Origin of the sequence: Streptomyces oceani, assembly GCF_001751245.1 — a bacterium.
GTDB lineage: Bacteria > Actinomycetota > Actinomycetes > Streptomycetales > Streptomycetaceae > Streptomyces > Streptomyces oceani.
Map to the genome: position 1 here is coordinate 1 of NZ_LJGU01000127.1, position 57,671 is coordinate 57,671.

Genomic DNA, 57,671 nt, shown 5'->3' on the forward strand with positions numbered 1-57,671 from the left:
GGGTGGACCTGACGGTACGGCCCGGCGAGACGGTGGCGCTGATGGGCCGCAACGGCGCCGGCAAGTCGACGCTGCTGAACACGCTGGTCGGGCTGCACCAACCCGCCGCCGGCAGCGTACGGCTGGGCCCGGCCGCCTCGGGAGGCGGGACGAGTGAACCGGCCGGGACGGACGAATCGGTTGGTGGCGAACGGGCGGTGGCCGAGGGAACAGCCAGAGCGGGCGGGGCCACCACCTCGGGGGACCGTGCCGGACGAGCCGACCCGCTGCGCCCAGTGCGCCGGTTGCGCGCCCGCGTACGCCGTGCCCCCGTGCGGGAGAGGACGGCCGGCTCACCCGCGGCCGCCGTGGCACCACACCGCACCCCGCCCGGCGAACTGCTGCGGCATGTCGGTCTGGTGCCGCAGGAGCCCCGCGACCTGCTGCACGCGGACACGGTCGCCGGCGAGTGCACGGCCGCCGACCGGGACGCGGGCGCGTCGTCGGGCAGTTGCCGCGCGCTGGTGTCCCGGCTGCTGCCGGACGTACCGGACGACACGCACCCACGTGACCTCTCGGAGGGGCAACGGCTGGCGCTGGCGCTCGCGGTGATCCTGACCGCGCGGCCGCCCCTGCTGCTGCTGGACGAACCGACCCGTGGTCTGGACTACGCCGCCAAGGCGCGGCTGGTGGACATCCTGCGGGAATTGGCCGGCGAGGGGCACGCGATCATCCTCGCCACCCACGACGTCGAGTTGGCGGCCGAGCTGACCCAACGGGTCGTCGTCCTCGCGGAGGGCGAGGTCGTCGCGAACGGCCCGGCACCCGAGGTCGTCACCGCCTCCCCGACCTTCGCGCCCCAGGTGGCCAAGATCCTGGCGCCAGAGCCCTGGTTGACGGTGCCGCAGGTACGGGCCGCGCTCGGCACGGACACGGGAGCGGTCGAGTGAGGCGGCGGAATCCCGGAAGCGGACGATCCAAAACCGTGCCCAGGCCCCCGGTGGACCGACAGGTGCGCGCCGTACGGCTGGGCTTTCGCTCGGTGGCCGCGCTGTCGCTGGTCTCGGCCGTGGGGGTGGCGGCCTTCGGATGGCCGCTGCTCGCCGACTCCGCTTCCGGTCTCGCGCACTCCCAGGACGCGCCCTGGCTGTTCGCGGCCCTGCTCCCGCTGCTGCTCGGGGTGGTGGTGGCGACGATCGCGGACACCGGGCTGGACGCCAAGGCCATCGCGATGCTCGGCGTGCTCGCGGCGGCCGGCGCGGCGCTGCGCCCCCTCGGCGCGGGCACCGCCGGACTGGAACCGATGTTCTTCCTGATGGTGCTCTCCGGCCGGGTGCTGGGGCCCGGGTTCGGCTTCGTGCTGGGTGCCGTGTCGATGTTCGCCTCGGCTCTGCTGACCGGTGGCGTCGGACCCTGGATGCCGTTCCAGATGCTCTCCATGGGCTGGGTCGCGATGGGCGCCGGCCTGCTGCCGCGACCGGACAGCCTGCGTGGACGCCGCGAGTTGCTGCTGCTGGCGGGATACGGCGCACTCGCGTCCGTGCTGTACGGCACCGTGATGAACCTGCAGGGCTGGACGTACATCGCCGGGCTCGACACCGGCGTCTCCTTCGTGCCGGGCGATCCGCTCGCCGAGAACCTGTCCCGGTTCCTGACGTACGTCCTCGCCACCTCGCTCGGCTGGGACCTGCCGCGTGCGGTGCTCACGGTGGTCCTGACCTGGGTGCTGGGCGGTACGGTCCTCCGGGCGCTGCGTCGGGCCACCCGCCGGGCGGCGTTCGAGGCGCCGGTGGCGTTCGCCACGGACCCGCCGGCCGGCGCCGCCACGGAAGGGCCGCGCGAGACCGGTTGAGTCGGCTCGGCTGCCCGACACCGGCTCCAGCGCGGTCCCCCCGGCTCAGTGCGCGTCCGCGTGCTCCGTCCCGGAGGCAGCGACCGGGTCGGGCTCCGGTTTGCAGACCAGGAAGCGCTACATTCCCGGAGACGCCGCGTCAGGTGTCGCCTCGCGGGCTTCGGAGCCGGGTACCCCGGCGGGCACCTCCCGGCGTGATGGGCGGGTTCGCAGGAGCGGGGGCGCGACCAGTCCGAGGAGGAGCAGCAGGACTCCCAGCGTGATGCCGGTGATACTCAGTCCCAACTCGCCGATCCACCCGACCACCGGGTTGAGCGCGATCGCTCCCAGGGCACCGACTAGCCCGAGCGCGGAGAGGGTGGTAGCCCGCGCGCCGTCCGCGATGTTCCGGTTGAGTTCGCCCTCGACCAGCGGACGGGACCAGGCCAGAAAGGCAACGATTCCCGCGATGAGCAAGATCGCGCCGACGGCGGCCGAAGTCCAGGCCAGCCCCAGGAAGCAGACGCCGGGCACCAGGCAGGACAGCGCGAGTGCCCATCCCGCGCCGAAGCGGCGGGCGAAGAAGGGCAGCACCAACAGCAGACCGAACTGCACCGCGATCGCCCCTGCCATGAGAGGGCCGAACCAGAACACGGGGATACCCGCTTCGGCGAAGTACAGCTGGTTGTACCAGAAGATGGAGTTGGCGACCGTGAACGCGGATGCCTGGAAGAGGCTAAGGGCCGCCAGCCTCGGCTGCTCCCGGACAGTGCGCACCGCGGAGCGCAGCAGCACCGCCGCCTGAGTGACGTGCTCCGGCCGCCCGGTGGGCGGCCGTCCCGGCGCCGGTACCCTCCAGACCGCCAGCAGGGAGAGCGCCATCGGCGCCAGTGTCGCGTACACCGCTGCTTCGGGAGAACGGTCACCGATGAAGCTTCCGGTGAACATGCCGAGGAACATCCCGGCGCTGCTCGCCGTGGACAGCAGGGCGAACGCACGGTTGGCGGAGGCTTCCCGCGTCCCGGTCGGCAGGCTGCCGTAGACGAGCGTGCTCTCCGTGCCCGTGGTGCAGGCCATGGCGATGCCGGCGAGCACTTCGGCCGCCACGAACATCCACAGTCCGTGGGAGACCGAGAACAGGACGAAGCCGAGGAGCGCCGACAGGCGCCCGAGCTGCAGTACCCGCTTGTGCCCCAGCTTGTCGGCGAGCAAGCTCGACGGGATGTCGAAGATCCACAGGGCGGCCATCATCACCGACTCGAGCAGGAACACCTGGTTGAGGGTCAGGCCACGGTCCGTCTGGAAGGCCACGAGCGTCGTGGAGTAGAAGTAGAGCTCACCGAACAGCCTGGACACCAGCACCCACCGCAGCGTGCGGTTGACCAGCAAACCTCGGGTCTTCGAGAAGTAAGCCGCCTCATGCACACAAAACCCCTAGCAGTCATGGCAGTCGGTGGGGAAGTCGCGGCTCCCATGCGCCGCACGCCGGGCCGCGCCGCCGAGAGCGGGCGCGACCCACCGGGCCGGTGCCGCCCGCGTTCAGCTCCGCAGCCGGGCCGACTCCCGTACGGACCTGTCCGGTGACGACTTCCGGGTGCGCGACTGTGCCAGGGCATAGAGCCAGGGGCGGCGATCAGCGCCACGCTGGTGTGCGTCACGACGCTGGTGGTGAACACCGACACGCCCTCAGCGTCAGCGGATCAAACGGAGGGGAGGGCGTGAGCCGGTCGTTGACGCGGATGGCGATGACGAACAGGCGCGGATAGTTGTTGATGCCCGCACGGATTCCGGTGAGGACGTCCTTGAAGCGCGAGGAGTCATCCGGCCGCGGATCGATCAACACCAGGGCCAGTAGCCGCCGTACCGCTCGGTTCGCCGGCCGCACCGGACGGGCTGGCCGCACCGGACGTACGGGCCGTGCCAGCCGGCTCGGCCTCGCCCGGCCGGCTCGGCACGGTTGGTCGCCGCTCCGCTTCCGGCGGCCCGGCGTCCGCCGGTTCCGCCGTTTCGGGGCTCCCGGTACCCGGCCGTACGGTCGTCCCGTGCCGTGACACCGGGTCCGTACCCGCGTCCGGTACGGCCGCCCGTTCCGCGCTCGGAACAGACCCACGCAGCCGGTCAAGCACCCGCTGGAGGCCGAAGCCGATCAGCACGACCGCCACTCCGGCGACCGCGTCCAGCAGGTAGTGGTTGGCGGTCGCCATCACCACGAAGGTGGTGAGCAGCGGATAGAGCACGCCGAGGGCCCGCAGCCACACCTTGGAGGTCATCCCGATGATGACGACGCCGCACCACAACGACCAGCCGACGTGCAGCGAGGGCATCGCGGCGTACTGGTTGGACATCTCCGTCAGCGCGCCGAACTCCGGGTCGGACAGGTCCTGCGGACCGTGCGCGGTGTCGATGTAGCCCAGGCCCGGCATCAGCCGCGGCGGGGCCAGTGGATAGAGCCAGAAGCCGACCAGGCCCAGCAGGGTGGCGAAGCTCAGGGCCGTACGCGCGCTGCGGTAGTCGCGCGGCCGGCGGACGTACAACACCACCAGCAGCGTGATCGGGATGAGGAAGTGGAAGGTGCTGTAGTAGAAGTTGCAGAAGCTCTCCAACCAGGGCGTGCGGGCCGTGAACTGGTTCAGCCCGTACTCCCAGTCGATGCGCAGCAGACTCTCCAGNCACGGTTGGTCGCCGCTCCGCTTCCGGCGGCCCGGCGTCCGCCGGTTCCGCCGTTTCGGGGCTCCCGGTACCCGGCCGTACGGTCGTCCCGTGCCGTGACACCGGGTCCGTACCCGCGTCCGGTACGGCCGCCCGTTCCGCGCTCGGAACAGACCCACGCAGCCGGTCAAGCACCCGCTGGAGGCCGAAGCCGATCAGCACGACCGCCACTCCGGCGACCGCGTCCAGCAGGTAGTGGTTGGCGGTCGCCATCACCACGAAGGTGGTGAGCAGCGGATAGAGCACGCCGAGGGCCCGCAGCCACACCTTGGAGGTCATCCCGATGATGACGACGCCGCACCACAACGACCAGCCGACGTGCAGCGAGGGCATCGCGGCGTACTGGTTGGACATCTCCGTCAGCGCGCCGAACTCCGGGTCGGACAGGTCCTGCGGACCGTGCGCGGTGTCGATGTAGCCCAGGCCCGGCATCAGCCGCGGCGGGGCCAGTGGATAGAGCCAGAAGCCGACCAGGCCCAGCAGGGTGGCGAAGCTCAGGGCCGTACGCGCGCTGCGGTAGTCGCGCGGCCGGCGGACGTACAACACCACCAGCAGCGTGATCGGGATGAGGAAGTGGAAGGTGCTGTAGTAGAAGTTGCAGAAGCTCTCCAACCAGGGCGTGCGGGCCGTGAACTGGTTCAGCCCGTACTCCCAGTCGATGCGCAGCAGACTCTCCAGGTCCAGGATCTGCTCGCCGTGGCTCTCCGAAGTGGCACGTCCGCCGGTCGCGTGGGCACGGACGTACGAGTAGCCGAAGTAGCCCACCCGCACGAGCAGCAGCTCGAGCATGAGGTTGGGGCGGCTGAACGGGCCGGAGGGTTCCGGTTTCGCCCAACTCTCCGAGTCCCGGGAGAGGAACGGCACCGCACAGGCCGCGGCCAGCGCCGCGATCAGTGGGGCGTTCGCCCCGATGTCGGTCATGACGGGCATGTTCGGCACCAGGGCCCGGCTCTCCAGCGTCATCACGAGCACCACCAGCACCGGCCACATCAACCGGTCCCCGGTACGCCGCCCCACCCGGCCGACCAGCGCCAGCAAAATCCACAGCTGTTGGTGCTGCCAGGCCGTCGGCGAGATCGCGACCACCGCGCAGCCCGCCAGCGCGGCGGCGAGCAGCGGCTGGCCGTCCCGCGCGTAGTACACCGCCCGGCGCAACGCGAACCAGCAGACGAGGCCCGCGAGCACGAGCAGCAGCGCGATCTCCACCGGGCCGCGCAGCCCGAGGCGGAGCAGCAGTCCGTGCAGCGACTGGTTGCCCACGTGGTCGGACGGTTCGCCGAGGCCCACTCCCGCTATGTGGTGCACCCAGTACGTCCACGAGTCGCCTGGGGACGCCAGCCAGGCCAAGATCGTGCCGGTGGCGAAGGTCGCGCCCGCGGTCACCGCGCCGGAGCGCCGCCCGGTGAACCACAGCAGCGGGAGGAAGAGCAGCACGCCCGGCTGGAGCGCGGCGGCCAGGCCGATCAGCGCGCCGCCGAGACGGCCGTCCTCGCCGGCCCCGCGCCGCAACCCGAGCCATCCGACGAGCACCAGCAGCACCGGCAGGATGCCGGTCTGGCCCAGGGTGAAGGTGCTGCGCACGGGCAGCGACAGCACCAACAGGCTCAGCGCCACCGGCACGGCGAACAGCGCGCCCCGCCTGGTCAGCAGCCCGGGCAGGGACCGTACGGCGATCAGTCCGACCGCCACGACCAGCAGCAGGGTGCCAAAGGTCCAAACCACCCCGAGCCCCTGCTCGACGGTACGAGCGAGTGGCTTGAGCACCATCCCGGCGAACGGCGTGCCGGTGAAGGGATTGGTCGCGTCGTAGAGGGAACCAGGCGAAAGCAACGCGCCGTTGTCGCCCAGCCAACCGAGCAGGTCGGTCAGTCGCTCGTCGGAGGGTTGGCGGAGTACGGCCGCCGCCTGACGCGTCGCGAGCGCGCCCGCGAGCAGCCAGAGCGCGACCAGCGCCATGCCGCCCCGGGAACCCAGGCCCTGGAGCAGGCCCTGCTGCACCAGTGGCGCGCGAGTCGAGCCGGCGCCCTCCCCCGCTGCCCGCTCCTCGGGCGTCTTGGCCGTCACGTTCCCCCGTCTCCCGTTCGCTTCGCCGTTCCTTCTCGCACCATCATCCAGGTGGTCGGACGCGGGACAGCCACCGACCACCTGATCCGGCCAGGCGACGCCCGTCCGCCGGGGCCGTCGTGGAACCGGTGCTCGGGCCGTCCGGGCCACCGAGCTCGAGCGTGGCGCCCGCGAGCCCGGCCGCGTAGGCACGTCGCCGCCGGGGCGGCCCCATGTGGTCCGGCCTGGCGAGCAGCCGCCGGAATACCCTATCGGCATCGGCCGCCCCGCCACGTACGACGCCGCTGTCCCGTATCCGGTTGCGATCCCGTGGAGATCGGCGGCGCCCGCCGCCGCTGCCCGTACCGGCGGGGAGGCGCCGACGGAAGAAACCGACGCGCGAGGACGGCGCGGGTCCCTACGCCGAGGGCCTGGCGGAGTCCGGTTCGACGGCGGCGGTTTCGGGCACGGCGTGCGCGCCGACCAGCTTCAGGAGCAGCACCGCGGGCAGCCAGCCGAAGCCCTCGGGCGCGGACAGCAGCGGCGCCGCCAGCACACCCGTACCCACCAGGCCCATGGCCAGGGGCCGTTGGAGCCGGTCCGGCACCTCCGGAAGGCGGCGCACGCCGGTCACCGCGAGCACACCGGCCAGCGCGGCCGCATACCACACCAGGCCCCACCACCAGGGGCCGCCGAACAGCAGTCCGACGAGGATCGGTTGTACATGCGCTGCCGCGAACCCGACCGGGTGGTGCAGGCAGCGGGCGAGTGCCCCGGAGGGCGCGGGCAGCGGCCGATGGTAGAAGCGCTTCGCGGAGTCCAGGCTGTTCGCCACCACTCCCCCGGCCAAATCCCACACCAGCGCGAGTCCCAACAACCACTGCCACCAGGCCCAGTCCGCACCGTCAACGCCCCATGCGAACAGCCCGCAGCCGACCGCGGCGGCGGTGTGGGCGAGCGTCTTCTCCCACGCCGAGGCGCCGGCGCCGAAGAGCCAGTCGGGCTTCTCGGCCGACGGCGGTCCTCCGGCGCCCTCAGCCCTCAGGGTCGGCCTCCCGCGCCGTGGCCGGGTCGGGTGACACCGGAGTGGCCTTCTGGCCCAACACCAGGGCGTTGAGCGCCTCCAGAGCCTGCCCGACGCTCACCTCGGGGTCCAGGAGGCTGTGCAGGTACAACCCGTCGAGCAGGGCGATCAGCAGGGTCCCGGTGCCGGGAGGATCGTCGGGACGGTGCCGCGCCAACCAGTCCGCGGTCTCCGTACGCGCCCGGGCCAGATAGTCCTTGATCAGCGCGCCCAGTTCGGGGTCCCGGGCGGCGCCCGCCAGGAGTTCGACGGACAACCGACCGACGAGGTCGCCCTCCGGCAGTTGCAACAGCCCCGGCAGTCTGGCCAGGGCGTCCTCCACGCTGTGGGACGCGACCAGTTGGTCCGCGAAGGCGCCGAAGACGGCGGAGGCGGCGCGCTGGACCACGGCCTCCCGGAACCGCGGCAGTCCGCCCCAGTGGTAGTGCAGCAGGCCCTGGTTGGCGCCGGCGCGATCAGCGACGGCCCGGGTGGTCACCGCTGGCCAGCCACCTTCCGCCAGTAGTTCGACACCCGCTTCCACCAGTTGCTCACGTCGCCGCTGGCCGCGAGGGGAGACCTTGGGATGACCCCCGGAATTAGCCATACGACCAACGATAGCAGTCTCGTTCACCGCGCCACCTCAAAACCCCCACGACGGCGTTATCAACTTCTCGCGCCCGGCGGGCCCTTCGGCTCACGTCCCGGAGGGACGTCAACGTGCGGCCGGCAGCCCGGACTGACGCGCCCGAAGAGGCGCGCTGGCGTACCGGGCGGTTGTTTTGTACGTTGAGGGAACAAAGTGGCTCCGTCCGAGCCCCTCACCTGACGAGAGGGGCGTCCCTGACCGGCGGGCGGAGCCGACTTTGTGCGTGCAAGTCCGGGAGCCCAGCCCCCGCCCTTGCATCTCGTACGCCACACCACCCCCGAAGAGGACACATGCGCAGCTCAGAGACGGTAGGCCCGTTCCGGGCCGTGCTGTTGGACATGGACGGCACGCTGGTCAACTCGGACGCGGTCGTCGAACGCGTGTGGCGCGGCTGGGCCGCGAGGCATGGCATGGACCCGGCGGAGGTGCTGCGAGCAGCGCACGGCAGGCAGGGACACGCCACCATGGCCGCTCTTCTCCCCGACCGGTCGGCGGAGGTCAACCGGGCGGAGAACGACGAGCTGCTGGCCCTCGAGACGGCGGACCTGGACGGGATCGTCCCGGTGCCGGGCGCACCGGCCTTCCTCGCCGACCTGGCCGGCTCCGGGGTGTCGTACGCCCTGGTGACCTCGGCTGACGTCCGTCTCGCCACGGCCCGCATGGGCGCCGCCGGGCTGACGATGCCGCTGGTTCAGGTGACCGCCGAGTCGGTGAGCGCGAGCAAACCCGACCCGGAGGGCTTCCTGAAGGGCGCCGCCGAACTGGGCCACGAGCCGGCGGACTGCGTGGCGTTCGAGGACTCCGCGATGGGCATCGCAGCCGCCAGGGCGGCCGGCATGGCCGTCGTGGGAGTAGGGCCACGGGCCGCCGAGTGCGCGCCCACGATCGCCGTCCCCGATCTGACGGCCCTGCGGATCGACGCCCGCCCGGACGGCTCCGTACGGCTGCGCGCCGAGGCCCCGACCAACGGCGGTTGACGCGGCCCGGGCACGATCAGCCGGACAGCCGGTCAGCCGGTTGCTGCCTCGAACAGGCTGTACGCGCCCAGCGCCGCCATCACTCCGGCAGCGATCCTGGTGATCAGCTTCAGCGGCACGTAGCGCATCAGCGTGCGCCCGCCCAGGATGCCCAGGCCGGCCACTGCCCAGAGCGCGAGCAGCGCGCCGACGGCCACCGAGAGCGGGTCCTCGTACGACGCGGCGAGGTTGGCCGTCATGATCTGCGTGAGATCGCCGAACTCCGCGACCAGGATCAGCGAGAAGCCACTCGCCGCGACCTTCCAGAAGGTCTGGTCGGAGGGCGACTTGGCGTCCTCGTCCGCCTCCTCGTCCTTCTTCCAGCACAGCACCGCGGCACCCGCCAGGAAGAGCACGCCGACCAGCGCGTCCAGGAGCTGCCGGGGGAGCAGTGAGAGGAGGCTGCCGGCCGCGATCGCGAGCGCCACATGCACTAGGAAGGCGGCGGCGACGCCCACGAAGACGTACGAGGCGCGGTAGCGGGTGCCGAGCACCAACCCGGCGAGGGCCGTCTTGTCGGGGAGTTCGGCGAGGAAGACGACGCCGAAGGTGATGGCGGCGACGGAGATACTGAACACGGTTGTTCCCCAGGAGTACGGGCCGCCGCGCCGGAGGAGTTCGCGGGAGCACGCGCACGCTTCGGCACGGCAGCGTCACGACAGGCGGACACTGCGGCCGAAGGTCTCGCTGACACCTGCGGGTCGCTGGATGACCGAGCCACGCACGTGTTCCGGGCGCCGGGGCGGCGAGGCCGCCCAGTGTGTCGACGGTCCGGCGAGGAGCTACTCCCCTTCAGACGCGCCCAGGCTACGCGATGCGGCGGCCCGACGGCCAGCCGATGCCGGGCATCCGACAGGACCCGTACGGGCGCGGGCGCTGACACTCGACCGCGTCACCGGTCAACTCGACGCCCAGACAATCACGCCAAAGCATGACAGACCTCGGCAAATCATGGATGACCAGGCCAGACGCCCCGAGCGAGCACCACCACGGAGTGCGGATCCCACGGTCATGCGCCCACCATGCGTCCGCTATGTACCAAAGACCGGAAAGCTCCCCAGGCTGCCCACTCCCGGGGCCTTGAAGTGACGTGCACACGTCGTCACCCTGTTACCTGTCGGCCGCTGGACGGGCATCCGGCGGCTCGAGAGTGTGCCCTCAAGTGCCCCCACCGAACGAGGGAGTTCGTATGCACGGCATACGCAAGGTCTACGCGCGTCGTCCGGCCCTTTTGGCCGCCGCCGCGGTGTTTCTCGCGATCTGTACGGCCATGGTGCTCACCAACGGCTCCGCACAGGCGGCACCCCCCACGCCGCCCAACGCCGAGGAGGCCCGCACCATGCTCGGCGAGCTGACCGAGGAGTCCGAGGGCTCCATGGACGGCTACGACCGCGACAAGTTCCCGCACTGGAGCGACCAGGGCGACAGCTGCGACACCCGCGAAGCCATCCTCAAGCGGGACGGCGAGGGCGTGGAGACCGGCAGCGACTGCTATCCGACCAGCGGCAGCTGGGAGAGCCCGTACGACGGCGAGACCTGGTCCGACCCCAGCGACGTGGACATCGACCACATGATCCCGCTCGCCGAGGCATGGCGTTCCGGTGCCGCCGACTGGACCCAGGACGAGCGCGAGGGCCTGGCCAACGACCTCGAGGTGGCCCAGCTGCTCGCGGTCACCGACAACGTCAACCAGTCCAAGAGCGACCAGGACCCGGCCGACTGGATGCCGCCGAGCGAGAGCTACCACTGCACGTACGCCCAGAGCTGGGTGTGGGTCAAGCACACCTACGACATGACGGTCGACTCGGCGGAGAAGGGCGCGCTGGAGGGCGTGCTCTCCGGCTGCTGAGCCAGCCGCGCGCGTGACGCGGGGGACGGTCGCCCGTACCGTCCCCCGCGTCACGTATGCCGGTCAGCCGGAAACTACCGGCTGCCCTCCGTCGTTTCGTACGGTTGCGGACGATGGAGGGAGGACCCGATGGCGGCACTGCGACTGGGCCCGCTGCTGCGGTACGTGGACGAGGACACCGCGACCGTGTGGGTGGAGACCGACGGCCCCTGTGAGGCGGAGGTGCGCTGCGAGGGTTCCGCCGCCGGCGGCACGGCCCGCAGCTGGCGGGTCTCCGGCCACCACTACGCCCTGATCACCGTCGTCGGCCTGGAGCCCGGCACCGAGACGCCGTACCGCGTGCTGCTGGACGGCACGGAGGTCTGGCCGTTGCCCGACTCCGATTCCGACCTGCCGCCCAGCGTCATCCGCACCCCGCAGCCGGACGGCCGGGGCGAGCTGCGGCTGGCGTTCGGCTCCTGCCGGTGGGCGGCCCGCCCGGCCGACAGCCACCACGACGCTATGGGGCCGGACGCGCTCGACGCCCTCGCCCGGAGCGCCTTCGCCGGCGGCACGCTGCCGGACGTACTCCTGCTGCTGGGCGACCAGGTGTACGCGGACGAGACCTCCGAAAAGGTGCGCGCGGAGCTGGCCGAGCGCCGAGACCTGAGCGAGCCGCCCTGGGACCAGGTCGCGGACTACGAGGAGTACACCTCGCTCTATTACGAGTCCTGGCTCGCGCCCCACGTCCGCTGGCTGTTGTCCACCGTGCCCAGTTGCATGATCTTCGACGACCACGACGTGATCGACGACTGGAACACCAGCGCCGCCTGGCAGCGGGACATCCGTGCCACCAACTGGTGGCGGGAACGCATCCTAGGCGGCCTCACCTCGTACTGGGTCTACCAGCACCTGGGAAACCTCTCGCCGGGAGAGCTGGCCGAGGACCCGCTGTTCACGGCCGTACGGTCGGCTGAGGACGGCACCGAGCTGCTGCGGGAGTTCGCGGAGCGCGCGGACACCGAGCCGGAGACCGCGCGCTGGAGCTTCCGCCGGGACTTCGGTCGGGTGCGGCTGCTGATGGCCGACACCCGGGCCGCCCGGGTGCTGTCCGAGGAACACCGCGCCATGCTGGACGACGACGAGCTGAAGTGGTTGCGGGAGCAGGCGCTCACCGCGCGCGAGGAGTACGACCACCTGCTCATAGGCTCCTCACTGCCCTGGCTGCTGCCGCCCGCCATCCATGACGCCGAGACGTGGAACGCCGCCCTCTGCGCCGGTAGCCGCGGACCGCGGTGGGCCCGGTTGGGCGAGAAGGTGCGACGGGCCGCTGACCTGGAGCACTGGGCGGCGTTCCCCTCCTCGTTCGACTCGCTGACCGAGCTGATCCGAGAGGTCGGCACGGGCGCGGAGGCCCCCGCGACGCTCTGCGTGCTCTCCGGGGACGTGCACCACGCCTACGTCGCCGAACCGGACCTCACCCGGCTCCCCGCGAACACCCCCGACGTCGCCGGCACTCCGGGCACGCCGCCCGAATTGCGCTCCCGCGTCCTGCAATTGACCTGCTCCCCGATGCACAACAGCATCCCGGCGTTCATCCGGGTCGGCTTCCGTTTCGGCTGGAGCGGCGCGGGCCGACTGCTGGGGCGTGCGCTGGCCCGGCACGGCCGTGCGGGCAGGCCGCCGATCAACTGGCGGCTGACCGGCGGTCCGTGGTTCGGCAACCACCTGATGACCCTTACGACCCACGGCCGTTCGGCCCGGCTCGGCATGACCCGAGCGAAGGCCACGGCACGCGGCGTCCGACTGGCCCGGATTCTCGAGCGCGCCCTGTCCCCGTCGGGTGGTCCGGTGCGTGACTGATCCCGGCGCGCCCGTCGCCAGTCAGCCCGTCCCTCCCGTACGAGCCGCTCGTACGGGAGGGACGTCGGGACGTGGACTTCCTTAGGGGTGACGCGTCCGGCGACCGCGTCCGAACCGGCTCACGCCCCGCCGGACGCCGCCTCGCCACCCATGAACGGCACGGTGAAGCAGGCCACTCGCTCACCCGCCATGCCCGCCTCGCCCGGCTCGCTGCTGGTCGCCCGCTCGTGCAGCACGACCGAGCGGGCCTCGCCCGGCCGGAACTGCCAGGGGTGCCAGGCGGCGGAGCGCGCGGTGCCGTCGTCGTCCGAGGTGAAGTCGAGCCACACCTCGTTGCGCGGATTGGCGTACTCCGGGTCCGTGGACGGTGGTTCCGGGTCCCGTACGTTCTGGTAGTGCGGTCCTGCGGCGTCCGGGTCCGCCGTGCAGACGCCGGTGTGCACGTGCACGCCGAAGGTGTGGTCCGCCGCGACCCCGCGCACTCGCACGGCCACCGACATCCCGTCCCGGTCCGCGCGCTGCGTCACCTTGACACCGGCTCCGTGCGGCACCAGCCGCTCGTCGTAGGTGACCGCCTTGCCGTCGGCTCCGGCCGGTCCGAACTCCCCACTCGCACGCAGCCGGTAGTCGGCGCCGTGGTGCCGACCGCCGCCACGATCGCCGCCGCCGTCCGTACTCCCGCCGGTGTCGGTCCCTGAGGCGACTCCGGTCAGGGACAGCAGCAAGGCCGCCGTGACCACGGTCGTCAAGGTGAATCCACTCCGCACAGCCATTCGCTCCTCATTAGTCCGTCGCGACCGGTTCCGGGACTCCCGCGATGCGTGGGAGAACCTCGTGCCGGCTCCCTCCGCCTGGCCCGGTGGTGCGTCGGCGGAACAGCCGAGTGCATGCCTATCCCAGCCCCCGCGCGATCGTGCCGCACGGCCCGCCGCACCGCCCCGGACGCTCCGTGCGAGGTACCTCCGCGTAGGCTGGACGGCGGTAAGCGGCTGGCTGTAGCGAGCGAACGGGGAATCAGCGTGCCGGAACTCCTGGGGTGGGCGGTCGGCACCCCATGGATCTATGGCCTGATCACACTTTCGGTGCTTCTCGACGTCTTCCTGCCGGTGTTGCCCAGCGGGGTGCTGGTCATCGCCGCCGCCGCGGCCGTGGCCGGGACGACAGCAGCCGAAGCGGCGCAGTCCGGCACGCACTTCGTCGAGATGCTCGGCCTTGTCTCCTGCACGGCGCTGGCCTCCTTCCTGGGCGACCTGGCGGTCTATCAGCTCGCCTGGCGCGGTGGCCCCCGACTCCGTCGGGCTATCGCGCGCTCCCGTCGTCTGACGTCCGCTCATGACCGCCTCGGGCACGCCCTCGTGCGCGGCGGCGGCACGCTGGTGGTGCTCGCCCGGTTCGCGCCCGCCGGCCGTTCGGTCGTCAGCCTGACGGCGGGTGCGGCGCATCGTCGGGCGAAGGACTTCGTGCCGTGGTCGGCCCTCGCGGGAGTGTGCTGGGCCGCGTACACCGTGAGCCTCGGCTACCTCGGCAGTCAGTGGTTGGACACCGCGTGGGTGGGCACGGCCGTCTCCCTGCTCGCCCTCTTCGCGGCCGGCTGGTTCGCGGCGTACTTCATACGGCGCCGACCGGTCGCCGCGACCGCGCCGGGCGACACTCCCTGAACACGGGGATTCAGCGGTCCTGAGTGTCAGCGGGAGAGACTGTCACAGTCCCGGCGTACTGAAAGTTTTCCCGACAGATGGCACGTCCTCCCTGCTCAAGTACCCCATGTGTGGACTAGACCATAGGTCGGAGGGAAGTCTCTTTACGCCTCTCCACACACATGCCTTACTTGTGACGTGTTCCCGTCAACGGGACACATGTTCCACGCAGGCCCCACTGGCCCCACACATCTGCCTGGAGGTACGTGATGCACTCCCTCAGACCCCTCGGTCCACTCGCCGGCCGGCGCCGGGCGGTTGCCGCCGCCGGTGCCCTGAGCGCCGCCATGGCGCTGCTGCTGACCAGTGGGGGCACCGCTTCGGCCGCCGACCAGCCACAGCCCGGCGACAAGATCAAGGAAGGCGAAGCCTTCATGGGCTGGAGTGCGCCGAAGGGTCCGGGCGCGGACCAGGACAGCACCAAGCGGGCCGCCGGCCCCGCCGGCATCGACGTGTCGCACTGGCAGGGGTCCATCAACTGGGGTTCGGTCAAGAACGCCGGCATCGACTTCGCCTGGATGAAGGCGACCGAGGGAACCGGCTACAAGGACCCGAGCTTCAACTCGAACTACCCCAACTCCCACAAGGCCGGCCTGATCCGCGGCGCTTACCACTTCGCCCGCCCCGACACCTCCAGCGGCGCGGCGCAGGCGAACTACTTCGTCGACAACGGCGGAGCCTGGTCACGGGACGACCAGACCCTTCCCGGGGTGCTGGACATCGAGACCAACCCGTACGGCTCGCAGTGCTACGGCAAGTCCGCGTCGCAGATGCGCTCCTGGATCAACGACTTCTACACCACGTACAAGGAGCGCACCGGCCGCGACATGGTCATCTACACGACCGCCAGCTGGTGGAACGCCTGCACCAACAGCTGGACCGGCATGGCGGACAAGTCCCCGCTGTGGGTGGCCCACTGGACCACCGGCAGCCCCACCATCCCGGCGGGCTTCCCCACCTGGACGGTGTGGCAGTACACAGCCAAGGGCTCGGTCAGCGGCATTTCCGGGGACGTCGACCGGAACAACTTCAACGGTTCCATGGACCGGCTGCTCGCCCTGGCCAACAACACCTGATCGACGCTGACGCCGCGCGGGTCCACGCCGGTGCGTCCAGGCGCCCCAGCTGACGTACGGACCACGCCGAACCCGTGGCCCTCCGGTGGACGCTTGGTGACCCAGCCCCCTTCGGCCACGAGCTGGCGTGTGGCTCGGTCGGAGGGGGCGTCACCGCGCGGAGAGCACCACGACAGCCCGCGCGGACACGCCTCGCCGGGCGACGCACAAGGCCCAGGCTTCCGGCTTCGCGCCGGATGGCCTGGGCCTTCGTCCGTACGGGACGCTGGTGGGCGCAACTGGGATCGAACCAGTGACATCTGCCTTGTAAGGGCAGCGCTCTACCGCTGAGCTATGCGCCCGGATGTGGTGACGCCACAGCCTACCCCGTCGCTGTCGGCGGACCCAATCGCCGTTCCCGGACTCCGAAGCGGCACGGCTGAGACACGGCCGCACCGAGGGTGAACGGAACGGCCCCTGTGTTCGTTGTACCCGGGTGGGAGAATGAACGGAATCAGCGGCGGCTCACGGGGAGAGGTCACGTGGCGATGAACGGCGGCGGTGCGCGCCGATGGGGATGGGGCAGCGGCCGTGCCGAGAGCTTGCGGGCCGACGCACAGGCCGCGAAGGACGCCGCAGCAGCCGCCTTCTACGACCTGGACACCGCCCAGCGCGGACTGCGCATCTCCATAGAGACGATCACCGCGGTCGAGAACTCCCCGGCGGCGCGCAAGGCGGTGCAGGACTTCGAAGCCCTGGGCAGTCGCATCGACCAGGTGAGCCACGAGTACATCACCGCCGTCGACGCGCACGACCTGGACCGGGACGACCTCGACTCCGGAGCCGCCTCCGGGGCACGCGCCGAACTGAACCGGGTCACCGACCAGCTCAAGCGCACGAAGTCCGAGCTGGAGCGGTTCGAGCACGGCCTGGGACGCCTGCTGGAACAAGCCGAGACGCAGCTGGCCCAGCTGGCGCCGGCGGTAGAGCGGGGCCGGCAGGGACTGCTCGAGGCGTCCAACGCCCTGGACACCGCCCGGGCTTCCGGACTCACCGCCGACGACCTGGCCGCCCGGCTGGCGACCCTCTCCCCGGAGCTGACCAAGCTGAACGAGGGCGCGGGCCAGCACGGCGTACGGGACACGCTGCAACGCGCCGCGCATGTCGCACGGGAGGCCGAGGCGATCCGCGGTGCCGCCGCACGGCTGCCCGAGACCGCCGCGGAGACGGACAAGCGGCTCAGCTCGCTGCGTACGAGGGCACAGGCGCTGGACACCCGGTCCGGCAAGGTCGAACCGGTGCTCAGCGAGCTGCGGCGGAGGTTCAGCGCCGCCTGCTGGGAGGACCTCCAGCAGGTGCCGGACGAGGCCGTACGAGCCGTGCGGCAGGCCGAGCAGAAGCTCCAGGAGGCGCAACGGGCGCGCGACGAACAGCGCTGGCCGGACGCCACGGCCCTGTTGTCGACCGTGCGGGCTCTGCTGAACACCACGGACGAGGCGATCAAGGCGGCCGGCGACCGACTGCAGCGGCTGAACGAGGTCAGCTTCGACGAGAAGCCCGAGGTGGAACGAGCCCGGTTCGCCATCCGGGACGCCCAGCGACTGGCGATGGCGGGCCGCAGCACCCCGGACCCCCGGCACGCGAATCCGCTGGACCAGTCGGTGGAGCGGGTGGACCGGGCCGTCGCGGGACTGACCGGCCGGCACCCGGACTACTGGCACTTCCTGATGGAGCTGGACTCCGTACGCGAGACCGTGCAGGAAGTGGTGGACATGATCCGCCGGGAGCGCGGCGGCGGCTCCTGACCGGCGCCGCCGCCCATGCGGTGCTGTCCCGGCGGCCGGTAGCTGCGGGCGCTCCCGTGGAGCCGCGGACCACCGTACGGCGGGCGCTCGGGTGGGGACCGCGGCGCGGCTATGCTTCGGTCATGCCGCGATACGAGTACCGCTGCCGGGAGTGCGGCAGCGACTTCGAGGTCAGCCGCCCGATGAGCGAGGCGAGCGCGCCCGCCGACTGTCCGGAAGGGCACCAGGGCACCGTCAAGCTGCTCTCCACCGTCGCCGTGAGCGGCGCGGCGGGCTCGGCCGCCTCCTCTGCGCCAGCCGGTGGTGGTGGGGGCTGCTGCGGTGGGGGCTGCTGCGGCTGACGTCGGGCCCGCGACCGACAGACATGCGGCCCGCGGCCGGTGGGCTTGCGGCCCGCGGCCGTCCGGGGCCTACCGCACGGCGCGCAGTGCCTCCTCGAGTATTCGCTCGCCCGCCGCCACCCCCCGCTCCGGGAGCGGGACGACGTGCTCCACGTCCCAACCACCGTCGGCCAGTTCCCCGTGTCCGGGGCGCCAACCGTGCTCGGCCGCCTGGAGCAGGTCCGCGTCCAGCTGGGAGTCACCGGCCGCGTAGGTGTGTGTCACGCCGGTACGCCGCGCGACCTCCGCGACCGCGGCGCTCTTGGTGAGCGGACCGGGCACCGCGTAGATCTTCCTGCCCTGCAGTGACACGGTCCAGCCACGCGGTTCGGCCCAGTCGGCCAGCTCCTTGACGTAGGTGTCCGGCAACTGTTCCCGGTCGACCACCAGATAGGCGAACAGGTCCTCCGCGATCCGTTCCTTGAGCAGCCAACCGGGATCTGCGGTACGCCGCAGCCGCTCTCGCACCTCGTCCAGTGGCGCGCAGTCGGCCAGCGCCCGCCGCACCCCTCGGTGCCAGGACGGGTCGGACTCCCCGTCCACCAACAGGTGTCCGCCGTTGGCGCACACGGCGTACCGGACGGGCGGGCCCGGCAGGCGCACGCGGTGGTACTGCTCGCGGGTGCGGGTCGTGGCGGGCACGAAGACCGCGCGTTCGGCGAGCCGGACCAGCAGCGTCGCGGCGGTCTCGGTCAGGTACGACAGTGGCTTGCCGCCGTACGTCTCCACGCACAGCAGTCGAGGCGCCTCCCGGTCCGGCATCCGCAGGTCGAGAGCGGCGGCGGAGTAGATCAACGTGCGGTCGAGGTCGCTGGCGATCAGCACGGTCACTGGACGGCCTTTCCGTCGGCACCGGTGGCTCCCCTGGTGTAGCGGGGATGTATCAGGCCCACACAGCTGTAGGGCAACTCGTCGATCTCCTCCACCGGGACGCCGCGCTGCTCGGCGAGCAACCGCACGTGGTCGAGGTCGCTGCCCGCGCCGCGCCTGGCCAGAATCCGCCAGGGCACCCTGCGCAGCAACACCCGGGTCGTCTCCCCCACACCGGGCTTGACGAGGTTGACGTCGTTGATCCCGTACTCCTCGCTGATCCGCTCCACCGCACGCCAACCCACCCAGGTGGGGCTGCGATCCGCGGACAGCAGCGCGGGGACGTCACGCAGCACCGCCGGGCGCACCTCATCGAACCGGGCCGCGACCGTGTCCAGGAAGTGCCGGCTCAGATCCGCCTCCGCCAGCTCGCGGTAGTACTTGGCGCCGTGGAAGTCGTCCGGCCCCACCAGGTCGGCCCGCAGCACTGTACGCGAAACCAGCCCGGAGACCGTCGAGTTGAGGCAGGCGGACGGGATCAGGAAGTCCTCCCTGGTGCCGTACGTCCGGACGCAGCCACCCGGGTCGGCCAGCACCGCTACTTCGGGGGCGAAGCCCGGGTGGGCGCGTATCGCCTCGGCCAGTTCCCGGGTGATGGCCCCCTTGCCGGTCCAGCCGTCGACGAAGACGACATCGGCGGGATCGTGGTGACCGGCGAGATAGCGCAGGGCGGTACCGTCGATCCCCCGACCACGCACGATGGACAGGGTGTAGTGGGGGATTTCCAGCCCGTGCGCGTGCTGGGCCCAGCGGCGCATCAGGACGCCGACCGGTGTCCCGGCGCGCGCCAGCGAGGCGAGTACGGGACGCGGGCCACGTTCGGCCAGCACCGTCTCGGTCACGGTGCCCACCGCGTGGGCGATGCGGGCTGCGGAGGACTCGAGCGCGGCGTGGAACAGCTGTTGGTACTCCGGAGTGGGCTGGTACTCCACAGGCAGCGACTCGGCGTAGTGCGCGCCCCCACGCTGGACAGCCTCCTCGCGCTCCTCGGTTGGCGCCTCCAACTCCACCTCGGACAGGTCCTGCAACAGCCAGCCGACATCCTCCGGCCGGTACGAGGAGAACTCCGGTCCGCGCAGCGGGCGTGGCGGCGGGACGTAGCTGGGCAGTACGGCGAGGAGCACCGCGTCGGTGTGCGGAGTGAGTTGCGCGAGGAGACCGTCGGAGGCGTGCAGGGCCGGGGTGTCGGCGACCGAGTCCACGACGGCGACGACGGCGTCGAAGCGGCGGTCGGGGTTGGTGCCCGGGGCTATGTTGTACGCGTACCGCTCCTCGGAATGCGCGTCCCGCTCGCCGGGGTGCCCTTCGTGCGTGCCGAGTGGTGCCTGCGGCTCGCCCGCCTCCGGGCCCCGTGGCCCCTCGTGTGCGGGGAAGGAGAGCCGGGTGCGGATGGCGTACGCGGGATCGTCCACGGCGAGCACCGGCGAGCGAGTGGTGGTGGAGAAGCGCACCTCGGCTCGCTGACCGAACCGCCGCTCCAGCGCGTGCGCCAGCCGCAGCGGCACGTACATCAGCTCCTCACAACCCAGTACAAGCACCCGGGGCGTGTGCGGTGGCTCTGGCCGGTGGCTGGTGTCCCGCACGCGCCCGCCGGTGTCCCGCGCGTGCCCACCGGCCTCCGCACCGGGTGCCACGCTGGCCGAATCGCCTCTGGGGTCCGCCGCAACGACGCCCGCGGCGCTCAGTGCCGTCGCGAGGCGGACCGCCATGTCCGGCAGCACCGCTTCCAGACGGGCGCGGTGGTTGGGGGTGAAACCGTGCCGGCCACCATCCGGCAGGCCGGCCGGCCAGTCCAGTGCGACCCGGATCGGCGGTGCTGGCGCTACGGCCCTCTCCCGGGAAGCCTCCCTCGCGGCCGGCGTCGCCTCCTTCACGGCCGGTGCCGTCGCCCGTACGTCCGGCAAGCCGCCACCTCGTACGCGCGGCACGGTCGCGGCCGAAGACTCCTGCCGTGCGGAGTGCTCCGCGACCAGCGCCTGCCCCCGGGTCAGCGCGTCCGCGGGGAGCTGGATGCCGCCGGCGGCCAGCGCGACGACGTCCACCCGGGTACCGAGGTCGGCGGCGCACTTCGCCACCGCCGCGACATCCCGCTCGGAGCGCATGTCGAGCAGGGTAACGAGCACGTACCGGTCCCGGGGATGGCGGGCGTGCAGCGCGGTGATGGTGTTCCGTACGGTCCGGCCGGTGGAGAGCTCGTCATCGACCAGCACCAGCGGTCCCGTACCGGCCAGCAGCTCAGGATCCTCGGGCAGGAGCAGATGGGAGGTGGCGTGCGAGTGCTCCTCCTCGAAGCCTCCGGCTGAGGCCACCGAGGGCACCGGACGGCGGGTGGAGTGCAGGTAGGGCACGCCCACCGCCTCCGTCGGCCGCGCCGCCTGCCACCCGGCGTCCGTACGGTCGTCCGCCGCGGCCGAGCTCAGACCCGCGCTGATCCCGTCGGCGACACTGTGCCCGAGCGCGGTCGCCGTCTCGGCGTAGCCCAACACCACGGCCTGCCGCGCGGACTCGCCGAGCAGCTCGTACACCCGGCGGCCAAGATCCGTGCCCGCGGAGAGCACGACGCTGGGCAGCTGCGGGATGTGCTTCCCGAGCACCCGAGAGACCAGGAGGTGGGCACGCCTCGGATTGTGGCGCAGCGCGAGGCCCACCAATGGTCGTACGTCACTGGTCAGTTCGACACCGAGCCGGTCGGTGACCCATTCGCCCGACCAGGTCGTCTCGTCCCACCCGACAGTGTCCAGCACGCTCACCCTCGCCCCCGTTCCTCACTTGCTGCCAGCCGCGAGCAGTTCGACGAAGCCGACGCCCTCCTGTGCCACCCCGAACACCTCGCCGCGCAGCAGCGTACGCTCCGCCCAGGCGCGGTGGGGCTTCACCTCGTTCATCTTGTTGGTGTAGGCGGAACGCAGCACTCCGCCGGCCCTCTCGGGTCGCAACACGTCCGTGGCGTCGGTGTACTCCTCGTGGGTCACGACCGAGAGCGCGTGGACGGGGGCGACGTGTGAGGGGTGTATGCAGGTCTTGCCCAGCAGCCCGTTGGCCCGGTCGAGCTCGATCTCGCGAAGCAGGCCGTCCATGTCGTGCTCGATGAGGTTGGCACGCAGCTCCTCCGCGCGACCGCTCAGGAAGGGACTGCTGCGCAGTTGCGGCTTGAACATGCGCTCCGGCGTACGGAAGTACTCCCACACCGGCCCGGTCACGACGAATCCCGTACCGTCCGCGCGCCCCAGGACGTTGACCACGTCCGAGATGACGGAGGCGACCAACTGCACGTCGTAGGCGGTCATCTCGGGAGTACGCCGCAGGCCGTACGCGGAACAGAAATCGGTGACCCCGAGGCGTAGAGCGGGCACCCGCTCGCGGTGCTGTTCCAGCAGGCGGGCGAGCCCGGTCAAGATCCGCACGCGACTCTCCAGATGCAGCAGCTCCGGTGACTCCAGCACGGGCATGGCCAGAAACCGTCGCCCGCTCGCCTCTTCGGCGACGCTCAACGCCTCCAGGAAGCACCGACCCGAATCGGGGGTGAACTTCGGCAGCACGAACCCGGACAGCAGTCGCGCATCCGCTCCCAGTCGCCGGACCAGATCCGGGATCTGGTCCGGACGGCGGACGCGAATGAAGAGCAGGGGGGCACCGGTGTCGTCAGCTCCGCGCTCGGCCGCCGAGCGCTCCGTTGCCCCAGCCTGCCCTGGCACGGGCTGCGTCATCTTCCGCGTTACCGGGGAATCTGCTGCGGCGGGCTCCGTTACGGCGGATGGCCGCCACACCGAGCACAGCTCGGCGAACTGCTCGACGAGGTTCGCCTCGGCGGCCGGCACCTCACCGTCCTGGATGGAGTCCTCGAGGCAGAGCACCATCGACACGACCCCCCGGTCCGCCTGTTTCCGCACGTCCGCGGCCAACCTCGGGCGGTTGGCCGGGCAGTACAGCGTCCCACCGAGGGCGCTGCCTAGCGTACGCGCGGGGGAGTCCGGCCCGAAATCGGCAGGCTCCCGATGGAAGAGCGCTTGCCGGACCTCAGGCGCGAGATGCCTGAAATGCCGCATAGGAATCCGTCTCTGGGTGTGGGGCTGAGGTTTCTCGCGCCGCAAGGGCGAGATCTGGCCACACATCGTACGTTCGAGACGGGCTCGGCAATCTCCGGAGAGGCGAAGAACGCGTTACCAGCGAGTAGCGACCATTGGTCGACGTTGTCCACGACGGCCACCGGGAGGCAGGATTGAACGTATGACCCACACGATGGTGAAGGGCTCGAACATTCGGCTGGGCAGCAGCGCGGTGCGAGCCGTCCTGCGCTGGACTCCCCCCGGAGACGGCGTACCAGACATCGACGCCTCCGCGCTCGTCCTGGGCGAGGACGGCCGCGTACGCTCGGACGACGACTTCATCTTCTACAACCAGCCGCGCCACCCCTCCCGGCTGGTGCGCCACCTGCCCAAGGCGCGCGAGACCAACGGCCTGACCGACACTGTCGAGGCTGACCTCGCCGGGCTGGACGACACCGTCCAGAGCGTGATGCTGGCAGCCTCAGCGGACGGCGGCACATTCGCCCAGGTGCGGGCACTGCAGCTCACGCTGCACGACACGACCAGTGCGGACGGCGGCGACCGGACATCCGCGGACGGCGCTCTCGCGATCTTCCCCATCGAACCCGAGACCGGACTGGAGACCGCGATGATCTGCGGCGAGCTGTATCGGCGGGGTGACGAGTGGAAGTTTCGCGCGTTGGGACAAGGGTACGACACCGGACTGATCGGCCTGGCGACCCAGTTCGGCATCTCGGTGGACGAGGGCGGCAGCGAGACGGAGCGTACCGGCCAGCCGCTCGGCAGCGTACCGGAACCGCCGTCCGAGCCGGATATCCCGGACCCCTCCCCCGTACCAGAGCCGCGGCCCGAGCCTCGGCCGAGCCCGGAGCCAGCGCCACCCGGACCCGGACCCACGCCTGACCCGCCCCCCGAGCCCGAACCTCAGCCGCAGCCGGCGGGCGCGGTTGCCGGCTTCACCGTCCCCCCGGAGCAGGTGACCCAGCCAGGGTACGGCTATCCGCCGCAGCCACAGCAGCCTCCGGCGGCCCAACCGGCGTACGGGTACCCACAGTCGGTGTACGGCTACCCGCAGCCGCCGGCCGCACCACCCGTACCGCCGACGGCGCCGGTCAGCGCGACGGAGCTGCCCCCACAGGGGCCGCAGTTCCTCGAGAGGTGATCCCGCCGCCTGCCCCGGAGGGCAGGCGGCACGAGCGTCTTACACGCTCGGAGCAGTCGCGGTCGCTGCCGGCGGCTGCCTGCCCTCGGGGCCGCCGCAGCGACTACTTCTTGTGGCCACGGCCCCACCGGAGCCCCCAGCCGTACAACCGATCCAGTTCGGACTGGAAGCCGTAGACGTACCGCACTTCGCGACGCACCAGCAGGTCGTCCTTGCTGTGTTCCATCAGCAGTACGGCGCAGGACCGGGCTTGCGGGGCGTGTTCGTCGACAGCGACCTCAACCCTGGTGCCGTTGCCCGGAATCAGGGTGAGCAGCCCGTTGGCGCGGTCGAAGGCAGGGGTGTTGTCGTAGATGTAGACGAAGAAGAGCAGCCGCTTGATGTGCTCCTTGTAGTCCAGGTTCACGTAGATCGTCTCACCGGACGGTGAGCCGAAGCGGTCGTCGCCGGTGAGCTTGACGTACGGCGGGGCGTTGAAATCGCCGTAGAAGTTGCCGAGCGGCTGTACCACTCCCTTGCTGCCGTCCGTCAACTCGTACAAGCAGGCCAGGTCGAGATCGACACTCACCACTCCCCGCGTGTGTGCCTGCACCACGGTCGGCTTGAGCGCGCGTAGGGGATGCCGAAGTGAGCCGCGGTTCAGCCGACGTGGGTTGTTGTCGGAGCTCCGCATGCGCCAGGAGAGGTTCACCTGGAGGCTGCCGCTGTCGGCTCCCTGCCTGGTCAGAGATACGACGGAGTTGCGTTTGGTCAGTTCGACCGAATGTACCGAGGAACCGCCGACGGGGGCGAACCTCGCCCGCCTGCCTAAGCCCTGCCGCCAGTTTTCCCAAAGGGAAACCACACGTACCCCCACCCACTCCGTATGCCGTCAACTGCCGCGGGGCGGCACCGAGTCGGACTCGGTGCCGCCCCGCTAGAGCGTTCCGCGTTCAGACCGGGCTGACACCCGACCGGCGGGTGATCATACGCCTGATTCGACCGCTGGCTTCGCGGGGGAGTTTCCGCCGTCATCACCGCCGTCGTCGTCGCCTCCCCCGCCGTCGCTGTCTCCGCCCTCGGCGGCCACCCGACGGTTGCGCTGTACGGACGACCAGAAGGAAGCGCCGATCAGCGCGACTCCGATCAGACCGGTGATCACCTCGTGAATCTGGATCTTGATGGTAACCAGCAGGAGTGTGGCGAGCGCGCCGATGGCGTAGTGCGCGCCGTGCTCGAGGTAGACGTACTCGTCGAGTGTGCCCTGGCGCACGAGGTAGACCGTGAGAGAACGCACGTACATGGCGCCTATCCCCAGGCCGAGCGCCATCCAGAAGATGTGGTTCGTGATGGCGAAGGCACCGATCACACCGTCGAACGAGAAGGACGCGTCCAGCACCTCGAGGTACAGGAACATGAAGAAGGCCGCCTTGCCACCGACCCCGACCAGGCTGGGGTCCTTGCCGGCCCTCTTCGCCGCTTCCTCCTCCTCGTGCTCGCGCTCCTCTTCCTCTTCCAGCTTGTTCTCGAAATGCCCGGAGAGCCCCGCGACGATGAGATACGTGATCAGGCCCGCGATTCCGGAGAGCATCACCGTGCCGGACTTGTCCGCGTGAGCGCCACCATGCTGGTGCGCCTCCGTGGCGAAGGTCATCGCCGTGACCAGCAGCACGATCAGCGCGATACAGACGGAGAGCATGTCCACTTTGCCGAGCTTCGCCAGCGGCCGCTCAAGCCAGCCGATCCACTTGTGCTCCCGATCCTCGAAGATGAAGTTCAGGAAGATCATGAGCAGGAACATGCCGCCGAAGGCAGCGATGGACGGGTGGGCGTCAGTAACCAGCTGCTCGTAACGTTCCGGTTCGTCGAGAGCGACCTGAACTGCTTCGATCGGGCCGATGGCCGCGCTGATGGACACGATCACGACCGGGAACACCAGCCGCATGCCGAATACCGCGATCATGATGCCGATGGTGAGGAAGATCTTCTGCCAGAAGGCGTTCATCTTCTTCAGCACACCCGCGTTCACGACAGCGTTGTCGAAAGACAACGAGATCTCGAGGATGGAGAGGATCGCCACCACGGCGAAGCCCTCCCACCCCCAGAAGTACGCGGCGGCAGCCAACCCTGCGGCGGTGACGCCGAAGGACCAGCCGAAGGTTTTGAGGATCACTGGTTACCCAATCTGTGTGTCTCGCTCGGAGACCTGTCTCACGGTGCCTCGCTCGAGGAGAGGCATCGCTTTACACAACGTCGACCCCGAAGTCTAGAGCGATGCCTCGCAGGCCCGACGCGTACCCCTGACCAACTGCACGGAATTTCCACTCCCCACTGCGTCGGTAGAGCTCACCGAAGAGCATCGCGGTCTCCGTGGACGCGTCCTCCGAGAGGTCGTATCGGGCCAGCTCCTGCCCGTCCTGTTCGTTGATCACACGAATGTACGCGTCAGTGACGTGACCGAACGTCTGGCGCCGAGACTCCGCGTCATGGATGGACACCACGAAGACGATCTTCTCCAGCTGTGTGGGCACCCTGGAGAGGTCGACCAGAACGGTCTCATCGTCCCCGCCGCTACCGCCCACCACCTCATCCCCAGTGTGCTCGACGGAGCCTTCTGGGCTCTTCAGATTGTTGTAGAAGACGAAGTAGTCGTCTCCCAGGACACGTCCTCCCGCGCACATCAGCACGCTCGCGTCCAGGTCGAAGTCAACACCGGTGGTGGCCCGTGCCTTCCAACCGAGACCGATCTGGACCTGCGTCAGATTGGGTGCGGCCTTCGAGAGGGAGACGTTTCCCCCCTTGGCGAGCGTGATGCCCATCTTCCCATCCTCTCCCCGATGCGATGCGCCCCAGTGTCCCCAAGAACTCGGCGCCGCACACTGCCCTGATCGGGAAGCGTGCGACGCCGTGCTCTTGCCGGGATCGGGTGTGAACGCCGACGAAAAGGGTCAGACGTTGACGCCGAAGTCCTGCGCGATACCCCGCAGGCCCGAGGCGTAACCCTGGCCGACCGCGCGGAACTTCCACTCCGTCCCGTGCCGGTAGAGCTCACCGAAGACCATGGCCGTCTCCGTGGACGCGTCCTCGGTCAGGTCGTACCGGGCCAGCTCGTTGCTGTCGGCCTGGTTGACCACTCGAATGTAGGCATTCCGCACCTGGCCGAAGCTCTGCTGACGAGCCTCCGCCTCGTACACCGAGACCGGGAAGACGATCTTGTCCACATCGGCCGGGACGCCGGCGAGGTTCACCTTGACCAACTCGTCGTCGCCTTCGCCCTCACCGGTCAGGTTGTCCCCGGTGTGCTCCACGGAGCCGTCAGGGCTCTTGAGGTTGTTGAAGAAGACGAAGTTCTGGTCGTTCGTGACCTTGCCCTCGGCGTTCACCAGCAGGGCACTGGCGTCGAGGTCGAAGTCCGCACCGGTGGTGCTGCGCGCATCCCAGCCCAGCCCGACCATCACGGCCGTCAGGCCCGGCGCTTCCTTGGTCAGCGAGACGTTGCCGCCCTTGCTGAGACTGACTCCCACGAGTCCTCCTGAAATCGTTCGCGAGGAGCACTGCGTGCCCCCGGTTCTACGGATGCTGATGAATCAACGCGTCGATACTAGTGAGCGGTTCCCGTGGCTCCCAGGGAAACCACTCAGAGAGTTTCGACGGCCTTGATGTAGTCGTTGAGGTCCCGGGCGTCCGGCAGGTCGTTCACGACCGTCCACCGCACGACGCCCTCCTTGTCGATGATGAACGTGCCTCGTACGGCACAGCCCTTCTCCTCGTCGAAGACACCGTATGCACGGGAGACCTCACCGTGTGGCCAGAAGTCCGACAGCAGCGGGTACTCCAGGCCCTCCTGCTCGGCGAACACCCGCAACGCGAAGGGTGAGTCGTTGGACACCGCGAGCAACTGAACCTGGTCGTTGACGAAGTGCGGCAGCTCGTCCCGGAGGGCGCAGAGCTCCCCGGTGCACACGCCGGTGAAGGCGAACGGGTAGAAGAGCAGGACGACGGTCTTCTCGCCCTTGAAGTCGGACAGCGAGACGGTCTCGCCATGCTGGTTCTTCAGCGAGACGTCCGGAGCCTTTGCACCGACCTCGACAGCTTTCATGGATACGGATCCCCTCGGTAGCGGTGGGTGACACAGCCAAGCCTACGCACACCGCTACCGGCTTCCGTCGGCAGCCGCCCACGGAGATGACGTGCTCACCGGCGTGAACGCGAGACCGAGCGGTTTACCGCTTGCCGGACTTGGCGGCCTTGGGGGTAACCAGACGAGAGCCGGTCCAGTCCTTGCCCGCGTTGGCGTTGCTCGTCTGGGCCAGACCAGCGGTCTGAGCCGCTTCACCGATGTCGCTCGCCTCGACATACCCCGGTCGGCCCGTCTTTGGCGTGAGAAGCCAGACAGGAGCGCCCTCGTCAATCATGGTGGTGGCGTCCACCAGCGCATCCGTCAGATCGCCGTCGTCCTCGCGGAACCACAGCACCACGGCATCGGCCACATCATCGTGGTCCTCGTCGACGAGCTCTGTGCCCGTGACGGCCTCGATTCCCTCGCGGAGTGCCTGCTCGGCGTCGTCGTCGTAGCCGAGCTCCTGGACCACCTGTCCGGGCTGGAAACCCAGCCTTGCGGCGGGGTTGGTCCGCTCCTCCGCGTGGTCCGCGGTCGCGCTCACGGATTGCCTCCTGTCATTTTCCGGTTTCAGTACCTGTGCCTCGTAGCGAGGCATGAGCCGTAGTCCACACGGGCGGGCCGGATCGCGCAAGTACCTGGCCCTCTCATCCCGCCCAAACATTGACGTGTCATCCCACAATGCACGATCCGACCGGGATGGCACCACAGCTTCCCGCATCGGGAGTGCGATCCCTCGCTGGTGCTCGGTCCGGCTCCTCGTGTGACCGACATGGTTACCCGCTGGTAGAGATGACGTTTCCCCGATGGCGGTCCACGATGGAGGCGACGCGGCACCAGGCATTCACGACCGAACAGCGAAGGAAAAGCGTGGTTTCCGGATCCGATCGCAGCCCGATCATCATTGGCGGCCTTCCCAGTCAGGTCCCGGATTTCGATCCTGAGGAGACCCAGGAATGGCTCGACTCACTCGACTCCGCCGTCGAAGAGCGCGGCCGGGCACGAGCCCGGTATCTCATGCTCCGTCTCATAGAGCGAGCTCGAGAGCAGCGCGTGGCCGTGCCGGAAATGCGCAGCACGGACTACATCAACACGATCGCCACGCGGGACGAACCCTTCTTCCCCGGTAACGAGGAGATCGAGCGAAGGATCCTGAACGCCACACGTTGGAACGCGGCGGTCATGGTGTCCAGGGCCCAGCGGCCGGGTATCGGTGTCGGTGGTCACATCGCCACCTTCGCGTCCTCCGCCTCGCTGTACGACGTCGGGTTCAACCACTTCTTCCGCGGTAAGGACGATGGCAAGGGCGGCGACCAGATCTTCTTCCAGGGGCATGCCTCGCCCGGCATCTATGCCCGTGCGTTCCTGCTGGACAGGCTGTCCGAAGCGCAGTTGGACGGCTTCCGACAGGAGAAGTCGAGCTACCCCAACGGTTTGTCCAGCTATCCGCATCCCCGGTCGATGCCGGACTTCTGGGAGTTCCCCACCGTCTCCATGGGCCTGGGCCCGATCGGAGCGATCTACCAGGCCCGTATGAATCGGTACATGCAGGCCCGCGGCATCGCCGACACCTCGGATTCGCATGTCTGGGCGTACCTCGGCGACGGGGAGATGGACGAGCCGGAGTCCCTGGGCCAGCTCTCCATCGCCGCGCGTGAGGGGTTGGACAACCTGACCTTCGTGGTCAACTGCAACCTCCAGCGGCTCGATGGTCCGGTACGCGGCAACGGCAAGATCATCCAGGAGTTGGAGTCGGCCTTCCGTGGAGCCGGATGGAACGTCATCAAACTGGTGTGGGACCGCTCTTGGGACCCACTGCTGGCGCGTGACCGAGACGGCGTGCTGGTGAACAAGCTCAACACCACCCCGGACGGCCAGTTTCAGACCTATGCGACCGAGTCTGGTGCGTACATCCGTGACCACTTCTTCGGAGGCGACCAGCGGCTCCGGTCCCTGGTGGAGGGCATGACCGACGACCAGGTGCTGTATCTGGGCCGTGGCGGCCACGACCACCGGAAGGTGTATGCGGCTTATAAGGCTGCCAAGGAGCACAAGGGTCAGCCAACGGTGATCCTGGCGCAAACGGTCAAGGGGTGGACACTCGGCCCCAATTTCGAGGGACGCAACGCCACCCATCAGATGAAGAAACTGACCGTTGAGGACCTCAAGCACTTCCGCGACCGGTTGCACCTGCCCATCCCGGACAAAGAACTCGAGTCCGGACTGCCCCCCTACTTCCATCCGGGCCGCGACTCGGAGGAGATCCAGTACATGCACGACCGCCGCAAGGAGTGCGGTGGATACGTGCCCACCCGGCTGATCCGCGCGAAACCCCTGACGCTTCCCGAGGGCAAGACCTACGCGGCGGTCAAGAAGGGCTCCGGGCAGCAACAGATCGCCACCACGATGGCTTTCGTGCGACTGCTCAAGGACCTCATGCGCGACAAGGAGATCGGCAAGCGCTTCGTCCTGATCGCTCCTGACGAATACCGCACGTTCGGGATGGACTCCTTCTTCCCTTCGGCGAAGATTTACAACCCCTTGGGGCAGACGTACGAGTCCGTGGATCGCGAACTGCTGCTGGCCTACAAGGAGAGCCCGCAGGGGCAGATGCTGCACGACGGCATCTCGGAGGCTGGCTGTACCGCCTCGCTCATCGCCGCTGGTTCCGCCTATGCCACCCATGGCGAACCGCTGATCCCGATCTACGTCTTCTACTCGATGTTCGGTTTCCAGCGCACCGGCGACCAGTTCTGGCAGATGGCGGACCAGTTGGCGAGGGGGTTCGTACTCGGGGCGACCGCGGGACGTACGACGCTGACCGGAGAGGGCCTCCAACACGCGGACGGTCACTCGCAGTTGCTGGCATCCACGAACCCCGCGGTACGCGCCTACGACCCTGCATTCGGCTTCGAGATCGCGCACATCGTGCAGGACGGCCTCCGGCGCATGTACGGCGAGAACAGCGAGGACGTCTTCTACTACCTCACTGTCTACAACGAGCCGATCCAACAGCCCGCCGAGCCGGAGGGAGTGGATGTGGAAGGCATCGTCCGGGGCCTCTACCACTACCGAGCCGGCACACAGGGCATCCACAGCGCGCAGATCCTGGCTTCCGGTGTCGCGCTGCCCTGGGCTCTGGAGGCCCAGGGGATTCTGGCTGACGAGTGGAACGTCAAGGCGGATGTGTGGTCGGCGACCTCCTGGAACGAACTCCGCCGTGAAGCGGTGATGGTGGAGGAACACAATCTCCTGCACCCGGACGAGGAGCAGCGGATCCCGTACGTCGCGGAAAAGCTGCGAGGTGCCGAAGGGCCCAAAGTGGCCGTTTCGGACTGGATGCGCGGTGTACCGGACCAGATCGCCCGCTGGGTGCCTGGCACCTACCAGTCCCTTGGCGCGGACGGGTTCGGGTTCGCGGACACGAGGGGCGCCGCGCGACGGTTCTTCCACATCGACGCGCAGTCGATCGTGCTCGGGGTACTGACGGAGCTGGCTCGCGAGGGAAAGGTCGATCGCTCGGCCTTGAAGCAGGCCATCGATCGCTACCAACTCCTTGAGGTGTCGGCAGCCGATCCGGGCGCTGCGGGAGGGGATGCGTAGGCCCTGTCCAAGAGATCGGACTCGGCAGTCGGGCCCGGCCCTCCTCGGGAGCGGAGCGTGCTGGGCTCGAAGCTGGGTCCTGGAGCGCATCAGTGCTCCCAGATCTTGAACGCCCGGACCTGGTAACCGGATTCGGGTGTCCAGGAGCCGCCCGGATGGGTGTCGAACTCGCCGGTGGTGGCGCACTCGGCGCTTTGGTAGGTCGTGACGGGGCGGCCCGTGCGGTTCGCGTACGCATCGGCGGCGAATCCGCCAGGCAACCGCACGCAACTCTCCGTGCCGGCCTTGGCCAGTTCGTAGGTCAGGCGTTTCCCCTCGAAGCTGGGCTTGGCCCACAGGCACACCTTCCCGGCGTCGCAGTCGCCGAGTTCCGTACCCACCGCCCGAGGTTGAGCTTGGGCGGTGGCCTGGCCTGGAAGCGCGAGGTTCCCCGTGACGACCGCTGCGGCGAGCACAGCGGTCGTCAACGCGGCAACACCCACTGGACTGCGGAAACGAAACAGAAGACCGCTGGTCATGGTGATCACTCCGGAAGACGGCCGGACGACGTTCGCCCGGGTTCGTGATCAACCATTTGGCACGAGCTCGCGATTGCCAAGAGTAACTGGCTGCGTTCACTGGGAGAGATGGCGAAGTTTTCCACAACCCGTGAGTTGTCCACAGGCCTGAGCCATCTTCCGGCACCACGCGTATTGTCCTCGGGCCCTCGAGCACAACGCGGCGGAGGTACCGGGGATCTACGCCCCGATGCCTCCGCCGCAGACGTCGCGTTCTGTGCCCGCTTCGTCAGATGTGCACTGTGGGCCCCGTGTTGTTCTGCCCACTCTTGGTGAAGACGGCCACACCCGCCGCCAGGACGGCCACGATCCCGGCACAAACGAACGCCAGCCCCAGACCGGAGATGAACGAACTGTGGATCACATCCGTTATCGCCTTGGCGACAGCCTCAGGTGTTCCCTTCGGCGCGGGGGGAGCCATTCCCACTTCCGCAGCGCCCTTGAGCTGCTCGGCCTTGTCCTCTGGAAGCGGTGGAAGCTGCTTCTCGGACCACTTCTCCGGAAGAGCCGTGTCCACTCGGGACGCCATCATCGCGCCCAGGACGGCCGTGCCGAGGCTGCCGCCCACCTGCATGCCCGCCTGCTGCAAGCCGCCAGCGACACCTGCGTGCTCGAGCGGCGCGTTACCGACGATCACCTCGGTGGCGCCCACCATCACCGGGCCGAGTCCAAGCCCCAGGACCGCGAACCACAACGAAGTGACGAACGTGCCGGTGTCCGGCTCCAAGGTCGACATGCCGAACATGGCAACAGCTACGAACAACATGGCGATGACCAAGGGACCACGCGGCCCCACCTTGGTGATGAGCGCCCCCGCCAGCGGCGAGGAAACGATCATCATCCCGGTGAGCGGCAGCAGATGCATTCCACTCTCTACCGGCGACATGCCGTGGACGTTCTGCAGGTAGAACGTCACGAAGAAGATCCCGCCCATGAAACCGAAGGCCATCAGGACCATCAGCACCGTCCCTGCCGACAGTGCCACGGAACGGAACATCGACAGTGGGAGCAGCGGCTCGCTGGCCTTCTTCTCCCAGAGCACGAACAGGATGAAGCAGGCCAGGGAGACCACCAGGAAGGCGATCGTCCCACCATCCGTCCAACCCCACTCCGGCGCCTTGATCAGCGACCACACCAGGCAGAACATCGCGCTGGACAACAGCGCGATGCCCGGGATGTCGAAGGATCGCGGTGCCTTCTCCGCCCGATGGTCCTTCAGGAGGAAGACACCCATCACCAGTGCGAGTGCCCCGACCGGGACGTTGATGAAGAACACCGACTCCCAGTTGATGTGCTCCACCAGCAGGCCACCCACGATGGGGCCAGCGGCTGTGGAAGCGCCGATGACGGCGCCCCAGATGCCGATCGCCTGGTTGAGCTTCTCGGCTGGGAACGACGCGCGCAGCAGTCCCAGTGCAGCCGGCATGAGCAGCGCGCCGAACAGCCCCTGCAGCACCCGGAAGGTGATCACCATGGACACACTGCCGCCGAACCCGATGACAGCGGAAGCCACCGCGAAGCCAACCACGCCGATCAGGAAGGTCTGTCGATGCCCGAAGCGGTCACCGATCTTTCCTGCCGTGATCAACGCTACGGCGAGAGCGAGGAGATAGCCGTTCGTGATCCACTGGACATCCGCGAGGCTGGCGCCCAGGTCCTTCTGAATCTCGGGGTTCGCGACAGCCACGATGGTGCCGTCGAGCGCCACCATGGTGACGCCCAGCGCCACCGTAAGCAGGGTCAGCCATGGATGGCCGCGCAGGCCGCGACCATTCCCCGGCTTTGTCGTCTGAGGATGCGGAGGCTCCGGTACATCCGCGACGGGGGTCTGGGTAGTCATGCGAGAAGATTAATGACAGCGACTGACAATTGACAAACCCATAAATGAGTCGGTAAGTGTCACGCAACTCAATAGCGGTGTGCACAGGCGACAGGAGGTAACTGACGGTGACTGGCCTCCGTGAGCGCAAGAAGCAGCGCACCCGGGACGCCCTGATCAGGGCGTCGCACGAACTGTTCGTCACTCGGGGATACGACGAGACTACGATCGATGAGATCACCGATGTGGTGGATGTCTCACAGCGGACGTTCTTCCGCTACTTCTCCAGCAAGGAGGCCGTCGCGTTCGCCCTACAGGACGAGGTGGAGACGCGATTCTGCGTCGCGGCCCTCAACCGGCCGAGTCAGGAGTCACCGGCTCAGGCCCTGCGCAACGCCCTGACATCGACATGGACCGGTGCCGCGGAGTCCGTTCACAAAGTCGTCCCAATGAACATTCACATGCGGATGTGGCGGCTCATCGAAACCACACCCGCCTTGCTCGCCGCACACATGTGGCGTTCGGCGGAGATGGAGGACCGTCTGACCTCGGTGATCGCCACCCGTGAAGGCATCGATACGACCACCGACCTGCGTCCCCGCGTGCTTGTCGCACAGTTCTCCGGGGTGATGCGGTCAGCGGGACGGCAATGGGCGATGACAGAGGACATCACGCTCCGAGCCATGAAGATCACGATCGAGAAATACCTCGATCTCATGGGACCGGCTCTGGACGAGAACTGGAGCAACGGCGAATCACACGGTGACGGTCCGTCCGACACTCAATCACACAGTGACACAAGGCAGTAGGTGAAATGGTTCACGGGGCTCGGCTCGGCCACGGTCTCACGGGGGCACAGCATCTAGTGTGTCGCCCCAGTGACTTCCTTTCCCGTACTCAGTTCCCGATCGTCCAGGGTGGCCTTCCCCGCCGCTGAGGTCCCGTACACCGCTCCCGGACGCGCGCTCCTCACCCTCCTCCTGGTACTGGTTCTCCTGACCACCACCGGTTGGCCAGCCACCGGGAACGACTCCGGACGGGACTCCCGGGAAGCCGCTCTGGCCCGCTGGCACAAAGGAAGCATCGCCGGCCGGAAGCTCCCCGACACGAACTCCTCCCCCAAAGCACTCGAGAGGTTCTTCAGTACGCTCACCACGGCACAGCGCCATCGACTCGCTGACCGTCATCCGCTCATCGTGGGCAACACGGACGGCGCACCAGTTCAGCTTCGCTACCGCGCCAACCACAAGGCGATCCGCGACGCCCGCGACATGGCGCAGAGGCAAGCTGACAAACCCCGCCTGACCGCGGACGCTCAGCACGTCGCCGAGCGACGCGCTGATCGGTTGAGCGCTTTGCTCAAGGACGGTCGGCAGATCCTCGCCTTCGATCCGACCGGTCGGGGAAAGGCCGCGGAGGTCTTCGGTGACCTCTCCCATGCCGAACGAGTGTCTGTGATCGTTCCCGGAATCGGCACCGAGCTGCTGACCTTCGAGCGTTCCAACCGCGAGTACGCCGCGCCCGTCGGCATGGCCCGGGCGGTCCATGCCAAGCAGCGAGCGATGACTCCAGAGGTGCGTACGGCGACCGTGGCCTGGGCCGGCTACAACGCTCCGGATGGCCTGGGTATTGAAGCCGCCTCCTCGGCACGTGCTGAGGAGGGGGCGACACAGCTCATCGATTTCGTGACAGGCGATCTCCCCAGCTCCGGTCGAGTCGCCTTGCTGTGCCACAGCTACGGTTCGGTGACCTGCGGAGCCGCAGCGGACCGACTGCCTCGTCGGGTCACGGACATCGCCGTCGCGGGTAGCCCTGGCATGGGGACGACCAGCACGAACGCGCTGCGCACGGAAGCCCGGATCTGGGCCATGCGGAACAGCGAGGACTGGATCTCGAGTGTTCCGCACCTGCGGTTCGCCGGACTGGGCCACGGAACCGACCCGGTCGATGCCGGCTTCGGTGCCCGGGAAGTATCCGCGAAAGGCGCGGCGGGGCACGCCGGCTACTTCGTTCCGGGCACCCGCAGTCTCACCAACCTCTCCGCCATCGGCGCAGGCGAGTCGCCACATGTCCGCTGTGCCCTGGATGACCCGGACTGTGCCTCGAGAAATGGCTGAGCCGCATACTGTTGTGGAGGGGGACGCACGGGCAACCGCCGCTTACGATGGCCCACATGGGTGACGTACTGGCTGGAATTCACTCCACCTGGGAGTTCGACACGGACTCGGTGCTCATCCGCTTCGAACGGGGGATTCGCACACCGAAGCTGTTCCACGTGCTCGCGGAGCGGCGGATTCCGTACGAGGCGCTGAGCGCTGTCGAACTGGCACCAGGAGGAAAACGCGGCACGGTGGTTCTGCGTGCGGTACCGCGTGAGGGCGCCGATCCACTACTCGAAGCCGCCGCGGGTCAACTCAAGGAGGGCAGCGACCCGTATCGACTGGTGCTGCCGGTCGAACGCCAGCTGTTGGCGGACTACTACGCCACGGAATTGTGCTCCGTACTCGGCCCGGAGGCCGACGAACCCGCTGAGCGCCACATGGTGGCGGCTCCGCCCGCTCCCTTGAGCTTCAAGGCGTACGACGGCAAGGCTTCCTTCGACGGTCAGACCATCACCTTCCGATGGTTCTGGACCGGCGCCTCCTCAGCGAAGTGGCGGGCGGGTGACCAGTCCTTCACAGTCGATGAGTTGGAGGGCGTCGAGTGGCGCTCACCAGAGGGGCTGAACGGCCACCTACGGCTCCGCCCGCACAGCAGTGACGGTTCTTCCCCGGGAGGCGACACACCCCCGATAAACGCGGATCAGGACCCGGCTTCGGTGGTCTTCGGGCTCGGTTACGGACTCGTTTACGAGTCTCTGCCGTTCGCCGCGTCAGTCCTCGCGGCCGTACGGGCAGCCGAGCCCGTGATGGCCCTGGAACCGGCCGGGTCCACGCCTCACGGGTCGCTGCCACGACAACTGCGCGCCGACCCGGCGGACATCGCGGACCGCATCCGGCACCTCGGCGAGCTGCACGAGTCCGGTCTGCTGACCGATGAGGAGTTCACCCAGAAGAAGGCGGAGCTGCTCGCGGAGCTCTGACGCGGCATGCCCTCGCGAGGGCCAGCGACCATCTCAGCTCGCTGGGAGGGCCTTGAGGACCGCATCCGTAAACAGCGGCCACACCTCGGACGCCCATGGCCCGAACGCCCGGTCGGTCAGAGCCACACAGGCAGCTCCAGCTTCCGGATCAACCCAGACAAACGTGCCGGACTGCCCGAAATGCCCAAATGTTCTTGATGAGGATGAAGTACCCGTCCAGTGTGGCGACTTGGCATCGCGGATCTCGTATCCGAGGCCCCAGTCGTTCGGCGCCTGATGCCCGTATCCCGGAAGCACGCCCTTCAGTCCGGGATAGACCACTGTGGTCGCCTCCCGAAGAGTCTCCGGGTCCAGCAGCCGGGGCGCCTGCAGTTCCGCCAGGAAGCGCAAGAAGTCCTCGACCGTGGAGGCACCGTCCTTCGCCGGTGACCCGGACACCTCACTCGCGCTCATACCCAGCGGCTCCAACACCGCCTCCCGCACGTAGGTGGGGAAGGGTATGCCGGTGGCGGCGGCGATGTGCTCACCCAGAACTTCGAACCCCGCGTTCGAGTAGATCCGCCGGTCACCCGGCGGCGCCATCGCCACGTTCTCGTCGAACGCAAGCCCCGAGGCGTGTGCCAGCAGATGACGGACGGTGGCGCCGGCCGGCCCGGCAGGCTCCGCCAACTCCACCGCACCTTCCTCGACAGCGACCAGGGCGGCGTACGCGGCCAGCGGCTTGGTGACCGAGGCCAGATCGAACCGCCTCTCCGTCGGTCCGCAGCGCCCGACGACGCTCCCGTCCCGCCGTACAACAGCCGCTGCCGCGGTCGGAACCGGCCAGCTCTCGATCATCCGCAGTGCGTTCTCCATGGTGGGAAGCCTAACGCGGCTGCTTCTTGCCTCCGCTCTTCCTCGCGACCGAGACGTACGACCGCGAATCACGGAACTCCAGGAGACTCTCACGGCGTTGAACCGCAAGGTCGAGATGTGCGTGAGAGCTTCCCAGGAGGTGCGCTTCCGAGGACGGCTGGGGCCCGTCTGCGCCACGGCCCCACCCGTCCTCAGCCGTACGCGGGCTCCGTCCCCATCTCCCACACGAGCAGCTCGGCCTCGGAGTCACCCGGTACGGCAAGGTACGCGGCTCCGTCTCCCAGCGGGCCGGCGATTCGGGCGGCGTCCCCGGCTTCCAGCGTCTCTCCCGCCACCCGCACGAGCCCGCGCACCACGTGCACGTAGACCCGGGCGGAACACGGCAACGCCGTCCTCCCTCCAGCGGATAGCCGCCGGACATGCAGGGTCGCGTCGGTGCGCGGCATGGCGTACGGAGTGCTGTCCGCGATACCCCGCACCAACTCGTACTCGGGTTCCCGAGCATCCCGTTCGACGCCTCGCCCGTCACCGCACTCAGCCTCGGGAAGCAGCCACATCTGCACGAAGCGCAGTGGGTCGGTGCCCGCGTTGCGTTCGGCGTGCACCACGCCGTCCGTGCCCGCGCTGAGCCGCTGAAGGTCTCCGGGGCGTACGTGGGTCACCCGGCCGTGTGGATCCTCGTGTGCGAGCAGGCCCGCAGTCACCCAGGTCACGATTTCGATGTCCCGGTGGCGGTGCCGGGGGAAGCCGGCGCCGACGGCCAACCGCTCCTCGTTACACGCGACCAGTGGCCCGAAACGCACGTTAGCCGGGTCGTAGAAACCCGCGAAGGAGAAAGCGTGACGGGTGTCGATCCCAGCCTCGACGTCCCCGCCCCGGTACCTCTCGGCAGCACGCCACAACTGGAGCATGCCGTCAAGCGTAGCCCGCCCCCATATCTCCTTCACTGTCCGATGAGGCAGGCTGGACAGGTGCCCGTACCCACAGATCCCGAAGAACCGGCCGCCGGTCCACCACCGGATCACCCGCACCAGGCCACGCTCAGGCGTCTGGAACAGTCCTCCGGCAAGCTCGCCGCAGCAGCGATCGCACGCATGGATGAGCAGTTGCCGTGGTATCGCGCGATGCCGCCGGAGAACCGCTCCTGGATCGGACTGGTCGCGCAGGCCGGCATCGCCGCGTTCACCGAGTGGTTCCGCCGCCCGGAGACGCCTCAGGCGATCAGCACTGACGTGTTCGGTACGGCACCGCGGGAGCTCACCCGGGCGATCACTCTCCGTCAGACGGTGGAGATGGTGCGTACGACGATCGAGGTGGTCGAGACGGCCATCGACGAAGTCGCCGCTCCGGGCGATGAGTCAGTGCTGCGCGAGGCGCTGCTCGTCTACGCGCGCGAGATCGCTTTCGCCACCGCGCAGGTGTACGCACAGGCAGCCGAAGCGCGCGGGGCGTGGGACGCAAGGCTGGAGTCACTTGTGGTCAACGCCGTGGTCTCCGGCGAGGCCGACGACGGTGCGCTGTCCAGGGCGGCCGCTCTCGGGTGGGGTTCGCCCGAGCATGTGGCCGTGGTGCTGGGTACGGCGCCGGATGGCGACAGCGAACTGACCGTGGAAGCCATTCGGCGAGCCGCCCGGCAAGCGAAACTCCAGGTCCTGACCGGTGTGTTGGGCAGTCGGCTGGTAGTGGTCGCTGGCGGCTCCGACAATCCGCTGCAGGCTGCCAAGTCGCTGATCGGGCCGTACGCGCCCGGTCCGGTGGTGGCTGGGCCAGTCGTCGGTGATCTCGTCTCGGCCACCCGCTCGGCACAGGCGGCGGCGGCCGGCTTGCGAGCGTGTGCCGCCTGGCCGGACGCGCCGCGCCCCGTACTCGCGGATGATCTTCTGCCGGAGCGTGCCATGGCCGGCGACCCGGCCGCCCGGGATCTGTTGGTGGAGGAGATCTACAGACCACTTGAATCCGCGGGCGCTGCGCTACTGGAAACGCTGAGTGTCTACCTGGAGCAGGCCACCAGCCTCGAAGGCGCGGCACGGATGCTGTTCGTCCACCCCAATACCGTCCGCTACCGGCTGCGACGTGTGACAGACGTCACGGGTTGGCTGCCTTCCGATGTACGCTCGGCATTCACTCTGCGTGTCGCGCTGATCCTGGGGCGGCTGGCGGACGACAGGGCGCAGCACTAGACGACTCGCGGCTTTTGTTGAAGGACGACAATTCCAGCGACGGTTCTTCGTATCGGTTCCCACGGGCAGTTCCCCGTGCCAACGAGAGAGGGTGTGAGAGTGCTCGTACTCGTCGCTCCCGGCCAAGGCGCTCAGAAGCCGGGTTTCCTCACTCCGTGGCTCGACCTCCCCGGTGTCGCCGATCGAATCCGGGAGTGGTCCGAGGCCATCGACCTGGACCTGATCTACTACGGCACCGAGGGCACTGCCGAGGAGATCGTGGACACCGCGGTGGCGCAACCGTTGCTGGTGGCGTCCGCCCTGGTATCCACGACCGCTCTGCTCGAGGACCACGAGCCGACACAGATCGTCGGGCTCACCGCGGGACACAGCGTCGGCGAGCTGCCGGCCAGCGTCACCGCCGGTGTGCTGTCCGCCGAGGCCGCCATGTCCCTCGTACGCACTCGTGGCCGAGCGATGGCGAAGGCCGCAGCCGCCAGCGGAACCGGCATGTCCGCGGTCCTTGGCGGAGACTCGGAGACGGTGACGGAGCATCTGGCGAAGCTCGGACTCACCGCGGCCAACGTGAACGGCGCCGGTCAGATCGTCGCGGCCGGTACGCTGGAACAGCTGGCCGCGTTGAACGACGACAAGCCTCCCGAGGCGCGGGTGCGTCCCCTGAAGGTCGCGGGCGCCTTTCACACGGAGCACATGGCACCCGCGGTGGCGGATCTGGAGACCGCGATCAAGGAGGTCACCACCCGGAATCCGGTCATCCCCTTCGTCTCCAACCGGGATGGCGAGGTCGTCAGCTCGGGTGCGGAGGTGGCGGAGCGACTCATCGGTCAGGTGGCCAGTCCGGTCCGTTGGGATCTGTGCATGGAGACCTTTCAGAATCGGGAGGCCAGCACGGTGATCGAGGTCTGCCCGGGTGGCACGCTGACCGGTTTGGCGAAGCGCGCCATGTCCGGTGTACGGACGCTGGCGCTCAAGTCACCCGCTGACCTCGACAAGGCGCGGGCACTCGTGGCCGAGCACGCTGAGTCGGCCGAACAGGGAGTCTGACAGATCATGACCGCGAAGATTCGGCCTGCCAAGGGTTCTCCGTACGCACGCATCCACGGTGTCGGCGGCTACCGCCCAACACGCGTGGTGCCGAACGAGGAGATCCTCCAGCACATCGATTCCTCGGACGAGTGGATTCGCTCCCGTTCGGGCATTGTCACCCGCCACTGGGCCGGCCCGGACGAGACCGTGGCCGAGATGACGCTTGAGGCGAGCGGCAAGGCGATCGCCGATGCGGGGCTTACGGCCGACCAGATCGGCACCGTGATCATCTCCACGGTCTCCCACTTCAAGCAAACCCCGGCGATCGCCACGGAGATCGCCCATCGACTGGGTGCGGGTACGGCGGCGGCCTTCGACATCTCCGCCGCCTGCGCCGGCTTCGGGTACGGCCTCACCATCGCCAAGAGCTTGGTCGTCGAGGGCAGCGCGGACTACGTCCTGGTCGTGGGGGTGGAGCGGCTGTCGGATCTAACCGACCTCTCGGACCGTTCCACCGCCTTCCTGTTCGGCGACGGCGCCGGCGCGGTCGTGGTGGGGCCAGCCACGGAACCAGGGATCGGCCCAACCCGTTGGGGCAGTGAAGGGGACAAGGCGGACGTCATCTCGCAGACCGTCTCGTGGGAGGCGTATCGCGAGCACCGGGTGGAGAAGTTTCCCGCGCTGCGCCAGGAGGGCCAGACCGTCTTTCGCTGGGCGGTCTACGAGATGGCCAGGGTCGCTCAGGAAGCCCTGGACGCCGCGGGCGTCGCCCCGGATGAACTTGACGTCTTCATTCCGCACCAGGCCAACATGCGGATCATCGACTCGATGGTGAAGACACTCAAACTGCCGGAACACGTCACCGTAGCCCGCGACGTGGAAACCACCGGCAACACCTCGGCCGCCTCCATCCCGCTCGCGATGGAGCGGCTGTTGGCGACCGGGCAGGCGAGGAGCGGTGACACCGCCCTCGTCATCGGCTTCGGGGCGGGCCTGGTCTACGCGTCCACCGTGGTTACCCTCCCCTAGGCAAGATCACGCTCATGATCCCGTGAACGTGTGCAGCACCAGCGCAACACCACAGCAGAGTCAGAACAACTCAGAAGGAGCCGCCGTCATGGCCGCCACGAAGGAAGAGATCATCACCGGGCTCGCCGAGATCGTGAACGAGATCGCCGGCATCCCCACCGAGGACGTCAAGGAGGAGAAGTCCTTCACTGACGACCTGGACGTGGACTCGCTGTCGATGGTCGAGGTTGTCGTCGCGGCCGAGGAGCGCTTCAACGTGAAGATCCCGGACGACGACGTGAAGAACCTGCAGACCGTCGGTGACGCCGCGAAGTACGTCCTCGACCACCAGGGCTGAGCCCGGACTGTCGCAGCCCAGCGGTGGCGTCGACTCGCCACCGCGAACTCAACCGTGGAGAGAGTATCCCGATGAACACGACCCCTCACACCGTGGTCGTCACCGGTATCGGCGCAACCACACCGCTGGGCGGCGACAGCACGTCGACCTGGGAAGGACTGCTCGCCGGTCGCTCCGGCGTCAGTCTGATCGAGGACGACTGGGCGGCCGAGCTGCCCGTACGGATCGCCGCGCGCGCCGCGGTCGACCCCACCGAGCGCCTTCCACGGCCACAGGCTCGGAAGCTTGACAGGTCGGCGCAGTTCGCGCTGGTTGCTGCGAGTGAGGCCTGGGAGGATGCCGGGTTCCTCGGCAAGGCCGGCGAGGTGACTCCCGATGGAAAGTCCGGCCCCGCCGTGGACCCGGAGCGGTTGGGCACCGTCGTCGCCTCGGGAATCGGCGGTGTGACCACGCTGCTCGACCAGTACGACGTGCTGCGAGAGAAGGGCGTGCGCCGCGTCTCCCCGCACACCGTACCGATGCTGATGCCGAACGGCCCGTCCGCGAACGTCGGCCTCATGGTCAACGCTCGCGCCGGCGTGCACACCCCGGTCAGCGCTTGCGCCTCGGGCTGTGAGGCTATTGGCTACGCTGCGGAGATGATTCGCTCCGGACGAGCTGACGTGGTGCTGGCGGGAGGTACCGAGGCCGCGATCCATCCGCTGCCGATCGCCGCCTTCGGCAACATGATGGCGCTGTCCAAGAACAACGCCGACCCGGAGGGCGCTTCTCGTCCCTACGACGTGGACCGCAACGGTTTCGTCCTGGGTGAGGGTGCCGGAGTGGTCGTGCTGGAGTCCGCCGAACACGCGGCCGCGCGAGGCGCCCGGGTCTACGCGGAGGCGGTCGGTCAGGGTGTCTCCGCTGACAGCCACCACATCACCCAGCCCGAACCGAGCGGCAACGGCATCGCCCACGCGCTGCAGAACCTGCTGGACGACTCGGACCTCAAACCAGCCGAGGTCGCCCATGTCAATGCGCACGCGACGTCCACCCCACTGGGGGATATCGGTGAACTCAAGTCGATGCGCAAGGTCTTCGGAGACGACCTCGATCACATGGCGGTCTCCGCCACCAAGTCGATGACGGGGCACCTGCTCGGAGGCGCGGGCGGCATCGAGTCCGTGGCGACCGTACAAGCGCTGTACCACCGTACGGCGCCACCGAGCATCAACATCGTACGGCTGGACCCGGAAGCGGAGGGGGACATCGTCCGCGACAGCGCTCGCCCACTCCCGGAGGGCAGGATCGCGGCCCTCAACAACTCGTTCGGCTTCGGCGGCCACAACCTGGTGTTGGCTTTCCGCACGGTCTGAGAGTGGTACCGGCCGCGGTGCCGGTGCAGCCGGCTCAAGACGGGCGACGTCCCGGAGCCCGGCTCACCGGGTCGGAGCAGTTGGGCGGCACGGCCGGGCGTCTCCTACGGAACGGCCGAGCTGCCTCTTCTTTCGGCTGGCCACGCTCAGACGACCTGGTGCAGCCACCGCACCGGTGCCCCTTCGCCTGCGTACCGGAACGGCTCCAGTTCCTCGTCCCAAGGCCGACCGAGCAGTCTGGAGATCTCCGCCTCAAGACTGCTCTCACCACGCGAAGCACGGTCCGCGGCTGCTCGGAGTCGGTCCTCCGGGACAAGGATGTCCCCATGCGCGCCCGTTACGGCGTGGAAGATACCCAGCTCCGGAGTGGAGCTGTACCGCTCCCCTTCCGCCGCGGCGCTGGGATCAGCGGTGACCTCGAAGCGCAGGAGGCGCCAGCCGCGCAGAGCGGAGGCGAGTTTGGAGGCGATACCAGCGTCCCCCTGCCAGGAGAACTCCGCGCGCCAAGTCCCCGGAGACGCCGGCTGTCTGATCCAGTCGAGGCTGACGCGGCTACCGAGAACGCCTGCCACGGCCCACTCGACATGCGGACACAGCGCACGCGGCGCTGAGTGCACGAACAGGACTCCACGTGTCGTCACCGGGACCTCCAGTGCGGTTCGAGGTTCGCCTTTCCCAGCGGCCTCGGGTACCTGCCGGTCACGTGCCGGCTCAGCGCCTGACATTCTGCACCATCTCGCACGTGTCTAACAGCTCCCGAGGTCACGAACAGTAAACACCATCGCGGTCAATCTTCGCGGAATGGGACATGAAGTGACGTCAAGTAACTTCTGATCGCCACCGCTGCCCTGGCTCTCACGCGCGGCAAAGCTACCGTGCGTCGAGGTACGGCACGTGACGCACCGTCGGACCGGCATAATGCCGGAGACCGCAGGAACGCACATTGGGGGAACTGATGCGGAGGGCCGCGCGTAACGGCGTAGGAGGTATCCGAAGTGCAACGGTCAGGGGAGTGGCGCTGTTCCTGACCGGCGCCCTCACGCTGGGTGCGTGTACGAGCGAGCCGGCAGAGAATGAGGACCAGCGACCGGACGCCCGACGCGCGCCTGATTCGCGATCCCCCTCGCCCACTCCCGTATGGGATACGCGACCGGACTCCATCGCAGCCGTCGGCGACTCCATCACCCGCGGCTTCGACGCCTGTTCGGTGCTCTCCGACTGTCCCGAGGTCTCCTGGGCGACGGGCAGTGACCCCGCCACCAACAGCCTCGCGGAGCGGCTTCTCGACAAACCTGATCAACACAGCTGGAATCTCGCCCGCAGTGGTTCGCGGATGTCCGACCTGCCTGAGCAGATGCGGGCGGCGGCGAAACACGATCCGGACATGGTGACCGTGATGTCCGGCGGGAACGACGCCTGTCAGGACACGGCGGACGAGATGACCGAGGTGACGGACTTCCGCACGGACTTCACCAAGGCCCTCCGCACACTGCGTCGTACCCAGCCCGGGACGCAGGTGTACGTGGTCAGCGTCCCGGACCTGAAACGGCTCTGGTCCGTGGGGCGGAAGAACGGTTTGGGCCGACAGGTGTGGAAACTCGGTATATGCCCGTCGATGCTCCGAGACGCCAGCTCGATGAGTCAGGCGGCGGTCGAGCGCAGGAACACGGTCAGGGAGCGCGTGACCCAGTACAACCAGGTGCTTGAGAAGGTCTGTGCGGAGGACCTTCGTTGCCGCTACGACGACGGGGCCGTCTTCGACTACGACTTCAACGGTGACGAGTTGAGCAAGTGGGACTGGTTCCACCCGAGCAAGAAGGGCCAACGCGTCCTGGCCGAGCTGGCGTATCGGCACGTCACCGCTCCAGCGGGCTCCTAGGAGGTCTCTCCCGGCTCGGGCGCGCCCGGCTCCTCCCCCAGCATGCGCTGGAGCAGGTCACGCAGCATCGACCGCTCCAGCTGAGTGAGTCCGGCCAGCGGTTCACGGGCGAAGTCCAGCCCCTCGCGTAGGTAAGCGGCCGTGGCTCGTCCCCGCTCCGTGGCGGCGGCCACCTTGATCCGGCGGTCGCCCGGATCCGGACGGCGCTCGACCAGGCCCCGAGCTTCGAGCCGGTCCACGATGCCGGTGACGTTTGACGGTTCGCACTTCAACTGGCGAGCGATCTGACGCATCGGCGTCGGCTCCCGGGTCAGCAGCGTCAGAACGCGCGCCTGCGCACCTGTCAGCGCGTGCTCTGCGGCGGCCAGTTCGTACTCCTCGTGGTATCGCGCCACCACGGAGCCTATGAGCTCGACGACCTCGTGCGTGAGCGGGTCGGAACGAGCCGGTGTCGGTGTCATGCAGCCAGGATAACCAATTGCTTGACAACATGAAATATATAGGCGCATGGTTGTTTAAGCACCTTAAGCAATGGAGGACTGCACCGTGACGCTGCCCCAAACCAGTCGTGAGTGGCACCTGACCGCCCGCCCGGACGGCTGGCCGAACCCCCACCTGTTCTCCCTTCGTGAGGCTCCGGTCGCCGCACCGGAACCAGGCCAGATCGTGGTGCGCAACCTGTATCTCTCCGTGGACCCCTACATGCGCGGCAGGATGGACGACGTCAAGTCGTATGTTCCGCCGTTCCAGTTGGACCGTCCGATGGATGGCGGGGCCGTCGGCGTCGTGGTTGCCTCCGAGTCGGCCCAGTACGAGCCGGGGGAACACGTCCTCCATCAGCTCGGCTGGCGCGAGTTCGCCACACTCGAAGCGCGGCACGCCGTGCGCGTCTCCGAGGATCTCGCTCCGCTCAGTACGTACCTCGGCGTGCTCGGGATGCCTGGCCTCACGGCCTACGCAGGCTTGTTGGAAGTGGCGTCGTTCCGCGCGGATGAGGCCCTCTTCGTATCCGGCGCCGCGGGCGCGGTGGGTAGCGAGGTCGGCCAGATCGCCCGCCTCAAGGGCGCCTCCCGGGTGATCGGTAGCGCCGGCTCCGACGAGAAGGTCCGACAACTCACTGAGGAGTATGGCTTTGACGCGGCCTTCAACTACAAACACGGCCGAGTCACCGAACAGCTCCGTGAAGCAGCTCCGGATGGCATTGACGTCTACTTCGACAATGTCGGCGGCGACCACCTCGAAGCCGCACTCCACGCACTCAAGCTGCACGGAAGAGTCACCGTCTGCGGCATGATCGCGCAATACAACGCCACTGAGCCGCCACCCGCGCCCCGGAATCTCTCCCTGATCATCGGCAAGCGTCTGCGACTCCAGGGAATGATCGTCATGGATCACAGCGATCTGATGCCGCAGTTCACCGAGGAGGTCTCAGGGTGGATGCGTTCCGGAGAGCTGAAGTATCGCGAGACGGTCGTGGAGGGTATCGAGAACACCCTCGATGCCTTCCTCGGTGTCCTGAAGGGCGAGAACACCGGAAAGATGGTCGTCCGCCTAAACGAGTGACACCCTGCCAGCTCTTTCGCGCTGTTCGGTCTTCGTGACTGCCTTCCTCAGTCCTCGTCGGTGACGACCTGCTTGAGGGCATCCACCCGGCCAGTCGTAGTGTTGTCACCGGACAGCGGGGTAAGGGCGCGGACCCCTGTCCCACGTATCCGTACAGGAGGATCTTCATGTCCATCCAGCCGGTCGAGGTCAAGTACACCGCGGTCGCCACAGCGGAGAACGGCCGCGACGGCCGAGTAGCCACTGATGACGCCAAACTGGACGTCGTCGTCAACCCGCCTGCCGAGATGGGCGGTAGCGGTGCTGGCACGAATCCGGAGCAACTGTTCGCAGCTGGCTACAGCGCCTGCTTTCAGGGGGCCCTCGGCGTTGTCGCCCGTAAGGAGGGCGCGGACATATCCGGCTCCACCGTGACCGCCAAGGTGGGCATCGGAAGCGTTCCGGAAGGGGGCTTCGGCCTCACCGTGGCGCTTTCCGCCCACATCCCGCATGTGGACCAGGCAACCGCAAGGGACCTAGTCGAGAAGGCGCACCAGGTCTGCCCTTATTCGAACGCCACACGCGGCAACATCGAGGTCACCCTCGACGTCGCCTGACCGTCGGGCGGCAGCCGCTCTCCTGCCCTGCCCCGCACTGGCCAGGGCAGGAGGGTTGCGGCCGAGCGCTGCACTGCTGCACGCGGCATGCGGTGCTCTGCGATCCCAGGCAATGAGTGCGGTGCAAGGGACTACGCCGGGGGGCAGACCAGAACCTTTCCCACTTCCGGAGCCACGCTTTCGACAAGGTCAATCGCCTCGTCGAAGGCGGTCAGGGGAAATTCATGAGTGATCAGTGGTGCCGGGTCAAGCAGCCCGGCGGCGAAGGCTCTTAGGGCATACGACCACGCCCGTGACGGCGCCCCGAATACGGCGTGCACGGTCAGCTGGCTGACCGCCAGGTGAACGGGGTCAATTCCCTGCGCGCCAGGCTCGAACATGCCGGTAATCACCGTGCGCCCGCCTCGACGGGTCAGACGACAGGCATCCTGCGCACTGCCAGGGGCGCCAGCCGTCTCGAGCACAAGATCGAACCTGCCTCTGAGGACTCCGGTCTCCGCGTGCCCGGCAGCCTGGGTCGCCCCCATCGTCAGCGCGTGTTCGGCACGCCGTACTCGCGGATCGATCACGGTCAGCTCCACCGGCGAGTACGCCTGCAGCAACTGCACAGTGAGCAGTCCGAGAGTTCCCGCGCCCAACACGGCGACCCGGTCCCCGGGGCGAGGCTCCGCCCTCATCACCGCTGCGGCACTGACAGCTGCCGGTTCCAGCAGGGCCGCTGCTCGTAGATCGGCCTTGTCGTCCAGCGTATGCAGGGAGGTGACCGGGACGATCAGGTGATCAGCCATGGCCCCAGGTCGAGTGAAGCCCATCTCGTCGTAGCCGCTCTCACACAGGTTCGTCGCCCCCTCCCGACACCGCTCGCAGCTGTGGCAGGCGCGGATACCCTCGGCGACGGCCTTGCGCCCGACAAGTTCGGGGTCCACACCCTCCCCCACTCGATCGACGGTGCCGGACCACTCGTGCCCGGGGACCACGGGATAACGGACATAGCCGAGCGCCCTCGTCCCGTCGTAGACCTCCCGATCGCTGGCGCAGAGTCCGACGGCACGCACCGAGATCCGCACGTCACCAGCACCCGGCTCCGCTGCTGGCCCCCTGACCAAGCGGTGTGTACCGGGCTTGTCAAGGACGATGGCACGGGCGGTCACGGTCACGTCAAACCTGCCTTGTTCCTGGACCGCCTGGGCCCGTCTTCTCCAGCGGCCCGCCGGGGGCGGTCGGGCCCGCAGAGATTGTGCCGCTCGGAAGCGGTTTCGGTACGAACCCGGATTCGGCGTGCCGCGCGGGAAAGCAGAGAGGGCATGAACAGCCCTGTGCCACCGGCAGACCTCCCTCCGCCCTGAGGTTCAGGGCGGACCGCTGGTGTGCCGTGCTCCCCCACCGAACTCTCCTCGCAGACGCATGGATCGCAGCGCCAACTCGAGTTCGAAGCGACTGTCCGGGTCGTCGATCTCTCTCCCCCACAGTTCCCGGATCTGTCGCAACCTGTAGCGAACGGTCTGCGGGTGCACTCCCAGCCGTCGTGCCACTTCCGGCGCGCCGCCCCTGGTCTCCAGCCAGGCGAGCAGCGTTTCCGCCAGTCGGATACGGTGCCCGGGGCCGCACGAGTCGAGTGGCGCGAGTCGGCGCCTGGCCAGGTCGCTGATCAGTTCCTCAGGCGGAAGCAGGACGAGCGCCTCGGTGTGTTCCGTGCAGTGCAACAACTCTCCGCTGGGCAGTAGCCCACGTTCCATCATCCCCACGGCGTTCTGTGCCCAGTGCAAGGACTTCACCGCCCCGGCGACCGGCACCTGCGGCCCGATGGCCCCCGACCACCCAGCGGTCGCTCTGCGCACCAACTCCGCCCGACCAGCAGTGTCGGGATCGGGAATGACCATGCGCGGCTGGTCGCACTCCATGTCCAACAACACCTCGTCCCCGACGGCGGGCGCCACGGCGGAGCGTGCGGGCCGCAGAAGCACCGCCACCTGGACGGTGTGCGGCACAGTCCAGCCGATACGCGCGGCACGGTCGGCGAGCAGTTCCGCGACCTCCGCCGCGGATCTCTGGGGTTCGGAGAGCATCAACTCAAGCAGTCGGCGCTGCAGTCGGAGCCGTTCGCCGGCCCGTCGCGCGGCGGCTTCGGCGTAGCCGCGCACGGACTCCGCGACCAGTCCGTCCAGGAACTCGAAACCCACGTCCGCCAACTCGTACATGGCCGGAGCCGGGATCTCCATCTGGATGCCGATGGCCGCGAGCCGCCGCCAGGACATCCGGATGCCCATCCGGTAGATGGCCTGTAGCGAGTCGAGACTACGGCCCTGCAGCACCTCACCGCGGCCGAACCCCTGGAAGACCTGGGAGGGCACTCGTGGCGTGTCCAAACCCTTGTCCAGGTGCTCCACGAAGTGCTCGAGCGCGCGTCGGATTCCGAGTAGGGCCAGGGGCTCACCGTTGTCCCCGAGCACGAGCGGAAGTTGCGGATACTCGCGTTGAATCTCGCCGAGGATGTCCTCAGCCAGTGTCGGCACCTCGGCGAGCGCGCGTTCCGCGAACTGCCGCACCCGAAGTGGCGGCACATCCTGCCAGGCTGAACGTGCCGTGGCGGACGTCACAGGTCAGTCCCCGGATTCGGTCGAGGGGGCCTCCGCGCTCCGGGACGGCGCCTTCTCACTCGCTACCGCGTCCGGGCCGGCGGAGGCATCGGATGGAGCGGACGTGTCAGGTGACTCGGGCGAAGGACCACCCGGTTCGCCAGAACTGTTCGCATCTTCGGAGCCGCCGGGTCCATCGGAGCCGACTCCACTCGGGCTTCCGTCGGTCGGTTCCGCGGCGTCGGAACCACTGGCAGAGGGCCCCGGAGACGCTGGCGGGGAGGTCTCCGCGTCAGCGGAGGACGAGCCGAAGTGCACCAGCGGGACATTGGGCTGTTCCGGCGTGGAGTTCAGGGCGGCCACGATGCCGAGAGCTGCGCCCACTGCGAGAGCAGCGGCTACGACGCAGGTCAGGGCGGCTGCGAGGAGTCTGTGCATGGCGCGGCAAACCTCTCTGACGTGAATGCGCACCGGCCCCGCCCCAGGGCCTGCCAATAAGTTACTCGAGTGTCAAAGAAGCATTGACGTCGTGTCAAGACGTCGCCTACGTTTCCGGCTCATACGAAGCCCCCACAGGTCGCAACGGAGTCTGCACGGCTTCTTCTCCGAACGCGCACTTTTCCTCGCAGCATCGCCTGACCCCGGGAGAAACCCACTATGCGCCGTTCCACCTCACCGTTGTCGCTGACCCTGTTGGGGTTCGGCGTGTTTCTGCTGGTTCTCGCACCGATGCTGGCCTGGTACGTCGAGCCCCGCGCCAAGCGCACGCCCATCGACATCAACTCGACGACCGTGCTGACCGGCACCGGGAAGTACTTCGACCAGGAAGCGCTACGGACCAAGAGCGGCCAGGAACTCACCGTCACACGCCGTGTGCTGGGAAACGTCCAGGCCAGCGAGAAGCACGGAGTCGCCATCTGGGACGTGTCCCAGACCATCGACAACCCCAAGACCGTCAAGCTCAACGATCCGCGCAAGGCGTTCCAGTGGACTACCGAGCGCTGGGTGACCGACCGGGCCACGAACAAGGCCGTGCACTGTTGCGGCGAGTCACCGAAACGCTTCGGGGGCGACGCCTATCTGAAGTTCCCCTTCGACATGGAAGAGCGCACGTACACCTGGTGGGACAGCACCCTCGGAGACACCGTGCCACTGCGCTACAAGGGGCGGGCGGAGGTCGACGGCTACTCCGGTCTGCGCTTCACCGGTTCCGTGGACGAGCAGGTCAAGGTCGGCACTCGACAGGTTCCGGGACGTCTCGTGGACGAGCCTGACCGCGGTCAGGTCAACGCCGAGGAGTGGTACTCCAACGAGAAGATCAACATCGTCGTGGACGAACGTACCGGGCGCATTCTCACGGTCAGCATCGCGCCCAAGATGGTGTTGCGGGCTCCCGGAGGCGAACGGGACAAGGTCACCCTGCTGCAAAGTGACAAGCTCGAGTTCACCGAGAAGACCCGGGACGAACAGGTCGAGCTGGCCTCCGCCGACAGCCGGAAGCTGCAGCTGGTCGGCGAAACGGTGCCGGTCGCGGGCGCGGCGAGCGGCGGTGTGCTGGCCGTCACCGGAGCCGTCCTGGTGCTCCGTGGCCGGGGACGACAGGCCGAGCACCGGGCTCCGTAGAGCGCGATGTGATGAAGCACGGCTCCGCCGGCCGTGGAAATTGTCACCTGGGTGAGTAGCACGTCCCGTGCCTCGAAGCGAACACTGAGCCTTCCACAGCGCATCCCGCCCCGGACGCCGTGTACGAGCCGCGCACTCCCCGTTCCAGCAGCAAGCCCGTGTACGAGCACCCCCGGCACGAGCACCCAGGCACCACACCTCTGGTACGAGTCCGTCCACCTCCGAGCCGAGTTGGAGCGCTGATGCCCCAGTACGTGCGACCCTTCGGGGTCACCCCTCGCACCGCCCCGAACGGCAGGGCCACCGCCGCGCCCCGACCCACGCTGCCGCCGGGCCCGTCCGCGGGAGCGTCCGCGGCGCTGGGCACGGCCGCGACGCCGGAACCGCCGAAGCGCATCGTGTTCCTGGCGCGCCGGGACCTGGACAACCCGGCGGCCGGTGGCTCCGAACTGCTCATCGACCGGATCGCGGACGGACTGACCGCCCACGGCCACGAGGTGACGCTGTTGTGCGGCGGGCCGGCGGCGTACCGGGACTACCGGGTCGTCTCGGCTGGTGGGGACGCCGACCACTTCCTACGCGCCCGGCGCGCCTTCGCCCGCCAGGTCGGTGACTGCGACCTGCTGGTCGAGGTCTCCAACGGGATGCCCTATCTCGCGCCGTTGTGGCACCACGGCCCTACGCTGTGCCTGGTCAACCATGTGCACACGGATCTGTGGGGCATGCGGTATCCCGCTCCCGCCGCCCGGTTGGGCCGGCGCCTCGAGCACTGGGCACTGGCGAGCAACCACCGACGCAACCTGAAGATCGCCGTCTCCGGTTCCACCGCCGAGGCACTGGCGGCGCTCGGGGTGCCTAGGGAGGACATCCGCATCGTCCACAACGGCGTGGCGGAACCGGGGCCGCTGTTGCCGAAGTCCCGCGAGCCGCTGTTCCTCGCCATGGGCAGACTCGTCGAGTACAAGCGCATCGACCTGCTCCTTCGCCTCTGGGAGCGTGTCCGTCCGGTCACGGGAGGCCGGCTCGTGATCGTCGGGGACGGTCCGGAGCGCGACCGTCTGGAGGCGATGGCCGGTCCGGACGTCACCTTCACGGGGCTGGTCAGCGAGGCGGAGAAGCACCGGCTGCTCTGCGAGTCCTGGTTGCTGCTGCACCCCTCGATGGTCGAGGGCTGGGGTCTGGTGGTGACCGAGGCCGCCGCCCGTGGCACGCCGTGCGTGGGTTTCGACATACCGGGACTACGCGACTCGGTCGAGGTCGGGGCCACGGGCCTGCTGGCCCGGGGAGAGAGTTCGTTCGCCGCGCACTGGTGCTCCCTGGCGCTGTCCGCCGAGCGGCGTACGGCACTGGGCGAGGCCGCCGAACTACGCGCGAGACGCTTCCGTTGGGCCAACACCGTGCAGGGTTTCCGCACGGTCGCCGCCGAGGCGTACGTCCGTGCCGACGGCCCCGTGCCAGGAGCGGTCGGGCCCGGCCAGCGCGCGCCCCAGCAGCGTGCCGCACCGTACGCCGCCCCGTCCACGGGCTCCGGCAACTCCCGTGTCCAGCGGACCTCGAGTTCCCAAGCACCGGCGCACCCCGGACGGCCGCGGCGCGCGGTCTCCGCGCGCGAGCGGCAGGGGTGATCCGGCGTGCGGGACCCGTCCCTGCGAAGATCCCTCGCTCTCTTCCGCGCCTTCCTGCGTGAGCCGTCCGAGCCGGAGCGCTGCTACGAGTTGCTCGCTCGGGACGCCGCTGGGCAGGTCGAGCGTTTCCAGCCGCTCCGCGGAGCGACCGTCGTCGACATCGGCGGCGGCACTGGGCACTTCACCGAGGAGTTCCGCCGCCGCGGCGCCCAGAGCTTTCTCTTCGAACCGGACCTGGCCGAACTGACCGCGGGCGGACGCCGCCCGGAGGGGGCCGTGCTCGCGGACGGTTACCTGCTGCCGCTCAGCGACGGCTCGGCGGACGTCTGCTTCTCGTCCAACGTCCTGGAACACGTCTGGGACCCGGTCACCTTCGTCTCCGAGATGGTCCGTGTCACCCGCCCCGGCGGGTTGATCTACCTCTCGTTCACCAACTGGTACTCCCCCTGGGGCGGGCACGAGACCGCCCCCTGGCACTACCTCGGTGCCGAGCGGGCCCGCGCCCGCTATCGCCGACGCACCGGCCACGACGCCAAGCACACCCTCGGCGAGAACCTCTTCGCCGTGCACATCGGCCCCACGCTCCGCCAGGTACGCGCCCGCGACGACGTACGCGTCCTCTCCGCCCGCTCCCGCTACTGGCCGTTCCTGCCGGGTGTGATCACCCGCGTACCGGGCCTTCGCGAGTTCGCGACCTGGAATCTCCTCCTCATCCTCCGGCGGTGCCCCTCATGACCACCAGCGCCCTCAGCCCGCCCGCCCCGGCGGGCCCGGGACGACCACAGCACGCCCGTACGACGTCCAAGCCGCCGCCGGAAGGGGAGCGGCGCGGCAGGCGCTGGCTGCTCGGGTTCTGGCTGACCGTGTTCGTCGCCACACTGGCCGCCGCGCCGGGGAAGGTGACGTTCGACACCAAGCTCGGGGTGTTCACGGACCCCTGGCGGTTCCTCGGCGAGCTGACCGGACTCTGGCAGGACCAGGCCGGGTTCGGCGGCATCGCCGACCAGTACGTCGGCTACGCCTTCCCGATGCTGCCGTACTACGCGCTGACCGATCTGCTGCAGATCCCGATCTGGCTCGCCGAACGGCTGTGGCTCTCCCTCATCGTGACGGCCGCCTTCTGGGGCGCGCTGCGCCTGGCCGAGCGGTTCGGCGTGGGCTCGGCCCGCTCCCGACTGCTGGGCGCCGCCGCGTACGCGCTGTGGCCGACCTTCACCATCGTCATCGGCTCCACCTCGGCCGCCGCGCTGCCCGGCGCGATGCTGCCGTGGGTGCTGCTGCCGCTGACCTCGACGACCGCCTCGCCGCGGGTCGCGGCGGCCCGTTCGGCCCTGCTCATCCCGTTCATGGGCGGTGTGAACGCGGCGTCCACCCTGGCCTCGCTGCTGCCCGTCGGCTTGTACGTCCTCAGCCGCACCGGCCGCAAGCGCCGCACGCTGATCGCCTGGTGGACTCCCGGCGTGCTGCTGGCGACGCTGTGGTGGGTGGTGCCGCTGCTGCTGCTGGGCATGTACGGCGAGGACTTCATGCCCTACGTCGAGCAGGCCGACACCACGACCGGCACCATGTCGGCGACCGAGATGCTGCGCGGCGCCGGCAACTGGACCGCGTACCTGAACTACGGCGAGCCCTGGCTGCCGGCCGGTTGGGCGATGGCCACCGGGGTGCTGGCGATCCTCGGCAGTGCCACCGCGGCGGCGGTCGGCCTGGCCGGGCTGGCCCGGCGCGACCTGCCGGAGCGGCGCTGGCTGGTGCTGACCGCGATCACCGTCACGGGCATCATGCTGGCGGGTTACGCCGGCGGGCTGGGCGGTCCGCTGGCGGAGACCGTGCAAGGCTGGTTGGACGGCACGCTGCGGCCGTTCCGCAACATCTACAAGTTCCAGCCCGGGCTCGCGCTCGCTCTGGCACTCGGCTTGGCACACGTGGTCGGCCGGCTGTCGACGGCTCCCACGGGCGCGGCCGGCCGCGACGGCGGCAGCGGACCAGGCGACGGGGCACCAGCCGGCGGCGGGCGTACGGCCGGGCCGCGACGCTTCCTCCCGGCGCTACTGGCGCTGCTGGTACTGCCCGGGCTCGCCGTGCCGTACCTGAAGGGCGACATCCTGCAGTCCGGAGCGTACGAGAAGCTGCCGAAGCACTGGGAGCAGACGGCCGACTGGCTGGAGAAGAACTCCCCGGACACCCGCGCCTACGTCACTCCGGCCACTTCGCACGGCATCTACGACTGGGGCTCGCCCATCGACCAGCCGCTGCACGCGCTCGCCGAGTCTCCCTGGGCACAGCGGGACTTCGTGCCCTTCGGCACGCCCGGGAACCGGCGTGCGCTGGACGCGGTCGAGCAGGCGTTGAAGTCCGGCGGGGAAGTGCCGGGCCTGTCGGAGTTCCTGGGCCGGGCAGGGCTGTACAACGTCGTCGTACGGAACGATCTCGACCCGGACCAGGTGGGCTACGTGCCACCCCAGACGGTCAAGCGCACCCTGGAGGCCTCCGGATACGAGAAGGTCACGGCGTTCGGGCCGAAGGTGACCACCGGCACCATCCCGGCGAACACGCCCGTGGACATCGTGGGGCTGTATCCGCGCCCACAGTCGGTCGAGATCTACCAGCCGACGGACGTCCCGCGGCCGAAGGAGGTCACCGCCAAGCCGGTCTCGGAGACGACCGTCGTCAGCGGCGGCCCGGAGGCACTGCTTCCGCTGGCGGACGATCCGGCGGTCACCGGCCGTCCCACGGTGCTGGCGGGCGACGCGCATCCGGGACTGTCCAAGCCCGAGACCCGGGTCCAGGCGGACGGTCTGCGCCGGGCGGACACCCGGTTCGGCCTGCTCACCAACAACACCTCGGCGACGTACGGGCCCACCGAGCGCAACGACCCGGACAGCGTCCAGGACCCGGGCGAGAAGCCGAAACAGATCCTGCCCAGCGAGGGCACCGAACACCAGACGACCGCGACCCTGCGGGGCGCGGAGTCGGTGACGGCCTCCAGCAGCGGCAACTGGCTCTTCCACCTGCCGCAGTTCGAGCCCGTCGGGGCCTTCGACGGCAACCCGGATACCGCCTGGGCCGAGGGCAGCGCCGGGGAGAGCGAGGGACAGTGGGTTCGGGTCGGCTTCGACGAGCCGACCAAGATCCCGAAGAAGCTCACGGTCACACCGCTGCCCGGCGAGCAGGTGCGCGCGGTTCCCACGAGCGTACGGGTGGAGACCGACCAGGGAAGCAGGGAGAGCCCTCTCCAGCCGGACGCCAGCTCTCAGGAGATCCGCGCCCCCGAGGGCGAGGCCGAGTGGTTGAAGCTCACCATCACGGGGACGGAGGACGGCCGGGCGGGTCTGAGCGGAGCCGGCTTCTCCGAGATCTCCATCCCGGACGTGCAGGTCACCAAGCTGCTGCGGCTCCCGGAGGACGCCGGCAGCGACCCGGTGGAGGGTGAGGTGATCTCCCTGAACCGGGCCAGCGACCCGGGCGGTCTGTCCGAGGTCTCGGCGGAGGAGGGCCTGCACCGACGGTTCGACACCGCGGGATCGGACGACTTCGCGATCCAGGCGAAGGCGCTGCCGGTGCCTGGCACCGAACTCGACAACCTGCTGGACGAGGTGGCGCCGGGCAGCCGCGACCGGTTGACCGCCACCGCCGACTCCACCAGCCGGTTCTCCACCCAGACCAGTCCGCGCTCCCTGGTGGACAAGAACCTCACCACCTCGTGGGTGGCGGGCGGTGACCCCACCATCCATCTGCGTTGGCCCGAGAAGAAGAAGATCACCGAGATGGTGCTCGCCGGCGCCGGCGGCATCACCGCCCGCCCCACCGAGGTGCGGATCAGCTCGGACGACGGTGCCGTCACCACGTCCGTCGACGAGAACGGCTGGGC

Annotated in this window: 49 protein-coding genes, 1 tRNA gene and 2 pseudogenes (1 of these 52 running past the window's edge); 26 read left to right on the forward strand and 26 right to left on the reverse strand. The window is 68.8% G+C overall.

Features of this window, described 5'->3' with window-relative positions; translation table 11 throughout:
* A partial coding sequence (locus AN216_RS13640) for an ATP-binding cassette domain-containing protein (RefSeq protein ID WP_139140919.1) occupies nucleotides 1–929 on the forward strand: 929 nt, incomplete at its 5' end.
* Nucleotides 930–964: 35 nt separating this feature from the next.
* Nucleotides 965–1,831 carry an ECF transporter S component gene (locus AN216_RS13645; protein WP_244502455.1) on the forward strand — a complete coding sequence of 289 codons (867 nt, stop codon included), beginning with the start codon at nucleotides 965–967 and terminating at the stop codon, nucleotides 1,829–1,831.
* Nucleotides 1,832–1,948: 117 nt separating this feature from the next.
* Here the strand turns inward: AN216_RS13645 and AN216_RS13650 are convergent, their stop codons facing one another.
* From AN216_RS13650 to AN216_RS13670, 6 genes and pseudogenes are all read right to left on the reverse strand, one after another.
* Nucleotides 1,949–3,235: an MFS transporter gene (locus AN216_RS13650; protein WP_079166569.1), complete on the reverse strand. Its 1,287-nt coding sequence runs from the start codon at nucleotides 3,233–3,235 to the stop codon at nucleotides 1,949–1,951.
* Between the two features lie 229 nt (nucleotides 3,236–3,464).
* Nucleotides 3,465–3,653, reverse strand: coding sequence for a hypothetical protein (locus AN216_RS29240; RefSeq protein ID WP_170843120.1), 189 nt, complete (start codon nucleotides 3,651–3,653; stop codon nucleotides 3,465–3,467).
* Nucleotides 3,628–4,479: pseudogene (locus AN216_RS28220) on the reverse strand (phosphatase PAP2 family protein); the annotation flags it as partial. The gene AN216_RS29240 and the pseudogene AN216_RS28220, both read right to left, overlap by 26 nt.
* Nucleotides 4,480–4,648: 169 nt before the next feature.
* A pseudogene (locus tag AN216_RS13660) lies at nucleotides 4,649–6,475 on the reverse strand (bifunctional glycosyltransferase 87/phosphatase PAP2 family protein); the annotation flags it as partial.
* A 505-nt stretch (nucleotides 6,476–6,980) separates the two neighbouring features.
* Nucleotides 6,981–7,439 (reverse strand): hypothetical protein, encoded by a 459-nt coding sequence (locus tag AN216_RS13665; RefSeq protein ID WP_139140920.1) that lies wholly within the window; start codon nucleotides 7,437–7,439, stop codon nucleotides 6,981–6,983.
* 157 nt (nucleotides 7,440–7,596) lie between these two features.
* Complete coding sequence (locus AN216_RS13670; protein WP_070196954.1) at nucleotides 7,597–8,232, reverse strand: TetR/AcrR family transcriptional regulator; 636 nt, start codon at nucleotides 8,230–8,232, stop codon at nucleotides 7,597–7,599.
* Nucleotides 8,233–8,564: 332 nt separating this feature from the next.
* Here AN216_RS13670 and AN216_RS13675 point away from each other — a divergent pair, with 332 nt between their 5' ends.
* Nucleotides 8,565–9,251 (forward strand): HAD-IA family hydrolase, encoded by a 687-nt coding sequence (locus tag AN216_RS13675; protein ID WP_070196955.1) that lies wholly within the window; start codon nucleotides 8,565–8,567, stop codon nucleotides 9,249–9,251.
* Nucleotides 9,252–9,283: 32 nt separating this feature from the next.
* Here AN216_RS13675 and AN216_RS13680 read toward each other — a convergent pair whose 3' ends face one another.
* Complete coding sequence (locus AN216_RS13680; protein WP_070196956.1) at nucleotides 9,284–9,868, reverse strand: TMEM165/GDT1 family protein; 585 nt, start codon at nucleotides 9,866–9,868, stop codon at nucleotides 9,284–9,286.
* Nucleotides 9,869–10,479: 611 nt separating this feature from the next.
* Here AN216_RS13680 and AN216_RS13685 point away from each other — a divergent pair.
* Entirely contained in the window at nucleotides 10,480–11,139 is a 660-nt protein-coding gene (locus tag AN216_RS13685) for an HNH endonuclease family protein (RefSeq protein WP_070196957.1), read from the forward strand.
* A 129-nt stretch (nucleotides 11,140–11,268) separates the two neighbouring features.
* Nucleotides 11,269–12,981 (forward strand): alkaline phosphatase D family protein, encoded by a 1,713-nt coding sequence (locus AN216_RS13690; RefSeq protein WP_070196958.1) that lies wholly within the window; start codon nucleotides 11,269–11,271, stop codon nucleotides 12,979–12,981.
* Between the two features lie 119 nt (nucleotides 12,982–13,100).
* Here the strand turns inward: AN216_RS13690 and AN216_RS13695 are convergent, their stop codons facing one another.
* A complete protein-coding gene (locus tag AN216_RS13695; RefSeq protein ID WP_070196959.1) occupies nucleotides 13,101–13,754 on the reverse strand; it encodes a superoxide dismutase family protein in 654 nt (217 codons plus the stop codon).
* A 246-nt stretch (nucleotides 13,755–14,000) separates the two neighbouring features.
* Here AN216_RS13695 and AN216_RS13700 point away from each other — a divergent pair, with 246 nt between their 5' ends.
* Both AN216_RS13700 and AN216_RS13705 read left to right on the forward strand, forming a co-directional pair.
* Nucleotides 14,001–14,639, forward strand: coding sequence for a DedA family protein (locus AN216_RS13700; RefSeq protein ID WP_070196960.1), 639 nt, complete (start codon nucleotides 14,001–14,003; stop codon nucleotides 14,637–14,639).
* Between the two features lie 248 nt (nucleotides 14,640–14,887).
* Nucleotides 14,888–15,754 (forward strand): GH25 family lysozyme, encoded by an 867-nt coding sequence (locus AN216_RS13705; protein ID WP_070196961.1) that lies wholly within the window; start codon nucleotides 14,888–14,890, stop codon nucleotides 15,752–15,754.
* Between the two features lie 266 nt (nucleotides 15,755–16,020).
* Here the strand turns inward: AN216_RS13705 and AN216_RS13710 are convergent.
* Nucleotides 16,021–16,095 (reverse strand) — tRNA-Val (locus AN216_RS13710).
* Between the two features lie 186 nt (nucleotides 16,096–16,281).
* Here AN216_RS13710 and AN216_RS13715 point away from each other — a divergent pair.
* Nucleotides 16,282–17,538 carry a hypothetical protein gene (locus AN216_RS13715; RefSeq protein ID WP_070196962.1) on the forward strand — a complete coding sequence of 419 codons (1,257 nt, stop codon included), beginning with the start codon at nucleotides 16,282–16,284 and terminating at the stop codon, nucleotides 17,536–17,538.
* Between the two features lie 122 nt (nucleotides 17,539–17,660).
* Nucleotides 17,661–17,879: an FmdB family zinc ribbon protein gene (locus AN216_RS13720; RefSeq protein ID WP_070197278.1), complete on the forward strand. Its 219-nt coding sequence runs from the start codon at nucleotides 17,661–17,663 to the stop codon at nucleotides 17,877–17,879.
* Nucleotides 17,880–17,948: 69 nt separating this feature from the next.
* Here the strand turns inward: AN216_RS13720 and AN216_RS13725 are convergent, their stop codons facing one another.
* From AN216_RS13725 to AN216_RS13735, 3 genes are read right to left on the reverse strand one after another with little or no spacing between them, the layout of a single operon-like run.
* Nucleotides 17,949–18,749 carry an HAD family hydrolase gene (locus AN216_RS13725; protein ID WP_070196963.1) on the reverse strand — a complete coding sequence of 267 codons (801 nt, stop codon included), beginning with the start codon at nucleotides 18,747–18,749 and terminating at the stop codon, nucleotides 17,949–17,951.
* Nucleotides 18,746–21,538, reverse strand: coding sequence for a phosphoribosyltransferase (locus AN216_RS13730; RefSeq protein ID WP_070196964.1), 2,793 nt, complete (start codon nucleotides 21,536–21,538; stop codon nucleotides 18,746–18,748). The genes AN216_RS13725 and AN216_RS13730 overlap by 4 nt, the downstream gene beginning before the upstream one ends.
* 15 nt (nucleotides 21,539–21,553) lie before the next feature.
* Nucleotides 21,554–22,834 (reverse strand): HpcH/HpaI aldolase/citrate lyase family protein, encoded by a 1,281-nt coding sequence (locus tag AN216_RS13735; protein ID WP_070196965.1) that lies wholly within the window; start codon nucleotides 22,832–22,834, stop codon nucleotides 21,554–21,556.
* A gap of 181 nt (nucleotides 22,835–23,015) precedes the next feature.
* Here AN216_RS13735 and AN216_RS13740 point away from each other — a divergent pair, with 181 nt between their 5' ends.
* The gene (locus AN216_RS13740; RefSeq protein WP_070196966.1) at nucleotides 23,016–23,996 is read left to right on the forward strand and encodes a TerD family protein; all 981 of its coding nucleotides are present in this window, start codon (nucleotides 23,016–23,018) and stop codon (nucleotides 23,994–23,996) included.
* A gap of 103 nt (nucleotides 23,997–24,099) precedes the next feature.
* On the opposite strand, the gene AN216_RS13745 is transcribed toward AN216_RS13740, so the two are convergent.
* The 6 genes from AN216_RS13745 to AN216_RS13770 all read right to left on the reverse strand — a co-directional run bounded on the left by AN216_RS13745 (nucleotide 24,100) and on the right by AN216_RS13770 (nucleotide 28,639).
* Nucleotides 24,100–24,840: a Tellurium resistance gene (locus AN216_RS13745; RefSeq protein WP_070197279.1), complete on the reverse strand. Its 741-nt coding sequence runs from the start codon at nucleotides 24,838–24,840 to the stop codon at nucleotides 24,100–24,102.
* Between the two features lie 120 nt (nucleotides 24,841–24,960).
* Nucleotides 24,961–26,148: a DUF475 domain-containing protein gene (locus AN216_RS13750; RefSeq protein ID WP_070196967.1), complete on the reverse strand. Its 1,188-nt coding sequence runs from the start codon at nucleotides 26,146–26,148 to the stop codon at nucleotides 24,961–24,963.
* Nucleotides 26,149–26,218: 70 nt separating this feature from the next.
* On the reverse strand, nucleotides 26,219–26,794 hold the full coding sequence (locus AN216_RS13755; RefSeq protein WP_070196968.1) for a TerD family protein: 576 nt from the start codon (nucleotides 26,792–26,794) through the stop codon (nucleotides 26,219–26,221).
* A gap of 129 nt (nucleotides 26,795–26,923) precedes the next feature.
* Nucleotides 26,924–27,499, reverse strand: a complete 576-nt coding sequence (locus AN216_RS13760) for a TerD family protein (protein WP_070196969.1) — start codon at nucleotides 27,497–27,499, stop codon at nucleotides 26,924–26,926.
* A gap of 113 nt (nucleotides 27,500–27,612) precedes the next feature.
* On the reverse strand, nucleotides 27,613–28,074 hold the full coding sequence (locus AN216_RS13765; protein ID WP_070196970.1) for a peroxiredoxin: 462 nt from the start codon (nucleotides 28,072–28,074) through the stop codon (nucleotides 27,613–27,615).
* A 124-nt stretch (nucleotides 28,075–28,198) separates the two neighbouring features.
* Entirely contained in the window at nucleotides 28,199–28,639 is a 441-nt protein-coding gene (locus AN216_RS13770) for a DUF3052 domain-containing protein (RefSeq protein ID WP_070196971.1), read from the reverse strand.
* A gap of 326 nt (nucleotides 28,640–28,965) precedes the next feature.
* Here AN216_RS13770 and aceE point away from each other — a divergent pair, with 326 nt between their 5' ends.
* Nucleotides 28,966–31,698 carry a pyruvate dehydrogenase (acetyl-transferring), homodimeric type gene (aceE, locus tag AN216_RS13775; protein ID WP_070196972.1) on the forward strand — a complete coding sequence of 911 codons (2,733 nt, stop codon included), beginning with the start codon at nucleotides 28,966–28,968 and terminating at the stop codon, nucleotides 31,696–31,698.
* An 89-nt stretch (nucleotides 31,699–31,787) separates the two neighbouring features.
* Here the strand turns inward: aceE and AN216_RS13780 are convergent, their stop codons facing one another.
* Nucleotides 31,788–32,216 carry a peptidase inhibitor family I36 protein gene (locus AN216_RS13780; RefSeq protein WP_079166626.1) on the reverse strand — a complete coding sequence of 143 codons (429 nt, stop codon included), beginning with the start codon at nucleotides 32,214–32,216 and terminating at the stop codon, nucleotides 31,788–31,790.
* A 268-nt stretch (nucleotides 32,217–32,484) separates the two neighbouring features.
* Nucleotides 32,485–34,095, reverse strand: coding sequence for an MFS transporter (locus AN216_RS13785; protein ID WP_070196973.1), 1,611 nt, complete (start codon nucleotides 34,093–34,095; stop codon nucleotides 32,485–32,487).
* Between the two features lie 107 nt (nucleotides 34,096–34,202).
* Between AN216_RS13785 and AN216_RS13790 the strand changes: the two genes are divergently transcribed.
* The 3 genes from AN216_RS13790 to AN216_RS13800 all read left to right on the forward strand — a co-directional run bounded on the left by AN216_RS13790 (nucleotide 34,203) and on the right by AN216_RS13800 (nucleotide 37,156).
* A complete protein-coding gene (locus tag AN216_RS13790; protein ID WP_338059247.1) occupies nucleotides 34,203–34,883 on the forward strand; it encodes a TetR family transcriptional regulator in 681 nt (226 codons plus the stop codon).
* A 69-nt stretch (nucleotides 34,884–34,952) separates the two neighbouring features.
* Nucleotides 34,953–36,191, forward strand: a complete 1,239-nt coding sequence (locus tag AN216_RS13795) for an alpha/beta hydrolase (protein ID WP_079166571.1) — start codon at nucleotides 34,953–34,955, stop codon at nucleotides 36,189–36,191.
* 56 nt (nucleotides 36,192–36,247) lie between these two features.
* A complete protein-coding gene (locus tag AN216_RS13800) occupies nucleotides 36,248–37,156 on the forward strand; it encodes a DUF4429 domain-containing protein (protein ID WP_070196976.1) in 909 nt (302 codons plus the stop codon).
* Between the two features lie 33 nt (nucleotides 37,157–37,189).
* Here the strand turns inward: AN216_RS13800 and AN216_RS13805 are convergent, their stop codons facing one another.
* Together AN216_RS13805 and AN216_RS13810 are read right to left on the reverse strand one after the other, a co-directional pair.
* Nucleotides 37,190–38,011: a serine hydrolase domain-containing protein gene (locus AN216_RS13805; protein WP_070196977.1), complete on the reverse strand. Its 822-nt coding sequence runs from the start codon at nucleotides 38,009–38,011 to the stop codon at nucleotides 37,190–37,192.
* A gap of 191 nt (nucleotides 38,012–38,202) precedes the next feature.
* On the reverse strand, nucleotides 38,203–38,922 hold the full coding sequence (locus AN216_RS13810; RefSeq protein ID WP_070196978.1) for a pirin family protein: 720 nt from the start codon (nucleotides 38,920–38,922) through the stop codon (nucleotides 38,203–38,205).
* Nucleotides 38,923–38,982: 60 nt separating this feature from the next.
* Here AN216_RS13810 and AN216_RS13815 point away from each other — a divergent pair, with 60 nt between their 5' ends.
* The 5 genes from AN216_RS13815 to AN216_RS13835 all read left to right on the forward strand — a co-directional run bounded on the left by AN216_RS13815 (nucleotide 38,983) and on the right by AN216_RS13835 (nucleotide 43,938).
* Nucleotides 38,983–40,191 (forward strand): PucR family transcriptional regulator, encoded by a 1,209-nt coding sequence (locus tag AN216_RS13815; protein WP_107401984.1) that lies wholly within the window; start codon nucleotides 38,983–38,985, stop codon nucleotides 40,189–40,191.
* A 99-nt stretch (nucleotides 40,192–40,290) separates the two neighbouring features.
* Nucleotides 40,291–41,235, forward strand: a complete 945-nt coding sequence (locus tag AN216_RS13820) for an ACP S-malonyltransferase (protein ID WP_070196980.1) — start codon at nucleotides 40,291–40,293, stop codon at nucleotides 41,233–41,235.
* A gap of 6 nt (nucleotides 41,236–41,241) precedes the next feature.
* Entirely contained in the window at nucleotides 41,242–42,246 is a 1,005-nt protein-coding gene (locus AN216_RS13825) for a ketoacyl-ACP synthase III (RefSeq protein ID WP_070196981.1), read from the forward strand.
* Between the two features lie 88 nt (nucleotides 42,247–42,334).
* The gene (locus AN216_RS13830) at nucleotides 42,335–42,583 is read left to right on the forward strand and encodes an acyl carrier protein (RefSeq protein WP_070196982.1); all 249 of its coding nucleotides are present in this window, start codon (nucleotides 42,335–42,337) and stop codon (nucleotides 42,581–42,583) included.
* A gap of 71 nt (nucleotides 42,584–42,654) precedes the next feature.
* Nucleotides 42,655–43,938 carry a beta-ketoacyl-[acyl-carrier-protein] synthase family protein gene (locus AN216_RS13835; protein ID WP_070196983.1) on the forward strand — a complete coding sequence of 428 codons (1,284 nt, stop codon included), beginning with the start codon at nucleotides 42,655–42,657 and terminating at the stop codon, nucleotides 43,936–43,938.
* 146 nt (nucleotides 43,939–44,084) lie between these two features.
* Here the strand turns inward: AN216_RS13835 and AN216_RS13840 are convergent, their stop codons facing one another.
* A complete protein-coding gene (locus AN216_RS13840; protein WP_070196984.1) occupies nucleotides 44,085–44,579 on the reverse strand; it encodes a DUF3145 domain-containing protein in 495 nt (164 codons plus the stop codon).
* 314 nt (nucleotides 44,580–44,893) lie between these two features.
* Between AN216_RS13840 and AN216_RS13845 the strand changes: the two genes are divergently transcribed.
* On the forward strand, nucleotides 44,894–45,817 hold the full coding sequence (locus tag AN216_RS13845; RefSeq protein WP_079166627.1) for an SGNH/GDSL hydrolase family protein: 924 nt from the start codon (nucleotides 44,894–44,896) through the stop codon (nucleotides 45,815–45,817).
* Here AN216_RS13845 and AN216_RS13850 read toward each other — a convergent pair.
* Nucleotides 45,814–46,278 carry a MarR family winged helix-turn-helix transcriptional regulator gene (locus AN216_RS13850; protein WP_070196985.1) on the reverse strand — a complete coding sequence of 155 codons (465 nt, stop codon included), beginning with the start codon at nucleotides 46,276–46,278 and terminating at the stop codon, nucleotides 45,814–45,816. The genes AN216_RS13845 and AN216_RS13850 overlap by 4 nt on opposite strands.
* Nucleotides 46,279–46,348: 70 nt before the next feature.
* Here AN216_RS13850 and AN216_RS13855 point away from each other — a divergent pair, with 70 nt between their 5' ends.
* Both AN216_RS13855 and AN216_RS13860 read left to right on the forward strand, forming a co-directional pair.
* A complete protein-coding gene (locus tag AN216_RS13855; RefSeq protein ID WP_070196986.1) occupies nucleotides 46,349–47,380 on the forward strand; it encodes an NADP-dependent oxidoreductase in 1,032 nt (343 codons plus the stop codon).
* Nucleotides 47,381–47,547: 167 nt separating this feature from the next.
* Nucleotides 47,548–47,976 (forward strand): organic hydroperoxide resistance protein, encoded by a 429-nt coding sequence (locus AN216_RS13860; protein WP_070196987.1) that lies wholly within the window; start codon nucleotides 47,548–47,550, stop codon nucleotides 47,974–47,976.
* Nucleotides 47,977–48,107: 131 nt separating this feature from the next.
* Here the strand turns inward: AN216_RS13860 and AN216_RS13865 are convergent, their stop codons facing one another.
* Entirely contained in the window at nucleotides 48,108–49,133 is a 1,026-nt protein-coding gene (locus AN216_RS13865; RefSeq protein ID WP_070196988.1) for a zinc-dependent alcohol dehydrogenase, read from the reverse strand.
* A gap of 192 nt (nucleotides 49,134–49,325) precedes the next feature.
* A complete protein-coding gene (locus AN216_RS13870; RefSeq protein WP_244502457.1) occupies nucleotides 49,326–50,537 on the reverse strand; it encodes a PucR-like N-terminal domain-containing protein in 1,212 nt (403 codons plus the stop codon).
* 672 nt (nucleotides 50,538–51,209) lie between these two features.
* Here AN216_RS13870 and pgfA point away from each other — a divergent pair.
* From pgfA to AN216_RS13890, 4 genes are all read left to right on the forward strand, one after another.
* A complete protein-coding gene (gene pgfA, locus AN216_RS13875; protein ID WP_070196990.1) occupies nucleotides 51,210–52,175 on the forward strand; it encodes a cell envelope lipid trafficking protein PgfA in 966 nt (321 codons plus the stop codon).
* Nucleotides 52,176–52,417: 242 nt separating this feature from the next.
* On the forward strand, nucleotides 52,418–53,800 hold the full coding sequence (locus AN216_RS13880) for a glycosyltransferase family 4 protein (RefSeq protein ID WP_079166573.1): 1,383 nt from the start codon (nucleotides 52,418–52,420) through the stop codon (nucleotides 53,798–53,800).
* 6 nt (nucleotides 53,801–53,806) lie between these two features.
* A complete protein-coding gene (locus tag AN216_RS13885; RefSeq protein WP_070196991.1) occupies nucleotides 53,807–54,535 on the forward strand; it encodes a class I SAM-dependent methyltransferase in 729 nt (242 codons plus the stop codon).
* Nucleotides 54,532–57,671: the 5' portion of an alpha-(1->3)-arabinofuranosyltransferase domain-containing protein gene (locus AN216_RS13890; RefSeq protein WP_070196992.1), read on the forward strand. Its footprint extends 1,537 nt past the window's final position; the window shows 3,140 of its 4,677 coding nt (coding positions 1–3,140); the start codon lies at nucleotides 54,532–54,534; its stop codon lies beyond the right edge, outside the window. The genes AN216_RS13885 and AN216_RS13890 overlap by 4 nt, the downstream gene beginning before the upstream one ends.

Bases quoted from the DNA above. Each gene is read 5' to 3' on its own strand.
- AN216_RS13670 (WP_070196954.1), bottom strand. From the start codon at position 8,232: ATGGCTAATTCCGGGGGTCATCCCAAGGTCTCCCCTCGCGGCCAGCGG.
- AN216_RS13675 (WP_070196955.1), top strand. From the start codon at position 8,565: ATGCGCAGCTCAGAGACGGTAGGCCCGTTCCGGGCCGTGCTGTTGGAC.
- AN216_RS13685 (WP_070196957.1), top strand. From the start codon at position 10,480: ATGCACGGCATACGCAAGGTCTACGCGCGTCGTCCGGCCCTTTTGGCC.
- AN216_RS13690 (WP_070196958.1), top strand. From the start codon at position 11,269: ATGGCGGCACTGCGACTGGGCCCGCTGCTGCGGTACGTGGACGAGGAC.
- AN216_RS13695 (WP_070196959.1), bottom strand. From the start codon at position 13,754: ATGGCTGTGCGGAGTGGATTCACCTTGACGACCGTGGTCACGGCGGCC.
- AN216_RS13705 (WP_070196961.1), top strand. From the start codon at position 14,888: ATGCACTCCCTCAGACCCCTCGGTCCACTCGCCGGCCGGCGCCGGGCG.
- AN216_RS13715 (WP_070196962.1), top strand. From the start codon at position 16,282: ATGAACGGCGGCGGTGCGCGCCGATGGGGATGGGGCAGCGGCCGTGCC.
- AN216_RS13720 (WP_070197278.1), top strand. From the start codon at position 17,661: ATGCCGCGATACGAGTACCGCTGCCGGGAGTGCGGCAGCGACTTCGAG.
- AN216_RS13735 (WP_070196965.1), bottom strand. From the start codon at position 22,834: ATGCGGCATTTCAGGCATCTCGCGCCTGAGGTCCGGCAAGCGCTCTTC.
- AN216_RS13740 (WP_070196966.1), top strand. From the start codon at position 23,016: ATGACCCACACGATGGTGAAGGGCTCGAACATTCGGCTGGGCAGCAGC.
- AN216_RS13755 (WP_070196968.1), bottom strand. From the start codon at position 26,794: ATGGGCATCACGCTCGCCAAGGGGGGAAACGTCTCCCTCTCGAAGGCC.
- AN216_RS13765 (WP_070196970.1), bottom strand. From the start codon at position 28,074: ATGAAAGCTGTCGAGGTCGGTGCAAAGGCTCCGGACGTCTCGCTGAAG.
- AN216_RS13780 (WP_079166626.1), bottom strand. From the start codon at position 32,216: ATGACCAGCGGTCTTCTGTTTCGTTTCCGCAGTCCAGTGGGTGTTGCC.
- AN216_RS13785 (WP_070196973.1), bottom strand. From the start codon at position 34,095: ATGACTACCCAGACCCCCGTCGCGGATGTACCGGAGCCTCCGCATCCT.
- AN216_RS13800 (WP_070196976.1), top strand. From the start codon at position 36,248: ATGGGTGACGTACTGGCTGGAATTCACTCCACCTGGGAGTTCGACACG.
- AN216_RS13805 (WP_070196977.1), bottom strand. From the start codon at position 38,011: ATGGAGAACGCACTGCGGATGATCGAGAGCTGGCCGGTTCCGACCGCG.
- AN216_RS13810 (WP_070196978.1), bottom strand. From the start codon at position 38,922: ATGCTCCAGTTGTGGCGTGCTGCCGAGAGGTACCGGGGCGGGGACGTC.
- AN216_RS13825 (WP_070196981.1), top strand. From the start codon at position 41,242: ATGACCGCGAAGATTCGGCCTGCCAAGGGTTCTCCGTACGCACGCATC.
- AN216_RS13830 (WP_070196982.1), top strand. From the start codon at position 42,335: ATGGCCGCCACGAAGGAAGAGATCATCACCGGGCTCGCCGAGATCGTG.
- AN216_RS13835 (WP_070196983.1), top strand. From the start codon at position 42,655: ATGAACACGACCCCTCACACCGTGGTCGTCACCGGTATCGGCGCAACC.
- AN216_RS13845 (WP_079166627.1), top strand. From the start codon at position 44,894: ATGCGGAGGGCCGCGCGTAACGGCGTAGGAGGTATCCGAAGTGCAACG.
- AN216_RS13850 (WP_070196985.1), bottom strand. From the start codon at position 46,278: ATGACACCGACACCGGCTCGTTCCGACCCGCTCACGCACGAGGTCGTC.
- AN216_RS13855 (WP_070196986.1), top strand. From the start codon at position 46,349: ATGGAGGACTGCACCGTGACGCTGCCCCAAACCAGTCGTGAGTGGCAC.
- AN216_RS13860 (WP_070196987.1), top strand. From the start codon at position 47,548: ATGTCCATCCAGCCGGTCGAGGTCAAGTACACCGCGGTCGCCACAGCG.
- pgfA (WP_070196990.1), top strand. From the start codon at position 51,210: ATGCGCCGTTCCACCTCACCGTTGTCGCTGACCCTGTTGGGGTTCGGC.
- AN216_RS13880 (WP_079166573.1), top strand. From the start codon at position 52,418: ATGCCCCAGTACGTGCGACCCTTCGGGGTCACCCCTCGCACCGCCCCG.